The organism is Pseudomonas sp. PS02290 (assembly GCF_029960075.1).
Classification (GTDB): Bacteria; Pseudomonadota; Gammaproteobacteria; order Pseudomonadales; family Pseudomonadaceae; genus Aquipseudomonas.
In genome coordinates this window covers 1-54795 of sequence record NZ_JASCOY010000026.1, presented here as the reverse complement: position 1 = coordinate 54795, position 54795 = coordinate 1, and the positions used below count along the sequence as shown (strand labels likewise).

Below are 54795 nucleotides of genomic sequence, written 5' to 3'. Positions count from 1 at the left end.
CGCTCAGTACTTCCTGCCGGCAAACGCCCTCGTCGGTGTTGCGGATGGTGTGCAAGTGGGTGTGGGTGACGTTATCGCCCGTATTCCGCAAGAGACCTCCAAGACTCGCGACATCACCGGTGGTCTGCCGCGCGTTGCCGACTTGTTCGAAGCGCGTCGTCCGAAAGAAGCATCGATCCTGGCTGAAGTCAGCGGTACGATCGCGTTCGGTAAAGAGACCAAGGGCAAGCGCCGTCTGGTTATCACGCCAAACGATGGTACCGATCCGTACGAGGAGCTGATTCCAAAGTGGCGTCACCTCAACGTCTTTGAAGGTGAGCAGGTCAGCCGTGGTGAGGTTATCTCCGACGGTCCTAGCGATCCGCACGATATCCTGCGTCTGCTGGGTGTCAGCGCTCTGGCGAAATACATCGTCAACGAGATTCAGGACGTTTACCGCCTGCAAGGCGTGAAGATCAACGACAAGCATATCGAGACGATCCTTCGTCAGATGCTGCGTAAAGTCGAGATCGCTGAGTCGGGCGACTCCAGCTTCATCAAGGGCGACCAGATGGAGTTGACGCACGTACTGGTTGAAAACGAGCGCTTGGCGGCTGACGAGAAATTTGTTTCCAAATTTACTCGGGTGTTGCTCGGTATCACCAAGGCCTCGCTGTCCACCGAATCGTTCATCTCGGCGGCCTCCTTCCAGGAGACCACTCGCGTGTTGACCGAAGCGGCAGTGACCGGCAAGCGTGATTATCTGCGCGGCCTGAAAGAAAACGTGGTTGTGGGTCGTTTGATCCCTGCAGGTACCGGTCTGGCATATCACAGCGAGCGCAAGCGTCGTCGTGAAGCCGACAAGCCGATGCGTGTAAGTGCGAGCGAAGTTGAAGCCGCGCTGACCGAAGCGTTGAACTCAAGCAGTAATTGAGAGTAGGGCCCCGATTTTCATGGTCATTGGCATTACCCGGTTTCTATGGGTTGCCAGTGGCTGTGGACATCGGGGCTTTGCCTTGACTGGGGGCAGGATCCTCTTTAGACTCTTGTACCCCTAAATCTGGCGGGACGTATGTCCTGCCATTTTGCTTTTCTTGTAAGACAATAGCGTCGCAAGACAACAGTGGAGCTAGTAGATGGCAACTATCAACCAGCTGGTACGTCAGCCGCGTAAGCGTATCGTCGAGAAATCCGACGTGCCTGCGCTGCAGAACTGCCCGCAGCGTCGTGGTGTGTGCACTCGCGTGTATACAACTACGCCGAAAAAACCTAACTCGGCATTGCGTAAAGTCTGCCGTGTGCGTCTGACCAACGGTTTCGAGGTTTCCTCGTACATCGGTGGTGAAGGCCACAACCTGCAAGAGCACAGCGTCGTACTGATTCGCGGCGGCCGTGTAAAAGACTTGCCAGGTGTTCGTTACCACACCGTTCGCGGGTCGTTGGATACCTCCGGTGTCAAAGGTCGTAACCAGGGTCGTTCGAAGTACGGTACCAAGAAGCCTAAGTAGTAGCGGCTTTTTGTAAAAATTGAATCATCTTATTTTCTGAGTCGATAAGAGTAAGGTCGGAGGCGCCAGTAGGTGCTGATTCCGAGCGAACCTGAAGACCGTTTGAGGGCTTATCCATGCCAAGAAGACGCGTAGCAGCCAAGCGCGAAGTGCTTGACGATCCAAAATACGGCAGCCAGATCCTGGCCAAGTTCATGAACCACGTTATGGAAAGCGGCAAGAAAGCCGTTGCCGAGCGTATCGTTTATGGCGCGCTGGAAAAGGTTAAAGAACGCAAGAACTCCGATCCCCTGGAAATCTTCGAGAAAGCTCTCGACGCCATCGCTCCGCTGGTCGAAGTGAAGTCGCGCCGTGTAGGCGGTGCTACTTACCAGGTTCCGGTCGAAGTTCGTCCGTCCCGTCGTAATGCTCTGGCAATGCGTTGGCTGGTAGACTTCGCGCGCAAGCGCGGTGAGAAGTCTATGGCTCTGCGTTTGGCTGGCGAACTGTTGGACGCCGCCGAAGGTAAAGGTGCTGCGGTCAAGAAGCGTGAAGACGTGCACCGTATGGCTGAAGCCAACAAAGCTTTCTCGCACTACCGCTTCTAATTTCAGCGTCACTAATTTTGCGAGGGCTTTATGGCTCGTACTACACCGATCAACCGTTACCGTAACATTGGTATCGTTGCTCACGTGGATGCTGGTAAAACCACCACCACCGAGCGCGTCCTTTTTTACACCGGTAAAAGCCACAAGATGGGCGAGGTGCATGACGGCGCCGCGACCACCGACTGGATGGTTCAGGAGCAGGAGCGTGGTATTACCATTACTTCTGCTGCTATTACTGCCTTTTGGCAGGGTTCCGAGAAGCAACACAAAGACCAATACCGCTTCAACGTCATTGACACCCCGGGCCACGTAGACTTCACCATTGAAGTTGAGCGTTCCCTGCGTGTACTCGACGGCGCGGTCGTTGTGTTCTGTGGTACTTCTGGCGTTGAGCCTCAGTCCGAAACTGTATGGCGTCAAGCCAACAAGTACGGTGTTCCACGTATCGTTTACGTGAACAAAATGGACCGTGCTGGCGCAAACTTCCTGCGCGTAATTGCGCAGATCAAGCAGCGTCTGGGTCACACTCCGGTGCCGATCCAGCTGGCAATTGGTGCTGAAGACAACTTCCAGGGTCAGATCGATCTGATGTCCATGGAAGCGGTCTACTGGAACGATGCCGATAAGGGTATGGTCCCGGTTCGCAAACCTATCCCTGCTGAATTGCAGGAACTGGCTAACGAATGGCGCAGCAACATGGTAGAGGCTGCGGCCGAAGCCAATGAAGAGCTGATGAACAAGTACCTTGAGGGTGAAGAACTCACCAACGAGGAAATCAAGGCTGCTCTGCGTCAGCGTACTATCGCTGGTGAGATCGTTCTTGCTGTTTGCGGTTCATCCTTCAAGAACAAGGGTGTCCCCCTGGTTCTCGACGCCGTTATCGACTACCTGCCAGCTCCAGTCGACATTCCTGCTATCAAGGGCACCAACCCTGATAACGAAGAAGAAGAGATGGAGCGTCACGCAGACGACAACGAGCCGTTCTCGGCTCTGGCGTTCAAGATCGCTACCGACCCATTCGTGGGTACCTTGACGTTCGTCCGTGTTTACTCGGGCGTGTTGGCATCCGGCGACGGCGTGATCAACTCGGTCAAGGGCAAAAAAGAGCGCGTGGGTCGTATGGTGCAAATGCACGCAAACGCTCGCGAAGAGATCAAGGAAGTACGCGCTGGTGACATCGCGGCCTTGATCGGCATGAAGGACGTCACCACTGGTGAAACCTTGTGCAACGCTGACAAGCCAATCATCCTGGTTCGGATGGACTTCCCGGAGCCGGTTATTTCGGTTGCCGTAGAGCCTAAAACCAAGGATGACCAGGAAAAAATGGGTATCGCACTGGGCAAACTTGCTCAGGAAGACCCGTCTTTCCGCGTCAAAACTGATGAAGAGACTGGTCAGACGATCATCTCTGGCATGGGCGAGCTGCACCTGGACATCCTGGTTGACCGGATGCGCCGTGAGTTCAACGTCGAAGCCAACATCGGTAAGCCTCAGGTTTCGTATCGTGAGCGCATCACGAAGAACTGTGAAATCGAAGGCAAGTTCGTTCGCCAGTCCGGCGGTCGTGGTCAGTTCGGCCACTGCTGGATCCGTTTTGCCCCTGCTGACGAAGGTCAGGAAGGTCTGCAATTCGTGAACGAAGTAGTGGGTGGTGTGGTTCCTAAGGAATACATCCCGGCTATCCAGAAGGGCATCGAAGAGCAGATGAAGAACGGCGTTGTTGCCGGCTATCCGCTGATCGGCCTGAAGGCTACCGTGTTTGATGGTTCTTACCACGACGTCGACTCGAACGAGATGGCGTTTAAGGTGGCTGCTTCCATGGCGACCAAGCAACTGGCCCAGAAGGGCGGTGGTGAGTTGCTTGAGCCGATCATGGCTGTAGAGGTTGTTACGCCTGAAGACTATATGGGTGACGTGATGGGCGACCTTAATCGTCGTCGCGGCATGATCCTGGGTATGGAAGATACGGTCTCCGGCAAGGTAATTCGTGCCGAGGTTCCGTTGGGTGAGATGTTCGGTTATGCGACCGACGTTCGCTCCATGTCCCAAGGTCGCGCAAGCTACTCTATGGAATTCAAAAAATACAATACAGCTCCGTCGCACATCGTCGAAACTGTAACCAAAAAACAAGGCTGATTCAGCGCCTTTAGGCTAGGAGTTATTTGTCGTGGCTAAAGAAAAATTTGATCGTTCCCTTCCGCACGTCAACGTTGGCACCATCGGTCACGTTGACCATGGTAAAACCACGCTGACCGCTGCTCTGACTCGCGTCTGCTCCGAAGTTTTCGGTTCGGCTCGTGTTGACTTCGACAAGATCGACAGCGCACCAGAAGAGAAGGCTCGCGGTATCACCATCAACACTGCTCACGTTGAGTACAACTCGTCCGTGCGTCACTATGCACACGTTGACTGCCCAGGTCACGCCGACTACGTGAAGAACATGATCACTGGTGCTGCTCAAATGGACGGCGCTATCCTGGTTTGTTCGGCTGCTGATGGTCCGATGCCACAAACTCGTGAGCACATCCTGCTGTCCCGTCAGGTAGGCGTTCCGTACATCGTGGTCTTCCTGAACAAGGCTGACCTGGTAGACGACGCTGAGCTGCTGGAACTGGTTGAGATGGAAGTGCGCGATCTGCTGAGCACTTACGACTTCCCGGGCGACGACACTCCAATCATCATCGGCTCTGCCCGTATGGCGTTGGAAGGCAAAGACGACAACGAGATGGGCACCACTGCCGTCAAGAAGTTGGTTGAAACTCTGGACAGCTACATTCCTCAGCCGGAGCGTGCTGTCGACAAGCCGTTCCTGATGCCAATCGAAGACGTATTCTCGATCTCCGGTCGCGGTACTGTTGTGACTGGTCGTGTTGAGCGCGGTATCGTCAAGGTTCAAGATCCACTGGAAATTGTTGGTCTGCGTGACACTACCGTCACCACCTGCACCGGTGTTGAAATGTTCCGTAAGCTGCTCGACGAAGGTCGTGCTGGCGAGAACTGCGGCGTTCTGTTGCGCGGCACCAAGCGTGACGACGTTGAGCGTGGCCAGGTTCTGGTCAAGCCAGGCACCGTCAAGCCGCACACTCAGTTCGAAGCTGAAATCTACGTGCTGAGCAAAGAAGAAGGCGGCCGTCACACTCCGTTCTTCAAAGGCTACCGTCCACAGTTCTACTTCCGTACTACCGACGTAACTGGTAGCTGCGAACTGCCGGAAGGCGTTGAGATGGTTATGCCAGGCGATAACGTGAAAGTTTCCGTTACCCTGATCAAGCCAATCGCAATGGAAGATGGTCTGCGTTTCGCTATTCGTGAAGGCGGTCGTACCGTCGGCGCTGGCGTCGTGGCCAAAATCATCGCGTAAGCGATGATCTTCAAAAAGAGCCCCCGCTTGCGGGGGCTTTTTTATTGGGTTGACACCCCGTTAGCTCGTCTATAGAATTGCGCCTCCTTTAAACGGGCGTATTGCGCTCGGTGGGAAGTAGCCTGGAGTCTGAAATCCAATGCAAAATCAGCAAATCCGTATCAGGTTGAAGGCTTTTGACCATCGCCTGATCGACCAATCCACCCAGGAAATCGTGGAAACCGCGAAACGTACTGGTGCTCAAGTGCGTGGTCCGATTCCACTCCCTACCCGTAAAGAGCGGTTCACCGTTCTGGTTTCTCCGCACGTCAACAAAGACGCGCGCGACCAGTACGAGATCCGCACTCATAAGCGTGTTCTGGACATCGTCCAGCCAACGGATAAAACCGTTGATGCGCTGATGAAGCTTGATCTTGCGGCAGGTGTGGAAGTACAGATCAGCCTCGGCTAAGACTCGGGTCTTAGTCGTGTAACGCTCTGAAATGGGCGGCCATAGCGGGTGAAAGCCCCGTACACTCATGAGGTTTACAACATGACTATTGGTGTAGTCGGTCGTAAATGCGGTATGACCCGTATTTTCACCGAAGAAGGTGTCTCCATTCCGGTTACGGTCATTGAGATCGAGCCGAATCGCGTCACCCAGTTCAAAACCGAAGAAGTCGATGGCTATCGTGCAGTGCAAGTCACTGTCGGCGTTCGTCGTGCTTCCCGTGTGACTGCTGCTCAGGCAGGTCACTTCGCTAAAGCGAACGTTGCCGCAGGTCGTACCGTCCTGGAATTTCGTCTTGAAGAAGGCGAATACAAGGCTGGCGATCTGATCAATGCAGAAATCTTTGCTGCTGGCCAGATGGTAGATGTTACCGGTCAGTCGAAGGGTAAAGGCTTCCAAGGTACTATCAAGCGCCACAATTTCCGTGGTCAAGATAATACTCACGGTAACTCCGTGTCCCACCGCGTCCCGGGCTCTATCGGCCAGTGCCAGACTCCTGGTCGTGTATTCAAGGGCAAAAAAATGTCCGGTCATATGGGCGCTGAGCGCGTGACCGTGCAGTCCCTGGAAGTAGTGCGCGTGGACGCTGAACGCAATCTGTTGTTGGTCAAGGGTGCTGTTCCTGGCGCTACTGGCGGCAATGTGGTTGTACGTCCAGCAGCCAAGGCTCGCGGTTAAGGGGAAGCTGACATGCAATTAAATGTAAATGACGCTCAAGCGATCGAAGTTTCCGAACTGACATTTGGCGGCGAATTCAACGAGACGCTGGTTCACCAGGCAGTCGTGGCCTACATGGCTGGCGGTCGTCAGGGTAGCAAGCAGCAAAAGACCCGTTCTGACGTATCCGGTGGCGGTAAGCGCCCTTGGCGTCAAAAGGGTACTGGCCGTGCTCGTGCCGGTACTATCCGTAGCCCGATCTGGCGCGGCGGCGGTACCACTTTCGCAGCACGTCCTCAAGATCACTCTCAGAAGCTCAACAAGAAGATGTATCGCGCTGCACTGCGCTCCATCCTTGCTGAACTGGTTCGTACTGATCGTTTGGTCGTGGTTCAGGATTTCGCTGTTGAATCGCCGAAAACCAAAGATCTGCTGGGCAAACTGAATGACATGAGCCTGACCGACGTTTTGATCGTGTCGGACGCTGTTGATCAGAACCTGTACCTGGCTGCTCGTAACCTGCCGCACGTTGATGTACGTGATGTTCAAGGTTCCGATCCAGTTAGTCTGATCGCATACGACAAAGTGTTGATCACTGTGTCGGCCGTGAAGAAATTCGAGGAGCTGCTGGGATGAACCAGGAACGCGTATTTAAAGTTCTGCTTGGCCCGCACGTTTCCGAGAAGGCTACGGTTCTGGCAGACAAAAAAGGTCAGTTCGTTTTCAAGGTTGCTACTGATGCAACCAAGCTGGAAATCAAGAAGGCCGTCGAAAGCCTGTTCAGCGTGAAAGTAGAGCGTGTCACTACCCTGAATGTTATGGGTAAGACCAAGCGCACTGCTCGCGGTCTGGGCAAGCGTAATGACTGGAAGAAGGCGGTTATCTCCCTTCAGCCAGGCCAAGATCTCGATTTCAGCAGCAGTGCTGAGTAAGGAAGGGGTGCATCATGGCAATCGTTAAATGCAAACCGACTTCCCCTGGCCGCCGTTTTGTGGTCAAGGTGGTCAACCAGGAGCTGCATAAAGGCGCTCCTCACGCACCGCTGCTCGAGAAAAAATCGAAGACTGGTGGTCGTAACAACAATGGCCGCATCACTACTCGTCACATCGGTGGTGGTCATAAGCAGCATTATCGTCTGGTAGATTTCCGTCGCAACGATAAGGATGGCATTGCTGCCACCGTCGAGCGTATTGAATACGATCCAAACCGTACTGCTCACATCGCACTGCTGCTGTACGCAGACGGCGAGCGTCGTTACATCATCGCGCCTAAAGGCGTGAGTGCTGGCGACCAGCTGATCGCGGGCGCTTTGGCTCCAATCAAGCCAGGCAACGCCCTGCAGCTGCGCAACATCCCAGTGGGTTCTACCGTTCACGGCATCGAACTGAAGCCGGGTAAAGGTGCTCAGATCGCTCGTTCTGCTGGTGCGTCTGCACAGCTGATCGCTCGTGAAGGTGTCTACGTGACTCTGCGTCTTCGCTCCGGTGAGATGCGTAAAGTTCTGGCTGAATGCCGTGCGACTCTGGGTGAGGTCTCGAACTCCGAGCACAGCCTGCGTTCGCTGGGTAAAGCTGGTGCCAAACGCTGGCGTGGCGTTCGCCCAACCGTTCGTGGTGTTGCCATGAACCCGGTTGACCACCCACATGGTGGTGGTGAAGGTCGTACCTCTGGTGGTCGTCATCCGGTATCGCCGTGGGGCTTCCCGACTAAGGGCGCGAAGACTCGTGGTAATAAGCGTACCGACAAAATGATCGTCCGTCGTCGCAAGTAAATAGAGGGATACGACAGTGCCACGTTCTCTGAAAAAAGGTCCTTTTATTGATCTTCACCTACTGAAGAAGATCGAAGTGGCGGCGGAAAAGAACGATCGCAAACCAGTTAAGACCTGGTCGCGTCGTTCTATGATCCTGCCACAAATGGTCGGTTTGACCATTGCTGTGCATAACGGTCGTCAGCATGTTCCTGTTCTCGTGAACGAAGACATGGTCGGCCACAAACTAGGCGAGTTTGCCGGTACCCGCACTTATCGTGGGCACGTGGCAGACAAGAAAGCCAAGCGTTAAGGGGTAAGGAACGATGGAAGTAGCCGCTAAGTTGTCGGGCGCTCGAATCTCCGCCCAGAAAGCCCGCTTGGTCGCCGACCAGATCCGCGGGAAGAAGGTGGGCGAAGCGCTCAACCTGTTGGCTTTCAGCAGTAAGAAAGCCGCCGAGATCATGAAGAAAGTGCTGGAGTCGGCCGTAGCCAACGCCGAGCATAACGAAGGCGCAGACGTTGATGACCTCAAGGTCTCCACCGTTTTCGTCAACGAAGGGCGTTCGCTGAAGCGCATCATGCCACGTGCCAAAGGCCGTGCTGATCGCATCGTCAAGCGGTCTTGCCATATCACTGTCAAGGTTGCTGACAAGTAACGGAGTCGAAGAGATGGGTCAGAAAGTACATCCCATTGGCATTCGCCTGGGAATCGTCAAGGAGCACACCTCCGTCTGGTACGCAGACGGTCGGACTTATGCGGACTATTTGTTCGCTGATCTGAAGGTGCGAGAGTATCTCCAAGACAAACTAAAAAGCGCGTCCGTAAGCCGTATCGATATCCATCGTCCGGCGCAGACTGCACGCATCACCATCCACACCGCTCGTCCAGGTATCGTTATCGGGAAGAAAGGTGAAGATGTTGAGAAGCTGCGTCAGGACCTGACCAAGCAAATGGGTGTGCCTGTGCACATCAATATCGAAGAGATCCGTAAGCCGGAGCTCGACGGTATGCTGGTTGCGCAGAGCGTAGCTCAGCAGCTGGAGCGTCGCGTAATGTTCCGTCGCGCTATGAAGCGCGCAGTGCAGAACGCCATGCGCATTGGTGCCAAAGGCATCAAAATCCAAGTGAGCGGTCGTCTCGGCGGTGCTGAAATCGCACGCACTGAATGGTATCGCGAAGGTCGTGTGCCATTGCACACCCTGCGTGCCGACATCGACTATGCCAACTACGAAGCTCACACCACTTACGGTGTGATCGGTGTAAAGGTTTGGATCTTCAAAGGCGAAGTAATTGGTGGTCGCCAAGAAGAGCTGAAACCGCAAGCACCAGCGCCTCGTAAAAAAGCTGCTAAGTAAGGGGTACGCCAAATGTTGCAACCTAAGCGTACGAAGTTCCGCAAGCAGATGACCGGCCACAACCGTGGTCTGGCATTGCGCGGTAGCAAAGTCAGCTTCGGCGAGTTCGCGCTGAAGTCTGTCGCTCGTGGTCGTCTCACCGCTCGTCAGATCGAGTCAGCGCGTCGTGCACTGACCCGTCACGTTAAACGTGGCGGCAAGATCTGGATCCGTGTATTCCCGGACAAGCCTGTCACCAAAAAGCCACTCGAAGTTCGGATGGGTAAAGGTAAGGGTAACGTGGAGTACTGGGTTGCCCAGATTCAGCCAGGCAAAGTCCTGTATGAAATCGAGGGTGTTTCCGAAGAGTTGGCGCGTGAGGCTTTCGCCCTGGCTGCTGCAAAGCTGCCGCTCGCCACCTCCTTTGTTAAGCGGACGGTGATGTGATGAAAGCGAATGAACTTCGTGAAAAATCAGCACAGCAACTGAACGAGCAACTGCTCGGCTTGCTGCGCGACCAGTTCAATCTGCGCATGCAGAAAGCAACTGGCCAGTTGGGGCAGTCTCACCTGCTCTCGCAAGTTAAGCGTGACATCGCTCGCGTGAAGACTGTGCTCAACCAGCAGGCAGGTAAGTAATCATGGCTGAAGCCGAAAAAACCGTCCGTACGCTGACTGGCCGTGTCGTCAGCGACAAGATGGACAAGACCATCACCGTACTGATCGAGCGTCGCGTCAAGCACCCAATCTACGGTAAATACGTTAAGCGTTCGACTAAGCTGCACGCGCACGACGAAACCAATCAGTGCCACATCGGCGACAAGGTCACTATTCGTGAAACTCGTCCGATGGCCAAGACTAAGTCCTGGGCACTGGTTGATGTTCTCGAACGCGCTGTGGAAGTCTAAGGGCTAGGGGTCGGAGAAATTATATGATTCAGACTCAATCCATGCTCGATGTGGCCGATAACAGCGGCGCACGCCGCGTTATGTGCATCAAGGTGCTTGGTGGCTCTCATCGTCGTTACGCTGGTATCGGTGACATCATCAAAGTTACCGTCAAGGAAGCAATTCCGCGCGGTAAGGTGAAAAAAGGCCAAGTGATGACTGCAGTAGTAGTCCGCACTCGCCATGGTGTTCGTCGCGCAGACGGCTCCATCATCCGCTTTGATGGCAACGCTGCTGTTCTGTTGAACAACAAGCAAGAGCCGATCGGCACCCGTATCTTTGGGCCAGTGACCCGTGAACTTCGTACTGAGAAGTTCATGAAGATCGTCTCGCTCGCCCCAGAAGTGCTGTAAGGAGATCCGACATGCAAAAGATTCGTCGTGACGACGAGATCATCGTGATCGCCGGCAAAGACAAAGGTAAGCGCGGTAAGGTGCTCAAGGTTCTCGCTGACGACCGCTTGGTCGTTGGTGGGATCAACCTGGTGAAGCGTCATACCAAGCCAAACCCGATGTCGGGCGTACAGGGCGGTATCGTCGAGAAAGAAGCGCCATTGCACGCTTCTAACGTCGCCATTTTCAACGGCGCAACCAACAAGGCTGACCGCGTTGGTTTCAAAGTTGAAGACGGCAAGAAAATTCGTGTCTTCAAGTCGACCCAAAAAGCGGTTGATGCTTGAACACTGCTAGGTAGAAGACCATGGCACGACTAAAAGAGATTTACTGGAAAGAAATCGCACCGAAGCTTAAGGAAGAACTTAAGCTTTCGAACGTGATGGAAGTTCCACGCGTTACCAAGATCACCCTGAACATGGGTCTGGGCGAAGCGATCGGCGACAAAAAAGTCATCGAGCACGCTGTTGCAGATCTGGAAAAAATCACCGGCCAAAAAGTCGTCGTGACCTACGCTCGCAAATCTATCGCTGGCTTTAAAGTCCGTGAAGGTTGGCCGATCGGCGTCAAAGTGACTCTGCGCCGTGAGCGTATGTATGAATTCCTGGATCGTCTGCTGTCGATCTCCCTGCCTCGGGTCCGCGACTTCCGCGGCCTGAATGCCAAGTCCTTCGATGGTCGTGGTAACTACAGCATGGGCGTTAAAGAGCAGATCATTTTCCCGGAAATCGACTACGACAAGATCGATGCCCTGCGCGGTCTGGACATTACCCTGACCACCACTGCTCGTACGGACGAAGAAGGTCGCGCATTGCTGCGTGCTTTCAAGTTCCCGTTCCGCAACTGATTGGAGTAGGACCATGGCCAAGAAGAGCATGAAAAACCGTGAGCTGAAGCGTCAGCTCACCGTTGCCAAGTACGCTACCAAGCGTGCTGCGCTGAAAGCGATCATCGTGGATCTGAACGCAAGTCCAGAAGCACGTTGGGAAGCTACGGTCGCACTGCAGAAGCAGCCACGTGACGCAAGTGCCTCGCGCATGCGTAACCGTTGCCGCCTGACAGGTCGTCCGCACGGCGTGTACCGCAAGTTCGGCCTCGGCCGTAACATGCTGCGTCAAGCAGCAATGCGTGGCGACGTACCAGGTCTGGTTAAAGCCAGCTGGTAAGCAGTTATTCACGCAGTACGCCCATTGTGTTCACGTCGAACCGATGGGCGTAGAGCCTGAATTTGAATCAAGCCCCTTTTGGGGCTTGATTCATTTCTGGGGTGCGCCTAGAATTGCCGGCTCGCCAGAGCCCGTGCTCGCACGTGCCCGGAATTTTAAGGCGACAGGTTGTAGCCGTAAGGCTCATTTTTTTTGTATCAGGAGCGTCTAGCCCATGAGTATGCAGGACCCGTTAGCGGACATGCTAACTCGTATCCGTAATGCCCAGATGGCTGAAAAGCCCGTCGTAAGCATGCCATCCTCCACGTTGAAGGTGGCTGTAGCCAAAGTCCTGAAGGACGAAGGTTACATTGCGGGTTATCAGATCAGCAGCGAAACAAAGCCGTTGCTATCCATCGAGCTGAAGTACTTCGAAGGCCGTCCGGTCATCGAGGAAGTGAAGCGCGTTAGCCGTCCAGGCCTGCGTCAGTACAAGTCCGTCGATGAGTTGCCAAAAGTTCGTGGCGGCCTCGGTGTGTCTATCGTCTCCACCAACAAAGGTGTGATGACGGATCGTGCTGCGCGCGCTGCCGGTGTCGGCGGCGAAGTGCTTTGCACTGTGTTCTAAGGGGGGATAAGCATGTCACGCGTAGCTAAGAACCCCGTTAAGTTGCCAGCAGGCGTCGAAGTCAAGCTCGTCGGCCAGCAGCTTTCGGTGAAGGGTGCCAAGGGCACTCTAGACCTGAACATTCATTCGTCCGTTGAAATTGTTGAAGAGTCCGGTGAGCTGCGTTTTGCTGCTCGCAACGGCGATCAACAAACTCGCGCAATGGCCGGTACCACTCGTGCGTTGGTAAACAACATGGTCCAAGGCGTAAGCCAAGGCTTCGAGCGCAAGCTCCAGCTGGTCGGTGTTGGTTACAAAGCGCAAGCAAAAGGCACGGTACTGAACCTGGCCCTTGGCTTCTCGCACCCAGTGGACTACGAATTGCCGGAAGGCATCACCGCTGAGACTCCCAACCAAACCGATATCGTTATTCGCGGTATCGACAAGCAGTTGGTTGGTCAAGTGGCCGCTGAGATCCGCGACTTCCGCCGTCCAGAGCCGTACAAAGGCAAAGGCGTGCGTTACGCGGACGAAGTCGTCCGTCGTAAAGAAGCCAAGAAGAAGTAGGGCATAGCAAATGACCGTCAAAAAAGTTACCCGACTGCGTCGCGCTCGCAAAGCACGCCTGAAAATGCACGAACTCGAAGTCGTGCGTCTCTGCGTGTACCGCTCTTCGCAGCACATTTATGCCCAGGTCATCTCGGCCGACGGCAGCAAAGTCCTGGCAAACGCCTCGACTTTGGACAAAGAACTGCGTGATGGCGCCACTGGCAACATCGACGCGGCCACTAAAGTTGGCCAGCTGATCGCTGAGCGTGCGAAAGCCGCCGGTGTATCGCAAGTGGCTTTTGATCGTTCTGGCTTCAAGTACCACGGTCGCGTTAAGGCGCTGGCTGATGCTGCTCGTGAAGGCGGGCTGGAGTTCTAAGTTATGTCAAATAACGACCAAAAACGCGACGAAGGCTACATCGAGAAGCTGGTACAAGTTAATCGCGTAGCAAAAACCGTTAAAGGCGGCCGTATCTTCACTTTCACCGCGTTGACCGTGGTTGGTGATGGTAAAGGGCGTGTTGGCTTCGGCCGTGGCAAGTCACGTGAAGTGCCTGCTGCGATCCAGAAGGCAATGGAAGCTGCTCGCCGCAACATGATCCAGGTCGATCTGAACGGCACCACGCTGCAGTACGCTATCAAGTCCGCTCATGGGGCTTCGAAGGTCTACATGCAGCCTGCGTCGGAAGGTACTGGCATCATCGCTGGCGGCGCAATGCGCGCCGTTCTCGAAGTTGCTGGCGTCCACAACGTTCTGGCCAAGTGCTACGGTTCGACTAACCCGGTCAACGTTGTTCACGCAACGTTCAAGGGTTTGAAGACCATGCAGTCCCCTGAGTCCATCGCTGCTAAACGCGGCCTGAACGTCCAGGAGATCTTCTGATCATGGCTACCGTTAAAGTAACGCTGATCAAAAGCATGACCGGCCGCATCCCTAACCACAAATTGTGCGTTAAGGGTTTGGGTCTGCGTCGCATCGGTCACACTGTAGAAGTCGTTGATACCCCGGAAAACCGTGGGATGATCAACAAGGCTTACTACATGCTGCGAGTCGAGGGTTAATCGATGAAACTCAATGATCTGAGTCCAGCGCCGGGTTCCCGTCGCGAAAAGCATCGTCCGGGCCGTGGTATCGGTAGTGGTTTGGGCAAGACCGGTGGCCGTGGCCACAAAGGTCAGACCTCCCGCTCCGGTGGCACCATTGCTCCGGGCTTCGAAGGCGGCCAACAGCCGTTGCATCGTCGTCTGCCCAAGTTCGGCTTCGTCTCTTTGAAAGCTATGGATCGTGCTGAAGTTCGCACCTCCGAGCTGGCTAAAGTAGAAGGCGTCGTCACTGTGCAGTCCCTGAAGGATGCCAACGTGATCAACCAAAACGTACAGCGTGTGAAAATCATGCTGTCCGGTGAGGTTACTCGCGCAGTCACCCTCAAAGGTATCGCAGCCACCAAAGGTGCGCGTGCGGCTATCGAAGCAGCTGGCGGCAAGTTCGAGGAATAAATGGCTAAGCAAGGTGCTCTCTCAGCGCTAGGCAAAAGCGGCGGGTTGTCCGAACTCTGGGCTCGTCTGCGTTTCCTGTTCCTGGCGATTATCGTCTATCGGATCGGTGCGCATATCCCAGTTCCGGGTATCAACCCTGACCGTCTGGCGGACCTGTTTCGACAGAATGAGGGGACCATTCTTAGCTTGTTCAACATGTTTTCAGGTGGTGCGCTGGAGCGCATGAGCATTTTTGCACTGGGGATCATGCCGTATATCTCGGCATCGATCATCATGCAGCTCATGACCGCGGTCAGCCCGCAGCTGGAGCAGTTGAAGAAGGAAGGTGAGGCTGGTCGTCGTAAGATCAGCCAGTACACCCGCTATGGCACCGTCGTCCTGGCTCTGGTTCAAGCTATTGGCATGTCCATTGGTTTGGCCGGTCAGGGCGTTGCGTTCTCAGCAGATATCGGCTTCCACTTCGTTGCAGTCACCACCTTTGTTGCTGGTGCGCTGTTCATGATGTGGCTGGGCGAGCAGATCACTGAGCGAGGTGTTGGCAACGGTATCTCGATGTTGATTTTTTCGGGTATCGTCGCCGGTCTTCCGAGAGCGATCGGGCAGTCTTTCGAGTCTGCACGTCAGGGTGATATCAATATCTTCGCCTTGGTCGCCATCGGTTTGCTGGCAGTAGCGATCATCGGTTTCGTGGTGTTCATCGAGCGTGGTCAGCGTCGTATTGCTGTTCACTACGCCAAACGTCAGCAGGGCCGCAAGGTCTTCGCTGCGCAGACGAGCCACTTGCCGTTGAAAGTGAACATGGCGGGCGTTATTCCTGCCATCTTCGCTAGCAGCATCTTGCTGTTTCCGGCTTCGCTGGGTGCCTGGTTCGGTCAGTCTGAAGGTATGGGCTGGTTGCAGGACATCTCGCAGTCGATCGCACCTGGTCAGCCGTTGAATATTCTGCTGTTTAGTGCAGGGATTATTTTCTTCTGCTTCTTCTATACGGCGTTGATGTTCAATCCGAAAGACGTAGCGGAAAACCTGAAGAAGTCCGGTGCCTTTATTCCGGGCATTCGTCCTGGTGAGCAGTCTGCGCGCTATATTGATGGCGTTCTGACTCGTCTGACCATGTTCGGTGCTCTCTATATGATGGCCGTGTGCTTGCTTCCACAGTTTCTCGTGGTCGCTGCAAACGTGCCGTTTTACCTTGGCGGGACCTCGTTGCTGATCGTGGTCGTGGTTGTGATGGACTTCATGTCCCAAGTGCAATCGCACCTCGTTTCGCACCAGTATGAATCCCTGATGAAGAAAGCCAACCTGAAGGGCTACGGCAGCGGCATGCTGCGCTGAAGCACCCATAAGGTTCGAGGAGTTGGTGATGAAAGTTCGTGCATCGGTGAAAAAGCTGTGCCGCAACTGCAAGATTATTCGCCGCGAAGGTGTTGTTCGAGTAATTTGCAGCGCGGAACCACGTCACAAGCAGCGCCAAGGCTAAATGTGATCTGTGCTAAAAGCCCAGCAGCTAGTGCGCTGCTGGGTTGATTATTTGTTATTACAGCGATATTATCTCGCGCCCTATTTCTTGGCTTCCGGGGCGTAGGTAGCTGTCAATTGGAGTCCCACTGAATGGCCCGTATTGCAGGCGTTAACATTCCAGATAACAAGCATACTGTTATCTCGCTGACCTACATCTATGGTGTTGGTCGCACAACTGCACACAAAATCTGTGCTACTACCGGGGTTAACCCGGCGGTAAAGATCAAAGATCTGAGCGACGAGCAGATTGAACAGCTGCGTGGCGAAGTCGCGAAGTTCACCACTGAAGGTGATCTGCGTCGCGAAATCAACATGAAAATCAAGCGCTTGATGGACCTCGGTTGCTATCGCGGTCTGCGTCATCGTCGTGGTCTTCCAGTACGCGGTCAGCGTACCAAGACTAACGCGCGTACCCGTAAAGGTCCGCGTAAGCCGATCCGCAAGTAATCGCCCCAGCGAATCGACAGGAATTAAATCATGGCAAAACCTGCTGCTCGTCCTCGTAAAAAAGTTAAAAAGACAGTGGTTGATGGCATCGCCCACATCCATGCATCTTTTAACAACACAATCGTGACCATCACCGACCGTCAAGGTAACGCTCTGTCCTGGGCAACCTCCGGTGGTTCGGGTTTCCGCGGTTCCCGCAAGTCCACGCCGTTTGCTGCTCAAGTAGCTGCCGAACGTGCTGGTCAAGCTGCGCTGGAATACGGCCTGAAAAACCTCGACGTCAACGTCAAAGGTCCAGGTCCAGGTCGTGAATCTGCTGTCCGTGCTTTGAACGGCTGCGGCTACAAGATCGCCAGCATCACCGACGTGACGCCAATCCCGCACAACGGGTGCCGTCCGCCGAAGAAGCGCCGCGTGTAATCCAGGAGATTGTAAAGAATGGCTCGTTACATTGGTCCAAAATGCAAACTCGCTCGTCGCGAAGGCACCGATCTCTTTCTGAAGAGCGGCGTGCGCGCGATCGAATCGAAGTGCAACATCGAAGCAGCACCTGGTATCCACGGCCAACGCCGCGGTCGCCAGTCCGACTACGGCACCCAACTGCGTGAAAAGCAGAAAGTCCGTCGTATTTATGGCGTTCTCGAGCGTCAGTTCAGCGGTTACTACAAAGAAGCTGCCGGCAAGAAAGGCGCAACTGGTGAGAACCTGCTGCAACTGCTCGAATGCCGTCTGGACAACGTTGTATACCGCATGGGCTTTGGTTCGACTCGTGCCGAATCGCGTCAGCTGGTATCGCACAAGTCGGTCAGCGTAAACGGCAAAACCGTTAACGTTCCGTCCTACCAGGTCCGTGCTGGTGACGTAGTGGCAATTCGCGAAAAAGCGAAGAGCCAGCTGCGTATTGTCCAGGCTCTCGATCTGTGTGCCCAACGTGGCCGCGTAGAATGGGTAGAAGTAGACACTGAGAAAAAGTCTGGCGTCTTCAAAAGCGTCCCAGCTCGCAGTGATCTGTCCGCCGACATCAACGAAAGCCTGATTGTCGAGCTCTACTCCAAGTAAGGGCTAGAAAATAGGTGCATCCATGCAGATTTCGGTAAATGAGTTCCTGACACCCCGCCACATTGATGTGCAGGTTGTCAGTCCGACCCGCGCCAAAATCACTCTCGAGCCTCTCGAGCGTGGTTTCGGCCATACCCTGGGCAACGCGCTGCGCCGCATCCTGTTGTCCTCCATGCCCGGCTGTGCAGTAGTCGAGGCCGAGATTGATGGTGTACTCCATGAGTACAGCGCAATCGAAGGTGTACAGGAAGATGTCATTGAAATCCTGTTGAACCTGAAAGGTCTGGCTATCAAGCTGCACGGTCGAGACGAAGTTACGCTGACCTTGTCGAAGAAGGGTTCGGGGGTGGTTACCGCTGCCGATATTCAGCTGGATCATGATGTCGAGATCGTTAACCCCGATCACGTAATCGCTAACCTGGCGTCTAACGGCGCCCTGAACATGAAGCTCGTTGTAGCTCGTGGTCGCGGTTATGAACCAGCAGACTCGCGTCAGAGCGATGAAGACGAAAGCCGCAGCATTGGTCGCTTGCAGCTCGACTCTTCGTTCAGCCCGGTTCGTCGCATTGCATACGTGGTGGAAAACGCCCGTGTCGAGCAACGTACCAACCTGGACAAGCTGGTTATCGATCTGGAAACCAACGGTACTCTGGATCCTGAAGAGGCTATCCGTCGTGCAGCAACCATTCTGCAACAGCAGTTGGCTGCGTTCGTCGACCTCAAAGGTGACAGCGAACCCGTTGTAGTCGAACAGGAAGACGAGATCGATCCGATCCTGCTTCGTCCGGTTGACGATTTGGAACTGACCGTACGTTCGGCCAACTGCCTTAAGGCGGAGAACATTTACTACATCGGCGACCTGATTCAGCGCACCGAAGTAGAACTGTTGAAGACTCCGAACCTGGGCAAGAAATCCTTGACCGAGATCAAGGACGTTCTGGCTTCTCGTGGTCTCTCCCTCGGCATGCGCCTCGACAACTGGCCGCCTGCAAGTCTTAAGAAGGACGACAAGGCGACTGCCTGATCGTCGTAATCACCGAACGTACTGTTTGGTAAGGAATGAACCATGCGTCATCGTAAAAGTGGACGTCACCTGAGCCGTACCAGCTCTCACCGTAAGGCCATGTTCCAAAACATGGCGGTGTCGCTGTTCGAGCACGAGCTGATCAAAACTACCCTGCCGAAAGCCAAAGAACTGCGTCGCGTTGCTGAGCCGCTGATCACCTTGGCCAAGATTGACAGCGTTGCTAACCGTCGTCTGGCATTTGACCGTACCCGTTCGAAAGAAATGGTCGGCAAACTGTTTAACGATCTGGGCAAGCGTTATGCAACTCGTGAGGGTGGCTACCTGCGCATCCTCAAGTGCGGCTTCCGCGCTGGCGACAACGCGCCCATGGCGTACGTCGAACTGGTTGATCGTCCTGTCGGTGGCTCTGTAGAAGCCGCTGAATAAGACATCAGTCAATACAAAGAACCGGGCCTAGTGCCCGGTTTTTTGTTGTCCGCGCCAAAGCCTCCCGGAGCGCTAGGCTCAGCGCAATTCGGGGTGATTCTAAGTGATAAACGGAACCCTCCTCATTTACCCGTCTTTTCGGTACCAAATGTCCGAATTTCGCCGGATTTCTATGTTTATTTGCTATGCCGCAGGGTGACCAACCAGTCTGGTTGGTTCAAACTAACGCCTTTCACGTGGAGATGGACGGCGATGCAAGGCCACCCGGATGTAATTGATTACCTCAACACGCTGTTGACTGGCGAACTGGCTGCGCGCGACCAGTATTTCGTTCACTCGCGGATGTACGAAGATTGGGGTTTTAGCAAGCTGTACGAACGTATCAATCACGAGATGGAAGAAGAGGCTCAACACGCAGATGCGTTGATGCGCCGGATTCTGATGCTCGAAGGCACTCCGCGTATGCGTCCTGACGATCTGGATGTGGGCACTACGGTACCGGAGATGCTCGCCAGCGATCTTCGCCTGGAATACAAGGTGCGAGCCGCACTGTGCAAAGGTATTGCGCTCTGTGAGCAGCACAGAGACTACGTCAGCCGCGACATCCTCCGCATTCAACTCGCCGACACCGAAGAAGACCATACCTACTGGCTTGAGAAGCAATTAGGCCTGATCAAGTCCATCGGACTCGAAAACTATCTTCAGTCGCAGTTCTGATTACTCAGACCGCCGCTACAAAAAAAGCCCTTGCCGCATATTGCGACAAGGGCTTTTTGTTAAGGCCATGCAATCAGGCGCGATCGCGCTCCAGAAGCGGCTTCAGATAGTGGCCGGTGTAGGACTGTTTCATGTCCGCCACCTGCTCTGGCGTACCGGTCGCGATGATCTGCCCGCCTTTCGAACCCCCTTCAGGGCCCAGGTCGACCAGCCAGTCGGCGGTCTTGATCACATCCAGGTTGTGCTCGATCACAACAACCGTGTTGCCGTGGTCGCGAAGTCGATGCAATACATCCAGCAATTGCTGAATATCCGCGAAGTGCAGGCCGGTGGTGGGCTCGTCGAGGATGTACAGGGTCTTGCCGGTGTCACGCTTGGACAGCTCGCGCGACAGCTTCACCCGCTGCGCTTCACCACCAGAAAGCGTGGTCGCTGACTGGCCAAGTTTGATATAGGACAGCCCCACATCCATCAGCGTCTGCAGCTTCCGGGCAAGGGCAGGCACGGCGTCGAAAAATGTCCGCGCCTCCTCGATCGTCATTTCCAGGACCTCGTGGACGTTTTTGCCCTTGTACTTAACCTCAAGCGTCTCACGGTTGTATCGCTTGCTCTTGCACACATCGCAAGGAACGTAGATGTCAGGCAGAAAATGCATCTCAACCTTGATCAAGCCGTCGCCCTGGCACGCTTCGCAGCGACCACCCTTGACGTTGAAAGAGAATCGGCCAGGGCCGTAGCCACGAGACCTTGACTCGGGCACGCCGGCGAATAGCTCACGGATTGGCGTGAACAGCCCGGTATAGGTCGCAGGATTTGACCGTGGGGTACGCCCGATTGGGCTCTGGTCAATATCAACGACTTTATCCAGATGCTGCAGGCCATCAATGCTGTCGTGTGCCGAAGCCTCAAGCGTCGTTGCGCCATTGAGCGCAGTAGCGCTGAGAGGGAACAGCGTGTTGTTGATCAGCGTAGATTTGCCCGATCCCGATACACCGGTCACGCAGGTCAGCAAGCCGATTGGAATTTCCAGATCGACGTTGCGCAGGTTATTGCCACGCGCGCCTTTGAGTTTGAGCGAGAGCTTTTTATTGCGAGGCGTCCGCTTGGCAGGGACCGCGATCTTCACCCGGCCCGACAGGTATTTACCGGTCAGCGAGTCCGGATGATCCATCACCTCCTGTGGTGTGCCCTCCGCGACAATCTTGCCGCCATGCACGCCTGCGCCCGGCCCGATGTCGACCACGTAGTCGGCCAGTCGGATGGCGTCCTCGTCGTGCTCCACCACAATCACCGTGTTGCCGATGTCTCGCAGGTGCCGCAACGTGTCCAGCAGCCGATCGTTATCGCGCTGGTGCAAGCCGATTGAAGGCTCATCGAGGATGTACATCACGCCGACCAGGCCTGCACCGATCTGGCTGGCCAGACGAATCCGCTGCGCCTCGCCCCCGGAAAGCGTATCGGCGCTTCGATCCAGTGTCAGGTAGTCCAGCCCGACGTTAACGAGGAACTGCAGGCGCTCGCGAATTTCCTTGAGAATTTTGTCAGCGATTTCGCCGCGTCGCCCCGTGAGCTTCAGCTCACCAAAATAATTGGTTGCGTCGCCAATCGGCATGTTGGTGACGGCGGGAAGTGTCTTCTCGCCAACCCACACATGACGGGCCTCTCGGCGCAACCGCGTGCCACGACATTCGGGGCAGGGTTGGGTACTGAGAAACTTCGCCAGCTCCTCGCGAACCGTTGTCGATTCGGTTTCCCGGTACCGGCGCTCAAGATTCGGGACAATGCCTTCGAACGGGTGCGCACGTTTGACGATGTCGCCGCGGTCGTTCAGGTAGCGGAAATCAACGCTGTCCTTACCGCTGCCGCCCAGCAGGACCTTCTGCAAATCGGCCGGCAGTTCCTTGAACGGCACCTCCAGGCTGAAGCCGTAATGCTTCGCCAACGAGCCGAGCATCTGGAAGTAATAGACGTTTCGCCGGTCCCAGCCACGAATCGCGCCTTCCGCCAGCGTGAGCTCGCCATTGACAAGGCGCTTGGTGTCGAAAAACTGTTTCACGCCCAGCCCGTCGCAGGTTGGGCATGCGCCGGCGGGGTTGTTGAACGAAAACAGCTTTGGCTCAAGCTCGCTGATCGCATGGCCACAGATTGGGCAAGCGAATCGCGCGGAGAAAATGATCTCTTCGCCGGGCTCGTCGTCCATCGGCGCAACCAGCGCGATGCCGTCGGCCAGCTTCAGCGCGGTCTCGAAGGACTCAGCCAAGCGCTGTTGCAAGTCCGAGCGCACCTTGAAGCGGTCAACGACGACATCGATCGAGTGCTTCTTCTGTTTATCGAGCTTGGGAAGTTCGTCCAGCTCGCACAGCCGACCGTTCACCCGAGCGCGGACGAAACCCTGAGCGCGAAGCTCTTCGAAGACGGCCAAATGCTCGCCTTTGCGCTCCCGTACCACGGGGGCAAGCAGCATCAGTTTGGCGCCTTCCGGCTGGGCCAGGACCAGGTCGACCATCTGGCTGACGGTTTGCGCCTCCAGAGGAATGTCGTGATCCGGGCAACGCGGCTGCCCCACACGCGCATACAGCAGACGCAGGTAGTCGTAGATCTCGGTGATGGTGCCCACGGTCGAGCGCGGGTTATGGGACGTGGACTTCTGCTCGATGGAAATGGCCGGCGACAGGCCTTCGATCGTGTCGACGTCCGGCTTCTCCATCATCGACAGGAACTGACGCGCGTAGGCGGACAGCGACTCGACGTAGCGGCGCTGGCCCTCGGCGTAGAGCGTATCGAACGCAAGGGACGATTTTCCCGAGCCGGACAATCCGGTGATGACGATCAGCTTGTCGCGTGGAAGGGTCAGGTCGATGTTCTTCAGGTTGTGGGTTCGAGCCCCACGAATCAAGATCTTGTCCAAAGCTGGCCTCGCACGGCGGGCGTGTAAAACGTGGAAGTATACGGGGAAATACTGGATGGATACACACTGTTGAGGATCGCGCCGCCTCACCTGGAAAAAAGAAAATTCCTGCGATGCGCGGCAAACCGTCGTATGTGCTCTAAACGATGGGACTGGTAGAATCGCCGCCGGTTCATACGAGGTTCCTTCATGCACGATTCTCACAGCGAGCGCATGAGCGGCAGCGAAACCCGCGCCGCGGGCGGTCTGGCGCTGGTGTTCGCCTTCCGTATGCTTGGCATGTTCATGGTGCTGCCCGTCCTCGCCACTTACGGGATGGACCTTGCGGGCGCCAGCCCGGCACTCATCGGTCTGGCGATCGGCGCTTACGGCCTGACACAAGCGGTGCTGCAGATTCCGTTTGGCATTATTTCTGATCGCATCGGCCGTCGTCCCGTCATTTATCTGGGACTGATCGTGTTTGCGCTCGGCAGCGTGCTGGCCGCACAGTCGACCTCGATCTGGGGCGTGATCGCCGGTCGGGTTCTGCAAGGCGCGGGCGCTATCTCCGCTGCGGTCATGGCGTTACTGTCCGATCTGACCCGCGAGCAGCATCGCACCAAAGCCATGGCGATGATCGGCATGACCATTGGTGTGTCCTTCGCCGTTGCGATGGTGGTCGGCCCCATTCTCACCAGTGCATTCGGATTGTCCGGCCTGTTTCTGGCGACCGGCGCGATGGCGCTGGTGGGCGTGGCAATCGTCGCCTTCGTCGTGCCCAAGTCCACGGTAACCCTGCAGCACCGGGAGTCCGGTCTGGCGCGACAGGCATTGGGCGCGACGCTTCGTCATCCTGACCTGTTGCGTCTGGACCTGGGTATCTTCGCGTTGCACGCCATGCTGATGTCCAGTTTCGTGGCATTGCCGCTGGCGCTCGTCGAGAAAGCCGGCCTGCCCAAAGAGCAGCACTGGTGGGTGTATCTGACCGCACTGCTGATTTCTTTCTTCGCAATGATCCCTTTCATCATCTACGGCGAAAAGAAGCGTCAGATGAAGCGCGTGTTACTCGGCGCCGTACTGGTGCTGATGCTCACTGAGCTATTCTTCTGGGAGTTCGGCAACACGCTGCGAGCACTGGTCATCGGTACCGTGGTCTTTTTCACCGCATTCAATTTGCTCGAAGCGTCGCTGCCGTCGCTGATCAGCAAAGTGTCTCCGGCGGGCGGGAAGGGCACGGCGATGGGGATTTATTCCACCAGTCAGTTCCTGGGTTCGGCAGCGGGGGGCATCCTCGGTGGGTGGCTTTTCCAGCACGGCGGACTGGATGTGGTGTTCCTGGGAGGCGCCGGGCTGGCCGCCCTCTGGCTAACGTTTGCTGTTACCATGCGCGAACCTCCCTACGTAACCAGCCTTCGCTTGCCGTTGTCGCCCGAGGCTCAACGCGACACAGGCCTTGCCGATCGCGTGTTGGCCGTACGTGGAGTAACAGATGCAGTAGTGGTGGCCGACGAGGCTGCCATCTATATCAAATTTGACAAAGAACTGTTGGATCGGGCGTCTTTCGACGAAGTGGTCAATCCAGCGTCGGAAACGTGTGAAGCCTAGGAGAACGTTATGGCCCGTGGGGTAAACAAAGTCATATTGGTCGGCACATGCGGCCAGGATCCCGAAGTCCGCTACATGCCTAACGGTAATGCCGTGACCAACCTGAGTCTGGCGACAAGCGAACAGTGGACCGACAAGCAAACCGGTCAGAAGGTCGAGAAGACCGAATGGCACCGCGTATCGATGTTCGGCAAAGTCGCCGAAATCGCCGGCGAGTACCTGCGCAAGGGTTCGCAGGTTTACATCGAAGGCAAGCTGCAGACCCGCGAGTGGGAGAAAGACGGCATCAAGCGTTACACGACTGAAATCGTCGTCGACATGCAAGGCACCATGCAGTTGCTCGGTGGCCGTCCTCAGGGCGACGGCGCTCCTCAGGGCCAGGGCGGTGGCGGTTATCAGAACTCCCAGAACTCCGCGCCGCGTCCGCAACAGCAGGCCCGCCCGCAGCAGTCCGCTCCTCAGCCACAGCGCGAGTCGCGTCCCGCGCCGCAACAAGCGCCGCAGCCGGCACCGGATTTCGACAGCTTCGATGACGACATCCCGTTCTAAGCAGCGCGTTACCCAAACGCAATAACGCTGCAAACAAAAGCCCCCGCACAGCTCAGCTGTCGGGGGCTTTGTTTTGGGTCGCGCTGGAGATTACAAACCCAGATCCGACAATCCGGGATGATCGTCAGGGCGGCGTCCCAGCGGCCAGTGAAACTTACGATCCGCTTCCTTGATCGGCATGTCATTGATGCAGGCGAAACGCCGCGCCATCAAGCCGTCTTCATTGAATTCCCAATTCTCGTTGCCGTACGAACGGAACCAGTTGCCTGAATCGTCGTGCCATTCGTACGCGTAACGCACCGCGATGCGGTTATCAGTAAACGCCCAGAGCTCTTTGATCAGGCGATAGTCGAGCTCCTTGTTCCACTTGCGGATCAGGAAATTTTTCGCCTCTTCACGGTTCTCGGCGAAATCGGCGCGGTTGCGCCATTTGGTGTCGAGTGTGTAGGCCAGCGAAACCTTTTCAGCGTCCCGGCTGTTCCAGCCATCCTCAGCCAGGCGAACCTTCTCGATGGCGGATTCGCGGGTGAAAGGGGGAAGTGGCGGGCGAGTCTGGGCATTGGACGACATGGTGGACCTCCAGGCGGTGATGATTCGGTGGTGGGTGGGACGTTTAAGGCTAGGAACTGGAACGCAAACGCTGCTCCAGCATCAGTTGCGCAACCGCCTTGGCGTTTTCAGCAGCACTGTGGTCACCCATGACGCGGGCGACGGTGATCGCGCCGTCCATGAGGATGAGTAACTGCTTGGCCAAGGCGTGCGGATCGGCAATCCCAAGCTGTTCGCAGAGCTCCAGTGTGTAGTCCAGCAGCTTTTGTTTATGCAGTTTGGCGATCAGACGGATGGGGTCTTGCGGGTCGCCCACTTCACCTGCCGTGTTGATAAACGCGCAGCCGCGAAAGCCTTCGGACTCGAACCAGCCTTTGAGCACGTCAAACATATTCAGGATGCGCGCTTCAGGGCTGTCGGCCTTGTTTGATTCAGTCCGGAACCAGTCCATCCAGCGCACGTCACGGGCGTTGAGTGCAGCGGCGGCCACATCGTCTTTGGTGGCGAAATAGCGATAGATGCTTTTCCTCGCGACGCCCGACGTCTTCACCAGAAGGTCCATGCCGGTGGCCTGGATGCCGTTCTGATAAATGAGTTGCTCGGCAGTCGCGAGGATTTTCTCACGGGTGAGGTTCGTTGATATATTCATGACGCAGAAGGTAGAACGTACGTTCTCCTGCGTCAAGCCACTCATTCAAAAACAGGCTCAACGCACCTGATCGGACTCCGGCAGCGCACGTTTCAAATCGGCTGCGCTGGGTGAGGCCTTGGCCAGCGTAACGGGGATGGATTTGGCCGCAGGCACCTTGCTGCGTTCAGCGTGGTGCCACAACGGAACGAGTGGGTTGCACTCGGGGTAGTACGCTGCGCAGCAGTTTTCGGGGATGTCGTAAGCGATGATCTGCAGAGGCCCTACCGAACGCGTGACCTGCGGCTCGATGGCGGTGGTGACGTTGACCCAGTCTCCCGGTTTGAAGCCCATTCGCAGGACATCGTTACGGTTCATGAAGATGACCGCGCGGGTGCCGCTGACGCCACGGAAGCGATCTTCGTAGCCGTAGATCGTGGTGTTGAACTGGTCGTTGCTGCGCAGCGTCATCAGTTGCAGCACGTCGCGGCGAGTATGGTTCGGGTACACGTCATCGTCTTCTTCAAGCAGCTCGGGCGTAATGAACATTGCTCGACCGCTCTCGGTTTTCCACTCACGCTTCGCTGCGGCAATGGGGCGATGAAAACCGCCGGTTTCCCACATGCGGGTTTCCATGTCGTGGAAAATCTCGGGGTAGACCTGAGCGATGCCCTGACGAATCTGCGCGTAATCGCGGCGCCAGGCGTCCCAATCGATTTGAGTGGTCCCAGGTAACGTTGCCTCGGCGATGCCCGCGAGGATGGCGATTTCGGCGCGGAGATGGGCGCTGGCCGGTTCGCTATTACCCTGCCAGGCCCGCACGCAGCCGGTGCTGTCTTCAGTGGTATAGACCTGCTCGACGCCATTTTGCACATCCTTTTCGATGCGCCCGAGGCAGGGCAGGATCCACGCATTTTTCCCCGGAACCAGATGTGTGCGGTTCAGCTTGGTCGCGATCTGGACGTTCAGGTCCAACGTGTTCCAGGCCGGCTCCATGCGGGACGTGTCCGGGATCGCCCGCAGAAAATTCCCGCCGAGCCCGATGAATCCGCGCACGCTCCCGTCCAGCAGTCCTTCGCAGGTCTCAACGGTGTTCAAGCCTTTTTTCGACGGGACCGAGAAGCCATACAGCGCCTCAATTTTATCCACAGGAATTTTTTTCGGGTCTTCGGTAATGCCAACCGTGCGCTGCCCCTGCACATTGGAGTGACCCCGCACCGGGCAAATCCCGGCGCCGCGCTTGCCGATGTTGCCGCGCAGCAGGAGCAGATTCACCAGCATCTGTACGTTGGTCACCCCGCGCCGGTGTTGGGTGATGCCCATGCCGTAAACCAGCATCACGCGCTCGTGTCTGGCGTACACCGTCGCTACTGCCTCCAGCGCGCTACGGCTGAGGCCTGCCTGACGCTCGATGGTTTCCCACGGTGTTTCGAGCACGCAGTTGCAGAACTCGGCGAACCCTTCAGTGTGCTGGGCGATAAACGCCTGATCGATAATCCCGGGCTGACCCTTTGCCAGCGCCGCTTCATCCATTTCAAACAGCGACTTGGCGATGCCTAGCACAACCGCCGTGTCGCCACCGATTGCCAACTGATGGTATTGGGTGCTGATGACCGTCGACTTCGGCCCGAGCATTTCCACCGGGGACTGCGGATTGACGAAGCGTTCCAGGCCGCGCTCGCGGATCGGGTTGAACGTGATGATCGGCACGTCACGCTGCCGGGCTTCACGCAGTTGGTGCAGCATCCGCGGGCTGTTGCTGCCTACGTTCTGGCCGAAAAACAGGATGCAGTCGGTGTGCTCGAAGTCATCCAGCGTCACCGTTCCTACGGGTACCCCGATACTTTCCTGCAAGCCGACCGAGGTGCTCTCGTGGCACATGTTCGAGCTGTCGGGCAAATTGTTGTTGCCGTAGGCGCGGGCAATGAGCTGGTACATGAACGATGTTTCCAGCGAGGCCCGGCCCGATGCATAAAAAACCACGCTGTCGGGCGTCATGCTTTTCAGCTGCGCGCCAATGTCACGGTAGGCTTCCTCCCACGTGGTTTCCTGATAGCGATCGGTCGCTGCGTTGTACCGCATGGGGTGCGTGAGGCGGCCCTGTTGCTCAAGGTCGTAATCGGGCCACTGGCGCAGTTCGGTGAGCGTGTGCCGGGCGAAAAAGGCCGGGTCGGTCTTGCGCGACGTCAGCTCCCAGGCCGTGGCCTTCGCGCCGTTTTCGCAGAACTCCAGGCTGTGGGGTTTGCCGGGCTTGGCCCACGCGCAGCTGACGCAGGCGAATCCGCCCGGTTTGTTTTGCTTGATCAGCGGCAGCCCCGCTCGAATCGGCGCCTGCTCGCGCCAGAGAATCTCCATCACCGACTTTGCCGAGCCCCAGCCGCCGGCGGCAGACGTGTAGGGACGGAAATGAGCTTTGGGATGGATGAGCGACATGGAGTTGATCCTCGGCGGAGCGGGCGCACTGGAGACAGTCGCCCTCGTTAAGGCTACGACGAAGCGGCTCGGTAAAGGTTCGTTACATTTGCTGGCGGGCGGACCGTCAACGGCCAACATGACGATTGCGCCTAGGAAACGAACTTGCCGGATGAAATTCGATCAGTTCCAGAAGGCCTATTTTTCCACGGTTCCCTGACCGAAGGAGTGACTCGCGTTTTGCCGAATTTCAAACCCTTTCTGTTGCTGTGCCTGCTGTTAAGCGTTTTCAGCGTCAATGTTCAAGCCGCCGACGCCCCCGCCGCTGCCACTGCTCCCACTGCTGGCGCTGCCGCACCTGCCGACCCGGCGCCAGAGGATCCTGCCAAAGCGGAGATTCTGGTCAAAGGCGGATTGCTCGGCGCCATCAGTTCCAGCATCGACAGCGTGCAGGACAAGCTCGATGTAGATGGCCACTTGCTCGACTCCTGGCGCCTGCGCGCCGACCGAGCCGCTGACGAGATCGACGCGCTGGTCAACAAGCCGCAGTCGCGCTCCGCGTGGCGGATTGCCGGCGATTTCGTGATGCTGTCCCTGGTGTGGGCGGGCGCGTTCCTGCTGCTCAACCGAATCGGCGCGTTTCTGGTCTATCGGTTATCACGGCATCGGTTCCTGATTCGCCGCGATCGCGTGGTCGGTGTGCTGGGCTATGTGTTGCCTTACATGGTGCCGGCGCTGATCTGCCTGCCGCTGACGCTCTACGTCAGTCACTTCATGCCGACGTCGGTGGGGCGCGCGCTGGCGCTGTGTCTGGCGTACTCGACCAGCAGCGGGATTTTCTCCACATCCGTGCTGTTGTCGCTGATCGTGCTGTTCAATTCGGGCCACAAACGGCCGGCGGTGCGCATCATTCGTCACTACGCGCCGCACCCGTTGTTCATCATCGGCTTTCTCGCGGCGTTGAGCGACGCGCTGACCAGTCCGCAGATTGCCCGGCTGTTCGGCGGTAACGTGACCACCAGCATCGCCGCGTTTACCGGGCTGATGGCGTCGGTCATGTTTGGCATGGTCGTCATCCGCATGCGTCGGCCGATTGCGCATCTGATCCGCAACCGTTCCCTCGGCGCCCGGCTGGCGCGGCCCGCGGTGCAACAGACGCTGAAGATTTTCTCCAGCCTGTGGCACTTGCCGATCCTGCTGATGATTCTGGTCTCGGCGGTGAATCTGATCGGCGCCGGCGAAGGCAGCCAGGAAGCCTTGCGTTGCGCGTTGCTGACGACGGTCATGTTGATCGGCGCGGTGTTTCTCAGCACCTTGTTCCAGCACGTGTTCAAGCCCACCGAGGCGCGGACCGACAGTGTTTACAAGGAGCGTTTGCTGAGCCTGTTGCACGCAGTCATGCGTATTGCGCTGGCGATTGGCTTCATCGAGTTGCTGGGCCGGATCTGGGGTTTCTCGCTGTTTGAATTCGCCCAACGCAATGCGCTGGGCAAAGTGATCAGCGATTCGCTGAGCAGCATCGGTCTGATTCTGCTGGTGACCTGGCTGCTGTGGGTGGTGATGGATACAGCCATTCAGGAAGCCCTGAAGCCTCCGGCCAATGGACGTTCCGCGCGTCAGCCGAGCACGCGGGTGAAGACCATCCTGCCGCTGTTACGCAACGCGATGAAGATCATCCTGGTGGTGATCTGCACCATCACGACGATGGCGAACCTGGGCATCAACGTCGCGCCACTGCTGGCCGGTGCCGGGGTTGTCGGGCTGGCGATCGGTTTCGGTTCGCAGCAGTTGGTGCAGGACGTCATCACCGGGCTGTTCATCATCATCGAGGACACCATCTCCATCGGCGACTGGGTGGTGCTGGATTCGGGCCACGCCGGCACAGTCGAGAGCCTGACCATCCGCACCCTGCGTCTGCGCGACGGCAAGGGCTTCGTGCATTCGGTGCCGTTCGGACAGATCAAGGCCGTCACCAACCAGTCCCGGCAGTTCGCTTATGCGTTCTTCTCGTTCCAGTTCACTTACGACACGGACGTTGACGCGGCGACCTCGCTGATTCGTGAAGCGGGCCAGTCGATCAGCGACGATTTGCTGCTGGCGAGCAAACTGCAGGGGCCGCTGGAGGTGTTCGGGCTGGACCGCATGGACATGAACGGCATTGTCATCACGGCGCAGTTCCGCACCTCTTCGGGTGGGCAGTACGCGGTGAGCCGTGCATTCAACGACCGGCTCAAGCGTCTTGTGGATAAGTCGGCTGAGGTGCGATTCGCGCAAACTTATCCACAACTGGTGATGAGCCCGCACAATCGTCAGGCACCTGAGGGGGAAGAGGGCGCTGAGCAACAAGCGCTGCCCGGCAAGACATCGGTGGTGAACAAGGACGGGTCCGAAAGCCCGGCTTGAGATCTACCGGAACAGCCGATCACGCACCTGCAACATCAGCGCCTCATCCACCTCGCCCCAGTACTGGGGCTTGCCGGCGATGATGGCGGCGATGGGAATGCCGTCGCGGTAAACCAGCTTGTTGCCGACAATCGCCGGGACTTTCGCGCCGGGCAGCAGCGTCCCGGCGAGGTTGAGCGGGTCGACCCCGCTGACGGCAATCAAGCTGCCGTCCAGCGGGCGGTTGCGGACTTCGCGCAACAACGGGATGGCTTCGGGCAGCGCGAATTGCTCACCGGCCAGGCCGGCAACGAAGCGCCCGCCGCGAATCTCTCCGCGAGCTTCAAGCCGATGGAACGTGCGCAGCAACTCGCGCCACGTCGGCAGCCAGTCCGCCTCGCGCTCCAACAGGCGCCAGAACACCACGCCGTATCGACGCAGCAAGGTCATGGCGACATGCTCCAGCGTGTCGCTGTCGATCCTTTGCGACGCGCCTTCTTCCTTCGCCGGCGCGCGACGCAACAACGCCCAGCGCCCGGCATCGTCCATGCCGCCAATGAACGCGCCGCGATTACGTCGACTGGTGTGGCTGGCGCGTTTGCTTGCCGGCGTGATCAGCGCGCGCAGCCCGGCGAAGCTGTCGGCATTGACCAGCCCGGCGCCCACCAATTCCTGCAGCGCCGTTTCCAGTTCAGCCCGCAGCAAGTGAGCTTCGGAGGTCAGCTCATCGAAAAACATCGCGCCCTGGCTCGACAACACTTCATGAACCTTCTGCGCGCGCAGGGATAATTCGGTCGGCGCCGGCTGTTCGGTCAGCCCGGTCCACAGGCGAACCTGCGGTCGCGGCAGCAGCACAATCGGTGTACTGCGCAACGCAGCGCTGCCGACCTTGTTGCGGCTGGTCAGACGCATCCACACCACCTTGCCGGACCGACACAGGTCATCCAGCCAGATCGATGAATAGTCTTTCAAGCGCGCCGGAAGCAGATCACTGTCCCACGCGCCTGCGGCTGACGAAAAACCCTCCAGTTGCGCGACGACTTCCGGCAGCGCGGCTTTGCCCTGACTCTGGGTCGTGGCGGACAGATGCTGCCAATCGAACAGAAAGCGGGTGAAGTCCTGCAGCGACACCGGCTCGATTTCCCGGCGCAGGCGTTTGACCGTATACCGGTGGATACGCGACAGCAGATGCCGCTCGCACCATTGCTCCTCACTCGCGTCAGGGTTGAACTGGCCGCGCAGCACATAACCTTCGCTCTCCAGCTGGGCCAGCGCCTGTGCGACTTCGCTGTGCGTCAGCGCCAACGGCTCGGCAATGGCAGGCACCGTGAGCGGGCCGAAGCCTCCAAGCCGCGCCCGCACGATTTCGACGCGCGCTTCGTCCTCGCTCCAGGCTTCATCGAACCCGGCCAATGCCGCCAAGGGCGGGTGCATTTCGGCGGCGGGATAGATCGCCTGCAAACAGGTCAGCCGCTCCAGCGGAATCCACAGCGCCTGCTCCGGGGTGACCTGCAAGCGCGTGCCCCGGCCTGAGCGGGCCAGGCTCTCCAGCCATTTCATCCAGTCGCCGTGCTCGCGGGCCTCAACGCCGGTGATGCAGCCCAGGGTCATCAGCGCCTCGTGCATTTCATCCACATTTTGCGGCTGCGGCCAGGCTTCATCGGCCACCGCTTTGATCGCATCGACATCCAGCGCGCCGAGATCGTCGGTGGACTCCGGATCGCTCCAGCGCCGATTGAGCACCGCCTGGGTGCGACGTTCTTCCAGCGGCGCGTTGTCGAGAAACGCATACGGCTTGGCGTTGAGAATTTCCGCTGCGAGGGGAGAGGGCGCGGGCAGATCGCGACTGAACAGGCGCACCTCGCCGTTTTCCATGCGCCGCAGCAGTTTCAGCCAGCCTTCGGCGTCCATGGCTTCGTGCAGGCAATCGTCCAGGGTCTGCTCGATCAGCGGATGCTCCGGCACCTCCCGCTCGCCCACCAGATTTTCCAGGCAGGCGATTTGGTCCGGAAACACCGTGGCGATCAGGTCATCGCTCTTGATCCGCTGCAGCTGCGGCGCCACTTTTCGCCCGCCGGTGTAACGCGGCAGGGCCAGTGCGACACCGGCGTTCCAGCGCCAGCGCACGCCGAACAGCGGCGCATCCAGCACTGCCTGAATCAGTAAATGCTCGGCAGTGGCGGAGTTGAGATAACGCCAGACTTCATCGAGCGCAAAACTGTGCGCCGTGGACAGCGACAGCACGATGGCGTCCTCGCTGGCGGCGGCTTGCAGCTCGAAGTTGAAGGTGCGGCAGAAGCGCTTGCGCAGCGCCAGGCCCCACGCGCGATTGACCCGGCTGCCGAACGGGGAGTGAATCACCAGTTGCGTGCCGCCGGACTGATCGAAAAAGCGCTCAATGACCAGCGTGTCCTGTGACGGCAGCGCACCCAGGGCCGAGTGCGCGCGGGCGAGGTATTCAATGATCTGCTCGGCGCTCGCGAGATCCAGGCCCAGGCTTTTCATCAGCCAGTCGGTGCAGGCCAGAAGGTTGCCGGGATGGGCGCTGAGCTGCTCATCGATATCGGCCTGCAAACGTGCGACGGCGAAAGACAATTCATCGCTGCGCCCCGGCGCCTCACCCATCCAGAACGGAATGTTCGGCGGCATGCCGTGGGCGTCCTCGACCCGCACGCGGCCGGACTCGATCCGCAGAATCCGGTAGGACGTGTTGCCCAGCTGGAAGATGTCACCCGCCGCGCTTTCCACGGCGAAGTCTTCGTTGACGGTGCCGATGTTGAGCGCCTGGGGTTCGAGGACCACGCTGTAATCGGCGTTGTCCGGAATCGTGCCGCCGCTGGTGACCGCCGTGAGTTTGCTGCCGCGCCGACCACGCAACGTGCGGGTTACCGCGTCGCGATGCAGGTACGCCGCGCGCACGCCCTGACGCCCGCTGTAACCCTCGGCGAGCATGCTGAGCAGCGCCTGATAATGGGTTTCGTCGACTTCGGCGTAGGGCGAGGCCTTGCGGAACAGCGCCAGCAGGTCCTGCTCCTGCCATTCCTGACAACTGACCTCGGCAATGATCTGCTGCGCCAGCACATCCAGCGGCGCCTTGGGAATGACCAGCGTGTCGAGCTCGCCGCGACGCACACAATCCAGCAGCGCCGCGCACTCGATCAAATCATCCCGAGACACCGCAAACAGCCGCCCCTTGGGAGTACCGCCAACGTGGTGGCCGGAACGACCGACGCGCTGCAAAAAGGAAGCGATGGAACGGGGCGAACTGATCTGGCAAACCAGATCGACGTCACCGATATCAATCCCCAGCTCCAGCGAGGCCGTGGCGATCAACACCTGCAGGTCACCGCGCTTGAGGCGCTGCTCGGCGTCGAGCCGTTGCTCTTTTGCCATGCTGCCGTGGTGGGCGGCGACCGCCTCTTTGCCCAGTCGCTCACTCAGATGCCGCGCCATGCGCTCAGCCAGCCGCCGGGTGTTGACGAAGATGAGAGTGGTGCGGTGTTCGCGCGCCAGCACCGCGAGCCGGTCATAGACCAGTTGCCAGACGTCACTGGACATGACGGCGCTCAAGGCAACCGGCGGCACTTCGATGGCCAGATCCCGAGGACGCGCGTGGCCGATGTCAACGATGGCGCAGGGACGGCTGATCGGATCGCTGCCGACCAGAAAACGTGATACGCGCTCGATGGGTTTCTGCGTCGCCGACAGCCCGATGCGCAGCAGCGGTTCTGCACACAGCGCCTGCAAACGCTCCAGCGTGAGGGCGAGATGGCTGCCACGCTTGCCGGCCGCGATCGCGTGAATCTCATCGACGATGACGGTCTGCGTGCTCGACAACATGCGCCGACCGGAGTCGGAGCCCAGCAGCACGTACAGCGACTCCGGCGTCGTGACCAAGATATTCGGCGCGGTTTTACGCATGGCCGTGCGTTCTTTCTGCGGCGTATCACCAGTGCGCACGGCGGTGGTGATGCGCAGCCCCGGCAGGCCTTGCTGAATCAGTTGATCGGTGATGCCCGCCAACGGATTCTGCAGGTTGATCTGGATGTCGTTGGACAGCGCTTTCAGGGGCGAGACGTAGACCACGAAGGTCTCATTCGGCAGCTCGCCGCCGTGCTCCAGCCCTTGATGCACCAGATCATCGATGACTGCCAGAAACGCCGTCAGGGTTTTCCCGGAACCGGTGGGCGCGGCGATCAACGTGGACTGGCGGCCCTTGATCAACGGCCACGCCTGGGCCTGGGCCGCAGTAATGGCCGGGAACGTGGAGCGAAACCACGCGCTGACCGCCGGATGAAAGGCGTCGAGCACCGGGTCGGGTGTCTGGGGAAGGTTCATGCGCAATTAATGCGGGCGCCGGCGGGTAGATGCAAGGGTCAGATGCTCAGGGGAAGACACAAGGGCGAGTGATCGGAGACGCGTTTCAGGGCGCCGCACGCGCGCATGCCCGCCGTTGTTGGGACTTGCCCGATGACGTGTTATGTTTGCGGACGTTTTTCACCTATTTTTAATCGACCTGAAGACTGAGCCTGCTGACTCTATGCGAATGCGCCTTATGCTGTTGGGCGGCGGGAATGCCCTCGGGCAGGCGTTGATTCGTCTAGGTGCCGAGGAGAACATTGGTTTCCTCGCGCCGCGTCCACCCCAAGACGGTTGGGACGCGGCAAGCCTGACGCAACTGCTCGATGACACCCGCCCGGATGCCTTGATCAATCTCGCTTACTACTTCGACTGGTTTCAGGCGGAGCGGGTGAGCGCTGACAGGCTGGATAATCAGGAACGCTCCGTCGAGCGTCTCGCTGAACTGTGCCAGCACCACAATATCGTCCTCGTCCAACCCTCCAGCTACCGCGTGTTCGACGGTTCGCGGGCGACGGCTTACAGCGAAAAAGACGAGCCCGTGCCGCTGGGTTCCCGTGGCCAGGCCTTGTGGCGCATCGAGCAAAGCGTGCGCGCCACCTGCCCGCAACATGTGCTGCTGCGTTTCGGCTGGCTGCTCGACGACAGCGCCGAAGGCGTGCTCGGGCGCTTTCTCAGCCGCGCCGAATCCCCCGGTGAATTGCTGCTGGCGGACGACCGTCGTGGCAATCCGACCCCGGTCGATGATGCCGCGAGGGTCATCATTTCGGTGCTCAAACAGCTCGATTGCGCCGCGCCGCTGTGGGGCACTTACCACTACGCCGGGCACGAAGCGACCACGCCACTGGCGTTCGGTCAGGCCGTGTTGACCGAAGCCCGTCTGCTGCGTCCGCTGGCAATCGAAACGCCGACCGCCCAGGCCCACGCCGCACGCCCGGACGCCAGCGAAGAGCCGCAGAACGCCGTGCTCGCCTGCAAGAAAATTCTCCACACTTTCGGTATCAAGCCACGCGCCTGGCGTGCTGGTTTGCCCAACCTACTGGACCGCTATTACCGCCATGTCTGATGCTCCTGTCCTCATCACCGGCGGCGCCGGTTTCATCGGTTCGCACCTGACCGACGCGCTGCTCGCCAAGGGCTACGCGGTACGCATCCTCGACGATCTTTCCACCGGCAAACGCAGCAACCTGCCTCTGGACAATCCCCGTGTCGAGTTGATCGAAGGTGATGTCGCCGATGCCGCGCTGGTGGCCCGGGCGGCGGTGGGTTGTCAGGCCGTGGCGCACCTGGCTGCCGTCGCGTCGGTGCAGGCCTCGGTGGATGATCCGGTGAAGACGCACCAGAGCAATTTCATCGGCACGCTAAATGTCTGTGAAGCGATGCGCGAGGCCGGTATCAAACGCGTGGTGTTTGCTTCCAGCGCTGCGGTTTACGGCAATAACGGTGAAGGCGAGGCCATCACCGAAGACACGCCGAAAGCGCCGCTGACCCCCTACGCGTCGGACAAACTGGCCGGTGAGCACTACTTCGATTTCTATCGTCGCCAGCACGGTTTCGAGCCCGTGATTTTCCGCTTCTTCAACATCTTCGGCCCGCGTCAGGACCCTTCTTCGCCGTACTCCGGCGTGATCAGCATTTTCGCAGAGCGGGCGGTAAACGGTCTGCCGATTGCGGTGTTCGGCGACGGCGAGCAGACCCGGGACTTCTTCTACGTCGAGGACCTGGTGGACCTTGTGGTGCAGGGCATCGAGATGCCGACGGTGGCAGAGGGCGCAGTCAATGTCGGGCTGAACGCGACGACTTCGTTGAATGAGCTGCTGAGCGCCCTTGCCGAGGTGGTGGGAGATCTGCCGCCGGTGAGCTACCTGCCGGCACGTTCGGGTGACATCAAGCATTCACGTGCCAGCAATCAGCGTCTGCTTGAGCGCTTTAAGGTGCCCGAGCCGACGCCGCTGAAAGTCGGGCTGGCGCGGCTGCTGGGGCGCTGAAACCCGCGCAGCAAAAAGGCACCGAGGAGGTGCCTTTTTTGTGCCTGCTGGGTCGGGCGCAAGCGCTTCGAACTTCAAGCGCTTAGAACTTGTAACCCACCCCGACCATGTACACCCACGGATCGACGTCCACGTTCACTTTGGTCCGGCCGACGCCCAGCGCCGACGGACCGTCCAGCGTGGCTTGGGTGTCGATGTCCACGTACCAGACGGCGGCGTTGAGCATGATCTTGTCCGTCAGCATGTAGTCCGCGCCGATCTGACCGGCCCAGCCCCACGAATTCTTGATGTGCAGGTTGTTCATGCCCTGGCCTTTGCGTTCGCTGCTCAGGTTTTCGTCGTAGAACCAGGTGTAGTTCACGCCGACACCGGCGTATGGCTGGAATTTCGACGTCGCGTCCATCGGGTAGTACTGCAGCGACAGGGTTGGCGGCAGCTGTTTCACGTCCGCCAGCTTGCCATCCAGACCCGGGCCCAGGCCTTTAACCGCGACGGTGTGCTGGAAGGGCGTTGCCGCCAGCAACTCAAGGCCCACGTGATCGGTGAGCATGTAGGCGAAGGCCAGCCCCAGTTGGGTGTCGCTGTCCAGCGTCGCTTTGGTACCCGGGACTTTGGTGCCGTCCAGCTTCAGGTTTCCGCTTTCTTCGTTGGGCGCCGTCGTTGCAGCACCGGCGCGAATGATGAAGTCACCGGCCTGGTGGGCGTGAGCGGCGAGAGGGACACCGAGTGCAAGCGCGAGCAGGGGCACGCTGAGCAGGGACTTGTGCATGGGGGCTCCGTAAGGGCATAAAAAGAGATGCCGTATGTTACGAAGCGTCTAGCTCGCGGTTTTTGACCTGGCTCAATGAAAGTGCAATTAGGGTGTGCCTGCTAACGAACCTCACTGCTCATCTGGCATTTCGTACACCAGAATCTTGTCCGCTTCCATCTGGTAACCCGCGTCGGCCAGTTCGGTGGTCGAAGATTTGACCTGCATCGGGCCTTCGATCCAGTAGGGCTGGTACAGCTCGTCCACCTTGACGCCCAGTTCGCTGGTCACGTGGACGATCTGATTCGGAGGCGGTGGAGGCACATGAATGCAGGCGCCGAAATACGGGACCAACAGAAACTCCGTCACCCGGCCTTCCTCGCTGACTTCCAGCGGCACGATGTAACCCGGCAGACGCACTCGCTCGCCGTCCAGCGACTTGACCACCGGCGCATGGGGCGCCAGTTGATGGGCGGCCGGCGCGGACTCGACGGACAGGGTGTCTGCCATGCTCGACAGGTTATGGATCGGCGCGGTGATCAGCTTCACCGGTGGCGCGTCGGGCGGGATCATTTCCTGCCACGTCAGCACGCGCAGGTCCTGGGCCCACAACGGCGTTGCGATGATCATTAACCACAGCAGCCAACCCATTCGCATCACAACGACCTCATAAACGAATCGACAACCCGTCTACCAGCGACTGGCGATAGGCTCGCCACGCGGGCACAGTGCCCATCAACACGGCAGCGCCGAGAATGCCTGTCAGCAACATCCACTCGTACGTGCTGGGCATGGACAGCGGCAGGTACAAACCGTAATTGGCCTGCACGTAACCCTGCGCGGAGGCGATGCCGATGTAAAGCAGCGCCAGCCCGCAGACCGAACCTCCCAGCGCCAGGGCAAACGCTTCCAGCACCAGCAGACTGGCGATGTGCCAAGGGCGTGCGCCCACCGAGCGCAGAATCGCCATCTCCCGACGCCGCTCGTTGAGGCTGGTGAGAATCGCCGTCAGCATGCCGATCAGCCCGGTCAGCACCACAAACAGCGAAATCACGAACAGCGCTTTTTCAGCCGTGCCCATCAGGCTCCACAGCTCCTGCAACGCCACCCCCGGCAGAATCGCCAGCATCGGCTCGCCCCGGAACTCGTTGATGTCGCGCTGCACAGCGAAGGTGGCGATCTTGCTGTTCAGCCCGAGCATGAATGCAGTGATGGCAGTGGGCGTGAGGTCCATGTTGCGGGCCTGGTCGGCACTTATACGCCCGGCGCCTTGGGCGGGCACGCCGTTGTGCCAGTCGATGTGAATCGCTTCCATGCCGCCGAGGCTAATGTGCAGCGTGCGGTCCACCGGCGTGCCGGTGCGTTTGAGAATGCCGACGACGGTGAACGGCTTGTCGTCATGCTTGACCAGACTCACCGTCGCGACGCCGTGGGCCAGCACCAGCTTGTCGCCCAGCGTGTAATGCAGCGCGTCCGCCACTTCCGCGCCGAGCACCACCTCGAACGGGTCGGTGGCGAACGGCCGGCCGTCGGCCAGCTCCAGGTGCTGCTGACGGCCGTACTGGTAATGCTCGAAATACGATTCGTTGGTGCCCATCACGCGATAGCCGCGATGGCTGTCGCCGAGGGAAATCGGAATCGCCCACTTCACCTGCTTGCTGTTGGCGAAGTGCTCGAAACTGTCCCAGCGAATGTTGTTGGTGGCGTTGCCGATGCGGAACACCGAGTACAGCAGCAGGTTGACCGATCCCGAGCGCGCGCCGACGATCAGGTCCGTGCCGCTGATGGTGCTGGCAAAACTGGCGCGTGCTTCGGTGCGCACCCGTTCGACCGCCAGCAGCAGGCAGACGGAGAGGGCGATGGCGAACGCGGTGAGGAAGGCAGTGAAGCGGCGGTTGGCGAGGCTGGCCAGCGCCAGACGAAGAAGATACATCTCAAACCTCAGCAGCGACGGCGGCGCGATTGAGTTCGGCCAGCGACAGGTTGCGGTCGAACAGCGGCGCCAGGCTTTGATCGTGGCTGACGAATAAGAGGCTGGCGCCGGCCTCGCGGCACTCGGCGAACAGCAACTGAATGAACGCTTCGCGGGCGTCGGCATCCAGCGCCGAGGTGGGTTCGTCAGCGATCACCAGCTCCGGCTGGCCGATCAGGGCGCGAGCGGCAGCAACCCGTTGCTGCTGACCGATGGACAGCGAATCGGCGCGGCGGATGAGCATTTCGGGGTCTTTCAAACCCAAGTGAGCGAGCAGGGTTTCGGCCGCTATGTCGACGCTGCCGTGGCGTTGGGTCGCCCGTTGGGTGCGTAGTTTGGAAAAGCGGCAGGGCAGCTCGACGTTCTCGCGCACCGACAAAAACGGCAGCAGATTGAACTGCTGAAAGATGTAGCCCGTATGGTCGACCCGAAACCGGTCCCGCGCCCCGGCCGAGAGCTGCGTCAGCTCCTGACCGAGCAGGCGAACGCTGCCGCGACTGGGGCGCTGCACACCGCCCAGCAGACCGAGCAGCGTGGTTTTGCCACTGCCGCTGGGGCCTTTGAGAAACAGGGTTTCGCCGGCATCGAGGCGAAACGCCGGAATGTCCAGCAGCTGCGGATGCCCCGGCCAGCTGAAGCCGAGTTCGGACAATTCAATGAGCGCTTGAGTCATGGCCACACGTGCGTTTGAAAAGTGATCGACCGGGAAGCCCGGTCGCTGATGGAGTGGCGTTGGTTAAAACTTGACCACCGGATTGCTCGGACGCACTTCAGCGCCCATCTGGCGTTTCGGTGTCACCAGCTGCACCTGAATGGTCTGGGTGGCCGGGAAGCTTTTGAACAGCTGGGTCAGATCGAGCTTGTTGAGCACGTTCGGCGCGCTGCAGGTGAACTGATAGTGGCCGTGAATTTCGCTGTGCTCGTGTTCAGCCGCGTCGCCATCGGCGTGGTCGTGATCGTCGTCATCCTTGTCGCCGAACAGCGTGCTTTCCACCCGCTGTTTGGTCGCGGTGCATCCGGCTGCTTCCGGGAGACTGAACAGGGCGTGGGGTTTGAGCAGGGTTTCCTTGGCCAGAGCAAGCGTCATCTTGTCTGCGTCCGTGGTTGCCGGGTGCTCGAAGCCGACGATGTTCATCGCCGGCGTGTCGAGTTCCAGTTCTAGGGTGCGACCGTCCAGCGCCATATCCAGCCGCGCGACACCGTGCACATGCGCGCCGAGACTGCCGTGCTCATGATCGTGGTCATGTTCATCGGACGCTTGAGCAGCAGCGAGGGGCAGCAAGGCGAAGGGCAGGGCGAGTAGCAAACGACGCATGGGGAAGCTCCGGGGGTGAGTCTGAAATTTGTTATGTGATCTTATAACAATGCGTTGCGCTGTTTCTTAACTTTTTCAATCAGCCTTGTGGGAGGGTGAGCTTTCAGGGATCACGTGCAGGTCGACAATTCCTGTGGGACCATGCCGGTCCACCCTATCAGAGGACACACCCCATGCTGCGAATCCGTGGAACCGTCGGCGATCTGCCGGTGGATCTGACTGTGGAAATGGACTACGCCGACTGGGCACGGCTGGGCATTCAGCCAGGCGCGCAGGTGCAGGCAACTTCGGCGCCGGTTGATACGTCCGTCAAGCCTGCGGCCAGTCGCAACGATGCTGTCTGGGATATCGCTCAAGAGCTGTTGCGCAAAGCGGGCCATCTGACCGGGCCGGATCTACTCGGTCAGCTGGAAGGTTTGTCGGGTAGCACCGCTGCGGGCAAACGCCTGATGGTGCGGATGCGCCACAGCGCCAACGTGAAAGTGGAAAGCCAGGGCGACACGCCGGTGTATCACTGGATCGAATGATACACACAACCGTTTTTGGACCCGTGTAGGACCGGCTTTAGCCGGGAATGCTTCAGCCGTCACACCACAAAATTGAGGGTGCTGGTGCGGGCCTCTTCCCGGCTAAAGCCGGTCCCACAAGTAGACCGCGTACATTCCTTGGGACTGGCTCGGTCCATCAAAAGACCGGCTTCAGCAGGGAAGGCTAGTAAAGCGCCGCAAACAGCCGACGACGGTAGGTCGTGACCAGCGGGTGATCATTCCCCAGCAAGTCAAACACCTGCAGCAGCGTCTTGTGCGGCTGGCCTTCGTTGTAGCTGCGGTTGCGGATGAACAGCTTGAGCAGTCCTTCCAGCGCGGCTTCGTATTGCTGACGGGACAATTGCTGGATCGCCAGTTGGTGCGCGGCTTCGTCGTCCTGCGGGTTCTGCGCCAGGCGCGACTTCAGCTCGGCGACGTCAGGCAACGCGGCGGCTTCAGCCAGAAACGTCAATTGCGCCTTCGCCCCGGCCAGCGCGGCTTTGTGCTCATCGCTCTTCACCGCGTCCAGCACCGTGCGGGCCTCCGTCAGCTCGCCACGTTCGGCCAGGCAGCGCGCGTACAGAATCAGCGCGGCAGCGTTGGTGTTGTCCTCGGCGAGGATGGTCTGCAGAACCGCTTCGGCTTCGGCGAAATGGCTCTCGGCGAACATCGCCTGGGCGGTTTTAAGCGGGTCGGCGGCGGCCGGCGGCGGCATCTGCACATGGGGCTCAAGCAATGCGCGGATTTGCGATTCAGGCTGAGCGCCGGAGAATCCATCCACCGGCTGACCGTCCTTGAACAGCACCACGGTGGGCAGGCTGCGAATCCCGAAGCGCGCCACGATGTCCTGTTCAGCGTCGCAATCGACCTTGGCCAGCAACAATTCGCCCTGATAACTCTCGGCAATCTGTTGCAGCAGCGGCATCAGCACCTTGCACGGCGCGCACCACTCGGCCCAGAAATCCACCAGCACGGGTTTGTGAAAGGAATTCTCGATGACCATCTGATCGAAAGTGGCGGTGGTCGCATCAAAGATGTACGGCGTGTCCTGGCTCATCGCGGGTCTCGAAAGAAGGCTTGATGGCGCGAACTATAAAGGGCTGGGGGGATTGTCGGAAGCGGGGTTGATGCCTGTCGTCAAATTGCAGACGCCTAGCGGCTCATCACCTGACCGCGTGATAAAGACTCACCTTGCGAAACTCCCACGGCTCGGCCAGATCGGGCAGCGTCAGCGCCTCCAGAATTCCCAGTCGCTGATACAAGGGGTGCTGAAAGTCCCGCACCCGGGAATCGGCCACCAACGCTTGTTTGCCACGACTGAGAAACTGATCCAGCAACGGCAGGTTGGCGCGGTCGTACAGCACGTCCGCCACCAGGATCAGGTCGAAACGATCGTCTTCGGCGAAGAAGTCCCCCGAATACTGAAGCGTCACGCCGTTCAGCTCAGCGTTGGCTCGGCAGGCCTCGATCGCCAGCGGATCGAGATCACAGGCGACGACTTCGAGCGCCCCGGCCTTCATCGCCGCGATGCCTGCGACACCCGAGCCCGCGCCGAAATCCAGCACGCGCTTGCCCGCGACCCACTGCGGCTGCTCGGCGAGAAACCGCGCCAGCGCCAGTCCGCTGGCCCAACAGAAACTCCAGTAGGGCGGGTCTTCAAGAATGCGCCGGGTTTCTTCGGGGCTGAACGCACGATCCATATTGTTTGCGTCGATCAGCCACAGCTTCAGGTCCGTCCCCGGCAGCGCTTCGGCAACCAGTTGCGCATCGCCCAACAGTTCGCCCAATGCGGCTTGCAGGTGAAACGGAGCGGTCACGGCGCGGGAGCGAATTGCAGCTGACCCAGCGCCTGAGTGGTGGGCTGGGTGATCAGCACGGACGGCAGATGCAGAATCAGCTGCCCCGACTTGCTGGCGCGGCCGCGCAGTTCAACGCGCGCGCCCACCGGGAAAGCCTCAGGATTGAAACGCAGCTGAAACGGCAGCGACTGGTTGTTGCCGATCAACTTGGTGCTGGTCAGCAGCTTCTGCGGGCGATTGCGATCGTCGATGACCAGCAGCGCCAGCTCGACCTCTGCGCCGGCCGGCACGCCCAGCAACTGGCCGCTCAATTCGCGCTGGAACGGCTGCAACGGACCTTGCCCTTCCGGCAGCGTAATGGCGTTGGGCGCAGGTTTGGCGGGCGCCGCAGGTTTCGGCGCTTCGGCCGTGCTGCAGGCAGCGAGCAGGCCCACAAGGCTGATTACAGCAAGCGTACGTAGCGTCATGAACAGCTCCAGACAAAGCAGAATGCGGGCGAGATACGCACGGGATGGCGCAGTATCGCTGAGTGCGACGGGTTTCACCGCACTGAATGCGCGTCTATATACCTTAAAGCCCCGGACTTGTCTTGCCAGCGAGATGCGCTACCATGGCCCTCCCTTTTTTTGTTGCCTGCCACCATGCACTGTCCCTTTTGCGGTGCCAACGACACCAAAGTCATTGACTCGCGCCTCGTTGCTGAAGGCGATCAGGTTCGCCGCCGCCGCGAATGCGTCGCCTGCGAAGAACGCTTCACCACCTTCGAAACCGCTGAACTGGTTCTGCCCCGGCTGATCAAGCAGGACGGCAGCCGTCAGCCCTTCGACGAAGAGAAGCTGCGCGCTGGCATGCAGCGCGCGCTGGAGAAGCGCCCGGTCAGCGTCGAGCGTCTCGAAGCGGCCCTGGCCCATATCAAAAGCAAACTGCGTGCGACCGGCGAGCGCGAGGTCAAATCGCTGATCGTTGGAGAGCTGGTCATGGGCGAACTGCAGAAGCTCGACGAAGTGGCCTACATCCGCTTTGCTTCTGTTTATCGGCGGTTTCAGGACCTCAACGAATTCCGCGAAGAAATCGACCGACTGGCCCGCGAGCCGGTTAAAGAGTGAGCATGACCTCGACAGAGCAAGGTGTGCTCGACGCAGCCTATATGGCGCGGGCGCTGGAACTGGCGCGCAAGGGCGTCTACTCGACGCATCCCAACCCGCGTGTCGGCTGCGTGATCGTGCGTGATGGCGCAATTGTTGGCGAAGGCTGGCACGTCCGCGCCGGCGAGCCCCACGCTGAAGTTCATGCGCTGCGCCAGGCGGGCGACAAGGCGAAGGGCGCCACCGCTTACGTCACCCTCGAACCCTGCAGCCATCATGGCCGCACCCCGCCGTGCGCCGACGCGCTGGTCAATGCCGGTGTGGCGCGTGTGGTCGCCGCCATGCAAGACCCCAATCCCGACGTCGCCGGCCGTGGCCTGTTGCGCCTGATGAACGCGGGCATTGCGGTGCAGAGCGGCGTGCTCGAAAGCGAAGCGCGGGCGCTGAACAAAGGCTTTCTCAAGCGTATGGAACACGGCCTGCCGTACGTGCGGGTCAAGCTGGCGATGAGCCTCGACGGACGCACGGCCATGGCCAGCGGCGAAAGCCAGTGGATCACCGGCCCTGAAGCGCGATCTGCCGTACAGCGCCTGCGTGCGCAGTCGAGCGTGGTGCTGACCGGCGCCGATACCGTGCTCGCCGACAACGCGCGGCTCACCGTGCGCCCTGACGAGTTGGGCCTGAACGCCGAACTCAGCGCCCTGGCCGCGACCCGACCGCCGTTGCGCGTGTTGATCGACGGCCGTTTGCGTGTGCCTCTCGACGCGCCCTTCTTTAAAGCGGGCAATGCGCTGGTGGCGACCTGCGCGGCAGCGTCAGCACGGGGGCGCTACCACGACGAAGGGCACGAACTGCTGGCACTGCCCAGCAGCGGCGGGCATGTCGACCTGCGCAAGTTGCTGGTTGAACTGGCGGCCCGGGGCGTCAATGACGTGCTGGTCGAAGCCGGACCCAAACTGGCCGGCGCGTTTACCCGACTGGGCCTGGTGGATGAATTTCAGATCTTCGTGGCGGGCAAGTTCATGGGCTCGTCGGCGCGACCGTTGCTGGACCTGCCGCTGGCGCAGATGAGCGAGGCGCTCGAACTCAAGATCGTCGAAATGCGCGCGGTCGGCAATGACTGGCGAGTCATTGCAATACCCGCGTCGCACCCCGGCGTATAATTCCGGCTTCCGCGCTCAGCGCTGGCCCTGTTTTCCAGGAGCACCCATGTTTACCGGCATCATCGAATCCATCGGCAGCATCCGCGCCATCACTCCGAAAGGCGGCGACGTCCGCGTTTACGTAGAGACCGGCAAGCTCGACCTTTCCGACGTCAAACTGGGCGACAGCATCGCGGTCAACGGCGTCTGCCTGACCGCCGTTGAATTGCCAGGCGACGGCTTCTGGGCCGACGTCAGCCGCGAAACCCTGAACGTCACTGCCTTCGTCGATCTGAAAACCGGCAGCCGGGTCAATCTGGAAAAAGCCCTGACCCCGACCACCCGCCTGGGCGGCCATCTGGTCAGCGGCCACGTCGACGGCGTCGGCGAAGTACTGTCCCGAGAAGAAAACGCCCGTGCGATCCAGTTCCGCATGCGCGCCCCTCGCGAGCTGGCCAAGTACATCTCCCACAAGGGCTCGATCACCGTCGACGGCACCAGCCTGACCGTAAACGCCGTCAACGGCGCCGAGTTCGAGCTGACCATCGTGCCGCACACGCTCGCCGAAACCATCATGGGCGACTACCGCCCGGGCCGTAAGATCAACCTGGAAGTCGACCTGCTGGCGCGTTACCTCGAGCGTTTGCTGCTCGGTGACAAAGCGGCCGATCCGACACCAGCCCAGGGCGGCAACATCAGCGAAAGCTTTCTGGCCGCCAACGGCTACCTCAAATCCTGAATCGAAGGGGGTGCCGCGTGGCGCTCAACAGCATCGAAGAACTGGTTGAAGACATTCGCCAAGGCAAGATGGTCATCCTCATGGATGACGAAGACCGCGAAAACGAAGGCGATCTGATCATGGCCTCCGAGTGCGTCAAGGCCGAGCACATCAACTTCATGGCGCGTTACGCCCGTGGCCTGATCTGCATGCCGATGACCCGGGAGCGCTGCGAAACCCTGAAACTGCCGTTGATGGCGCCGCGCAATGGCTCGGGCTTCGGCACCAAGTTCACCGTGTCCATCGAAGCCGCGGAAGGCGTGACCACCGGGATTTCCGCCGCCGACCGCGCGCGCACCGTTCAGGCGGCTGCCGCGAAAGACGCCAAGGCTGAAGACATCGTCAGCCCGGGCCACATCTTCCCGCTGATGGCTCAGGCCGGCGGCACGTTGTCCCGCGCAGGCCACACGGAAGCGGCATGCGACTTGGCGCGCATGGCCGGTTTCGAGCCGACCGGCGTGATCTGCGAAGTGATGAACGACGACGGCACCATGTCCCGTCGTACTGAACTGGAAGCTTTCGCGGCCGAGCACAACATCAAGATCGGTACCATTGCCGACCTGATTCATTACCGAATGATCCACGAGCGTACCGTTCAGCGGATTGCCGAGCAGCCTCTCGACAGCGAACTGGGCCATTTCAATCTGGTGACCTACCGCGATTCCGTCGAAGGTGACGTGCACCTGGCGCTGACGCTGGGCAAGATCTGCGCGGAAGAAGCCACACTGGTTCGCGTGCATAACATGGACCCGCTGCGCGACCTGCTGATGGTCAAGCAGCCCGGCCGCTGGAGCCTGCGCGCTGCCATGAAGACCGTGGCCGAGGCTGGCAGCGGCGTCGTGCTGCTGCTCGGTCACCCGCTCGATGGCGACACGGTTCTGGCCCATGTGCGTGAAACCGCAGGCGGCACGCCGATCAAGACGCCGACCACTTACAGTACGGTCGGTGCCGGTTCGCAGATCCTTCGTGACCTCGGCGTGCGCAAAATGCGCCTGATGAGTTCGCCAATGAAGTTCAATGCGATATCCGGTTTCGATCTGGAAGTTGTAGAATACGTGCCCTCCGAATAAAGACCGGCAGGTGACAGGCCCCGAAAGCGTTCAGCCGTGGGTGGTTCTGGTCCCTGCAGTCGCCCATTCGTGGCCTAAAATCCCTGAAAGCGCGCGCCCGATGCGCGCTTTCATGCTCTTTAATACGAGAACACGAGACTCAGCCGAATGACCCTGAAGACCATCGAAGGTACCTTCATCGCCCCCCAAGGTCGCTATGCCCTGGTGGTTGGCCGCTTCAACAGCTTCGTCGTCGAAAGCCTGGTGAGCGGTGCCGTTGATGCCCTGGTTCGCCATGGCGTGAGCGAAAGCGACATCACCATCATCCGCGCACCGGGCGCGTTTGAAATCCCGCTGGTCGTGCAGAAGGTCGCTCAACGCAGCGAATTCGCCGCCATCATCGCCCTCGGCGCCGTCATTCGTGGCGGCACCCCGCACTTCGAATACGTCGCTGGCGAATGCACCAAGGGCCTGTCCCAGGTGTCCATGGAGTTCGGCGTACCGGTCGCGTTCGGCGTCTTGACCGTCGATTCCATCGAACAGGCGATCGAACGCTCCGGCACCAAGGCCGGCAACAAAGGCGCTGAAGCTGCCTTGTCCGCCATCGAGATGGTCAGCCTGTTGGCGCAGTTGGAGGCCAAGTGATTAACGACGAAAGCGATCAGTTCAACCCGCGTGATCCACGTGCGGCAGACGCTGGCAAGCCATCGAAAAGCGAAAAGCGCCGTGCGGCTCGCCAGATGGCGATGCAGGCCCTTTACCAGCGCCACATGGCTGGCCAGTCGCTGAACGAAATCGAAGCACAATTCCGCGTCGACAACGACTTCACCTCCGTCGATGCCGCGTACTTCCACGACATCCTCCACGGTGTTCCGGGCAATCAGGACAAGATCGACGCAGCGCTGGCGCCGTGTCTGGACCTGACCATCGACGAGCTGGACCCGGTTGAGCTGGCGGTTTTGCGTCTGTCGACCTGGGAGCTGCTGGAGCGCATCGACGTGCCGTACCGCGTGGTCATCAACGAAGGTATCGAACTGGCGAAAGTCTACGGTTCGACCGACGGCCACAAGTTCGTCAACGGCGTGCTCGACAAGCTGGCTCCGCGTCTGCGCGAAGTCGAAGTGAAGGCGCACAAGCGCTGAGGCTTCTGGGTTTCTCCAGAACCTGAGCGTCTCCGCCATGGGCGAGTTCGAGCTGATCCGCAATTACTTTGCCGCCGCGCCCTGCGCGCGGCCCGGCGAAGGCGTTGCCTTGGGGATCGGCGACGACTGCGCCCTGTTGTCGGTGGCCGCTGGCGAGCAACTCGCCGTCTCCACTGACACGCTGGTCGCCGGGGTGCATTTCCCCGACGTCTGCGATCCTTTCCTGCTCGGCCAGCGCGCTCTCGGCGTGTCGGCCAGCGACCTGGCTGCCATGGGCGCCAGTCCTCTCGCTTTTACCCTTGCTCTGACCCTGCCGCAGGTTTCCGCCGACTGGCTGGAAGCGTTCGCCCGTGGTTTGAACACCATGGCTCAAGGCTGCGGCCTGCGCCTGATCGGTGGCGACACCACGCGCGGGCCGTTGAGCCTGACGGTCACCGTTTTCGGCACGGTCCCCAACGGGCAGGCCCTGACCCGAAGCGGCGCACGGCCCGGCGATTTGTTGTGCGTGGGCGGTCCGCTGGGCGACGGGGCCGGAGCGCTGCCGTTGGTGTTGAACCAGCGCAGCACCGAGGCGTCTACCACTCAGGCCTTGCTGGCGCGTTACTGGTCGCCGCAGCCGCAGTTCGAGCTGGGCATCGCGTTGCGCGGCAAGGCCAGCGCGGCGCTGGACATCTCTGACGGACTGCTCGCCGACTGCGGACACATCGCTACCGCCTCGGGCGTGCGCTTGCTCGTTGAGCGCGAAAAAGTGCCGATGTCTGACGCGCTGCTGAGTTTTTTCGGGCCTGATGCGGCGTTGAATGCGGCGCTTACCGGGGGCGATGACTACAGACTGGCCTTCACCTTGCCGCCATCATGGCTGGCTGAACTGCAGGCCGCCGGCTTGCCTGTTTTCGTTCTGGGTCGGGTGGTCGAAGGCCACGGCGTGGCGCTGATCGACGCACTTGGGCAGGACGTCACCCCGTTGATTCGGGGCTATCAACATTTTCAGGAGACACGGTGACAGATCATCCTAATCAGGTCCCGGCGGAGAACGTTCCTCCGTCGGTTTGGACCAATCCGTGGCATTTCCTGGCCTTCGGTTTCGGCTCCGGCACATTGCCCAAAGCGCCCGGCACCTGGGGTTCGATGGTTGCCGTGCCGTTTATCCCGCTGTGGCAAATGCTGCCGGACTGGGGCTACTGGCTGGTGCTCGGCCTGACGATACTGTTCGGCTTCTGGCTGTGCGGCAAGGTGGCGGACGACCTGCGCGTTCACGACCATGAAGGCATCGTCTGGGACGAGATGGTCGGGATGTGGATTACTTTGTGGCTGGTACCCGAAGGCTGGGGCTGGCTGCTGGTGGGTTTTCTGGTGTTCCGCTTTTTCGACATCCTCAAGCCTTGGCCCATTCATTGGATCGACAAGCATGTGCACGGCGGCGTCGGCATCATGCTCGATGATGTCCTCGCCGGTGTGTTCGCATGGCTGGCGATGCAAGGGCTGGTCTGTCTGTGGGCCGTGATGTAGGGGCTACGCTCATGAGGCGTTCAGGGGTGGGATGGCTGCTCGCTGTGTGGTTGCTGATGACAAGTGTCTGGGCGACTGCCGATGCGGCAACCCCTGCGCCAATGTCTGACAAGCCTACTGACATCCAACTGGTCAGCGAGCACTGGATTGGTTACACCGAAACCGACGGCACGGGGCTGGGTTGGGATTTGATGCGTGAGATCTTCGAGCCGGCCGGCGTCAAGGTCGAGCAGCGCATCGAGCCGTACACCCGCGCGGTCGGGCTGGTGCAGCGGGGCGAGGCCGACGCGTGGATTGCCGCCTACAAGGATGAGGTCGAGGGCACGCTCTACTCGAAGTGGAACTACGACACCGACGAGATTTACACGCTGGGTCTGGCCTCCAAGCCGCTTCCTTCTCTGCAGACGCTGGGCAAATACCGTTTGGCCTGGGTGCGTGGCTACGAGTATCAGCACTATCTGCCCAACGTGACGCACTTCAACGAGGTCGCCCGGCGCGATCACGTTCTGCCGATGCTCGAATACGGGCGCGCGGATCTGTACATCGATGCCAAACCGGAAATGGACTTTGTCCTCGCCCAAAGCGACGATCCTCAGCGTTATCGGCTGACCTATCTCACGTCCATTCCGTTGTACCTGAGCTTTGCCGATACCCCGCGAGGGCACGCGCTGCGGGATCTGTTTGACGTACGGATGGGCGAACTTGTGCACAGCGGCAAGCTGCGGCCGATCTTTGCACGCTGGAAGCATCCGTATCCGTTCGACACAGACGGTCGTCAATCCGGTAATGACGCTGCCCACTGATCAAACTTGTTGATCTGATTGGCCGAAAATTCAGCCTAAGCGTCTGCCGGAACCTGCTGTTACAATGTTGCGAATTTCCAGCCCTCATACTGATCAGGAGCACCCGGTGCCCGTCGTATTTGTCGCGGCTTCCAAGCTGCCTACCCCTTTTGCCACTTTCAAGATGAACGGCTTTCTCGAGCAGGAAAACGGTCGCGAGCATGTCGTGCTGACCCTCGGCGATGTGTCAGACGGGGCCCCGGTACTCGGCCGTGTGCATTCCGAATGCCTGACCGGTGATGCGCTGTTCAGTCAGCGATGCGACTGCGGTTCCCAGCTTGAGGCGGCGTTGCGCGCCATCGCCGCCGAAGGCCGCGGCGTGCTGTTGTACCTGCGCCAGGAAGGCCGCGGCATAGGCTTGATGAACAAGATCCGCGCGTATGAATTGCAGGACGGCGGTGCCGACACCGTTGAAGCGAACGAGCGCCTGGGCTTCGCCGCTGACCAGCGCGATTACGGCATTTGCCTGCCGATGCTGGAGCATCTGGGCATCCAGTCCCTGCGTCTGATGACCAATAACCCCCGCAAAGTCAAAGCGCTGACTGACATGGGCATCACCGTCGCCGAGCGCGTGCCACTGCATACCGGCCACAATCCGCACAACAAGCTCTACCTAGCGACCAAGGCCGGCAAGCTGGGCCACATGATGGGCAACGAACATCAGAGCGAAGTCGATCCGGCGTGATGCTTTGCAGTCTGCGCCGTCGTCTGGCGCAGGCTGGACGCGCTTGATGCGCCGCTGGGTTGCCTTTCTCCTGTTGCTGGTTGCTTTTCAGGCCGGCGCTGCGCAGCGGGTCGTTAGCCTCGCACCCTCTCTGACTGAAATTGTTATCGAACTGGATGCCGCCGATCTGCTGGTCGGTGTGCTCGACGGCGGTCCACGTCCGACAAAGGTGGCACGCCTGCCTTCGGTGGGTCGCTACGGGCAGCTCGACATCGAGCGCCTGCTCAGTTTGCAGCCCGATCTTTTGCTGCTATGGCCCGGGAGTGTCAGCGCGGCCCAGCGCGATCAACTGAAGCGCCTGAACATTCCCACCTACACCGCCGAACCCCACACGCTGAACGAGCTGGCTGATCAGATCGAGCAGATGGGCGAGCGCCTTGGCCGCGCCGATCGTGGACAACAGGCAGCGAAGGATTTCCGCCAGCGATTGGCCGGATTGCGTGAGCGTTATCGCCGCGATGTCCCGCTGAAGGTGTTCTACCAAGTGTGGGATCAGCCGCTTTACACCGTAGGCGGCGGCCAGATCATCAGCGATGCACTGACCGTCTGCGGCGCACGCAACGTGTTTGAAGACCTGACCCTGCCGGCGCCGCAGGTGAGTATCGAGTCAGTGCTGCAGCGAGATCCGGACGTGATTCTCGCCAGCGACGCTGCATTGTTGCCGGCATGGAAAAGCTGGTCGCAGTTGAAGGCCGTAAAAGCCGGTCGCCTGTTTGCCGTGCCCGATAAAGGCCTCGAACGAGCAAGCGGGCAGATGGTGGACGCGGTGGCGAAGGTGTGCAGCGTAATAGCGCCAGAACGCTAGATCAGGCGGGCTGCAAATCTATAGCTCAGGCGTCCAGGTCACGCCAAACATCCACGTCCGACCCTCTTCGCGATAGCCGTAGTTGCTGCCATCAAAACTGTACAGCGTGCGGCTGTAGCGTTTGTCCAGGGCGTTATCCAGCTTGAACTCAAGCTTCACTTCGTCGCTGGCTTTCCAGCTGCTGCGCAATCCGAACAGCGAATAGCCGCCGATGTGCTGGGTGTTGGCCTCGTCGTTGTAGCTGTCGCTGACGGCCTGCCAACTGGCGCCGACACCGAGGCGATCGAACTGCCGATCAAGATCGAGGTTCAGGGTGCGGCGAGCGCGACGGTTGAGCGTGTGCCCAGTGTCACGGTCACGCGGGTCGATGACCGACGCGCCGAGCTTGCCGGTCCAGCCGAACAATTGCTGCTCAAGGGACGCTTCGACACCATTGATCCGTGCCGAGCCGATGTTCTGAGGGCGAAAGTCGCTGTCGAGGGCAATCGCGTCCTGCAGATCAGTGCGATACAGCGAGGCCTCAAGGCGGGCGGTTTCGCTCAGGCGACTGCGCCATTGCAGCTCGTAGGTTTTCGAGTGCTCGGGTTTGAGATTCGGGTTGCTGAAGTCCGGGTAATACAGGTCGTTGAATGTCGGCGCGCGGAAGCCTTCGCTGTAGGACAGCAGCACGTCGTTGGCGTCATTGAGCGGAACGGTGAGGGTGCCGCTCCAGGTGTTCTGGCTGCCGAACTGCTCATTCTGATCATGGCGCAGGCCGAGCTCGGTCGAGAAGTGCTCGCCTTTGAAACGATGCTGGATGAACGCCGCGCGGTTCCAGCGGCTGTCCTCGTCGAACGGCGTGCTGCTGTTGACGCGGTCTTCGTACCAGTCGCCACCCAGCATCAGGCTGTTGCGGTCATCCAGCGTCAGGTCGTTCTGCCAATTGAACGAGTTGCGGTAGGTGTTGAACACGTAGTGATCGTCGCTCAGCTTATCCAGCGTCTTCTCGCGGTTCTCGCTGTGGCCCAGCTCCAGGCGGGTTGTCCAGGTCTGGTTGATGCGGGCATCGACGTAGGTGCCGAGGCTGCTCAGGTCAAACTTGCTGTATTGCTGCTGACCCACCGTGTTGAACGTGACCGGGTCGAACAGACCGAACGGGTTGTCGAACTCGGTCTTGCCCCGATTATCCAGAGCGTTGAGGCCCATTTCCACGTCGTCGCTGAGCCAGTGGCTGAGGTTCAGGCTCAGGGATTTATTGCGGTAGGCGTCGTGATCGTCATCGCTGGAGAAGGACGGGCCGGTGCGGTCGATGCCTGCCGTTTCATCCAGGCTGGTGCTGAGGTTGAAATGCGTTTGCTGATCACCGCCCGACACGCCGAGGCTCTGCTGCTGGGTGCCGCGATTTGCAAAACCCGTATGCAGGCGGGCCTGGAGGCCTTGCTCGGCGCCCCGTCGGGTGAATATCTGGATCACGCCGCCAATGGCGTCCGCACCGTAGATGACCGAGCGTGATCCGCGCAGCACTTCCACGCGCTCGATCTGCTCGACGTCGAGGTATTGCAGGTTGCTGTCCGCCGACGTCGCATTGGCAATGCGCTGCCCATCGACCAACACCAGACTCTGCGCAGCCTTGGTCCCGCGAATGAAAATCCCCGGCAAACTGCCCCGGCCGCCGCTGGGCGCCACTTGCACGCCGGGCACGCGACTCAACAGGTCGGTGACGCTGCCGGGTTGCAGCCGCTCGATGTCGGCGCGGGTGAATACGGTGCTCGCCGCAGTGCTGGCATCACGCTGCTCGACTTGGCGATTGGCGCTGATCACCACGCTGTCCAGCTTCAGGGCGCTTTCGCGATCAGGCTCATCGGCGAAGGCCTGAGCAGCGGGGATGAGGGAAAAGGCGAGGGCGAGGCGGGAAATTATCATCGTACTGATCGCAAACCTGTAGGAGTGAGCTTGCTCGCGAATGCAATCGTTCTGTTGTGCATGTATCAACTGACAGAACACATTCGCGAGCAAGCTC

General features: G+C 59.3%; 66 protein-coding genes (1 of these 66 only partly in view). 52 read left to right on the top strand and 14 right to left on the bottom strand.

Annotated elements, in window-relative coordinates:
* From rpoC to bfr, 34 genes are all read left to right on the top strand, one after another.
* A protein-coding gene (gene rpoC / locus QMX88_RS13950; protein ID WP_108121483.1) for a DNA-directed RNA polymerase subunit beta' crosses the window boundary here: on the top strand, window positions 1–913 show its end. It extends 3287 nt beyond the left edge of the window; the window shows 913 of its 4200 coding nt (coding positions 3288–4200); the start codon falls outside the window, past its left edge; its stop codon occupies window positions 911–913.
* Between the two features lie 202 nt (window positions 914–1115).
* Window positions 1116–1487 carry a 30S ribosomal protein S12 gene (gene rpsL, locus QMX88_RS13945; RefSeq protein ID WP_002555494.1) on the top strand — a complete coding sequence of 124 codons (372 nt, stop codon included), beginning with the start codon at window positions 1116–1118 and terminating at the stop codon, window positions 1485–1487.
* Window positions 1488–1603: 116 nt separating this feature from the next.
* Window positions 1604–2074 carry a 30S ribosomal protein S7 gene (rpsG, locus tag QMX88_RS13940; RefSeq protein ID WP_002555493.1) on the top strand — a complete coding sequence of 157 codons (471 nt, stop codon included), beginning with the start codon at window positions 1604–1606 and terminating at the stop codon, window positions 2072–2074.
* A gap of 30 nt (window positions 2075–2104) precedes the next feature.
* Window positions 2105–4210: an elongation factor G gene (gene fusA / locus QMX88_RS13935; RefSeq protein ID WP_192174976.1), complete on the top strand. Its 2106-nt coding sequence runs from the start codon at window positions 2105–2107 to the stop codon at window positions 4208–4210.
* 31 nt (window positions 4211–4241) lie between these two features.
* Complete coding sequence (gene tuf, locus QMX88_RS13930) at window positions 4242–5435, top strand: elongation factor Tu (protein ID WP_024646116.1); 1194 nt, start codon at window positions 4242–4244, stop codon at window positions 5433–5435.
* Window positions 5436–5574: 139 nt separating this feature from the next.
* Complete coding sequence (rpsJ, locus tag QMX88_RS13925; RefSeq protein WP_003186070.1) at window positions 5575–5886, top strand: 30S ribosomal protein S10; 312 nt, start codon at window positions 5575–5577, stop codon at window positions 5884–5886.
* An 81-nt stretch (window positions 5887–5967) separates the two neighbouring features.
* Window positions 5968–6603 (top strand): 50S ribosomal protein L3, encoded by a 636-nt coding sequence (gene rplC / locus QMX88_RS13920; RefSeq protein ID WP_065988459.1) that lies wholly within the window; start codon window positions 5968–5970, stop codon window positions 6601–6603.
* 12 nt (window positions 6604–6615) lie between these two features.
* On the top strand, window positions 6616–7218 hold the full coding sequence (rplD, locus tag QMX88_RS13915; protein ID WP_037017717.1) for a 50S ribosomal protein L4: 603 nt from the start codon (window positions 6616–6618) through the stop codon (window positions 7216–7218).
* Window positions 7215–7514: a 50S ribosomal protein L23 gene (gene rplW / locus QMX88_RS13910; protein WP_065988457.1), complete on the top strand. Its 300-nt coding sequence runs from the start codon at window positions 7215–7217 to the stop codon at window positions 7512–7514. The genes rplD and rplW overlap by 4 nt, the downstream gene beginning before the upstream one ends.
* A 14-nt stretch (window positions 7515–7528) precedes the next feature.
* Window positions 7529–8353 (top strand): 50S ribosomal protein L2, encoded by an 825-nt coding sequence (rplB, locus tag QMX88_RS13905; protein WP_003210080.1) that lies wholly within the window; start codon window positions 7529–7531, stop codon window positions 8351–8353.
* 16 nt (window positions 8354–8369) lie between these two features.
* Window positions 8370–8645, top strand: coding sequence for a 30S ribosomal protein S19 (gene rpsS / locus QMX88_RS13900; protein ID WP_002555486.1), 276 nt, complete (start codon window positions 8370–8372; stop codon window positions 8643–8645).
* Between the two features lie 13 nt (window positions 8646–8658).
* Window positions 8659–8991, top strand: a complete 333-nt coding sequence (gene rplV, locus QMX88_RS13895; protein ID WP_003103908.1) for a 50S ribosomal protein L22 — start codon at window positions 8659–8661, stop codon at window positions 8989–8991.
* Between the two features lie 13 nt (window positions 8992–9004).
* A complete protein-coding gene (rpsC, locus tag QMX88_RS13890) occupies window positions 9005–9691 on the top strand; it encodes a 30S ribosomal protein S3 (protein WP_003176422.1) in 687 nt (228 codons plus the stop codon).
* Between the two features lie 12 nt (window positions 9692–9703).
* Window positions 9704–10117, top strand: coding sequence for a 50S ribosomal protein L16 (gene rplP / locus QMX88_RS13885; RefSeq protein ID WP_003186052.1), 414 nt, complete (start codon window positions 9704–9706; stop codon window positions 10115–10117).
* Window positions 10117–10308, top strand: coding sequence for a 50S ribosomal protein L29 (rpmC, locus tag QMX88_RS13880; RefSeq protein WP_002555481.1), 192 nt, complete (start codon window positions 10117–10119; stop codon window positions 10306–10308). Before rplP ends, rpmC begins: the two co-directional genes overlap by 1 nt.
* A gap of 2 nt (window positions 10309–10310) precedes the next feature.
* On the top strand, window positions 10311–10577 hold the full coding sequence (gene rpsQ, locus QMX88_RS13875) for a 30S ribosomal protein S17 (protein WP_003194644.1): 267 nt from the start codon (window positions 10311–10313) through the stop codon (window positions 10575–10577).
* A 23-nt stretch (window positions 10578–10600) separates the two neighbouring features.
* Complete coding sequence (rplN, locus tag QMX88_RS13870; protein ID WP_002555479.1) at window positions 10601–10969, top strand: 50S ribosomal protein L14; 369 nt, start codon at window positions 10601–10603, stop codon at window positions 10967–10969.
* An 11-nt stretch (window positions 10970–10980) separates the two neighbouring features.
* A complete protein-coding gene (gene rplX / locus QMX88_RS13865) occupies window positions 10981–11295 on the top strand; it encodes a 50S ribosomal protein L24 (RefSeq protein WP_002555478.1) in 315 nt (104 codons plus the stop codon).
* Between the two features lie 20 nt (window positions 11296–11315).
* A complete protein-coding gene (gene rplE, locus QMX88_RS13860; RefSeq protein WP_037017720.1) occupies window positions 11316–11855 on the top strand; it encodes a 50S ribosomal protein L5 in 540 nt (179 codons plus the stop codon).
* A gap of 13 nt (window positions 11856–11868) precedes the next feature.
* The gene (gene rpsN, locus QMX88_RS13855) at window positions 11869–12174 is read left to right on the top strand and encodes a 30S ribosomal protein S14 (protein WP_003186042.1); all 306 of its coding nucleotides are present in this window, start codon (window positions 11869–11871) and stop codon (window positions 12172–12174) included.
* 214 nt (window positions 12175–12388) lie between these two features.
* Window positions 12389–12781: a 30S ribosomal protein S8 gene (gene rpsH, locus QMX88_RS13850; protein ID WP_037017722.1), complete on the top strand. Its 393-nt coding sequence runs from the start codon at window positions 12389–12391 to the stop codon at window positions 12779–12781.
* 12 nt (window positions 12782–12793) lie between these two features.
* Window positions 12794–13327 carry a 50S ribosomal protein L6 gene (gene rplF, locus QMX88_RS13845; RefSeq protein WP_108121485.1) on the top strand — a complete coding sequence of 178 codons (534 nt, stop codon included), beginning with the start codon at window positions 12794–12796 and terminating at the stop codon, window positions 13325–13327.
* 10 nt (window positions 13328–13337) lie between these two features.
* A complete protein-coding gene (gene rplR, locus QMX88_RS13840; RefSeq protein ID WP_037017727.1) occupies window positions 13338–13688 on the top strand; it encodes a 50S ribosomal protein L18 in 351 nt (116 codons plus the stop codon).
* A gap of 3 nt (window positions 13689–13691) precedes the next feature.
* Window positions 13692–14192, top strand: a complete 501-nt coding sequence (rpsE, locus tag QMX88_RS13835) for a 30S ribosomal protein S5 (RefSeq protein WP_037017729.1) — start codon at window positions 13692–13694, stop codon at window positions 14190–14192.
* 2 nt (window positions 14193–14194) lie between these two features.
* Window positions 14195–14371: a 50S ribosomal protein L30 gene (gene rpmD / locus QMX88_RS13830; protein ID WP_028621547.1), complete on the top strand. Its 177-nt coding sequence runs from the start codon at window positions 14195–14197 to the stop codon at window positions 14369–14371.
* A 3-nt stretch (window positions 14372–14374) separates the two neighbouring features.
* On the top strand, window positions 14375–14806 hold the full coding sequence (gene rplO, locus QMX88_RS13825; RefSeq protein ID WP_037017733.1) for a 50S ribosomal protein L15: 432 nt from the start codon (window positions 14375–14377) through the stop codon (window positions 14804–14806).
* Window positions 14807–16138 (top strand): preprotein translocase subunit SecY, encoded by a 1332-nt coding sequence (gene secY / locus QMX88_RS13820; RefSeq protein ID WP_065988454.1) that lies wholly within the window; start codon window positions 14807–14809, stop codon window positions 16136–16138. It begins immediately after the preceding gene.
* A 28-nt stretch (window positions 16139–16166) separates the two neighbouring features.
* Window positions 16167–16283, top strand: a complete 117-nt coding sequence (gene rpmJ / locus QMX88_RS13815) for a 50S ribosomal protein L36 (protein ID WP_002555468.1) — start codon at window positions 16167–16169, stop codon at window positions 16281–16283.
* A 131-nt stretch (window positions 16284–16414) separates the two neighbouring features.
* Entirely contained in the window at window positions 16415–16771 is a 357-nt protein-coding gene (gene rpsM, locus QMX88_RS13810; protein WP_037017739.1) for a 30S ribosomal protein S13, read from the top strand.
* A gap of 30 nt (window positions 16772–16801) precedes the next feature.
* A complete protein-coding gene (rpsK, locus tag QMX88_RS13805; RefSeq protein ID WP_002555466.1) occupies window positions 16802–17191 on the top strand; it encodes a 30S ribosomal protein S11 in 390 nt (129 codons plus the stop codon).
* Window positions 17192–17209: 18 nt separating this feature from the next.
* On the top strand, window positions 17210–17830 hold the full coding sequence (gene rpsD / locus QMX88_RS13800; protein ID WP_282370182.1) for a 30S ribosomal protein S4: 621 nt from the start codon (window positions 17210–17212) through the stop codon (window positions 17828–17830).
* A gap of 22 nt (window positions 17831–17852) precedes the next feature.
* Window positions 17853–18854: a DNA-directed RNA polymerase subunit alpha gene (locus QMX88_RS13795; RefSeq protein WP_007970428.1), complete on the top strand. Its 1002-nt coding sequence runs from the start codon at window positions 17853–17855 to the stop codon at window positions 18852–18854.
* Between the two features lie 42 nt (window positions 18855–18896).
* Window positions 18897–19283, top strand: coding sequence for a 50S ribosomal protein L17 (rplQ, locus tag QMX88_RS13790; protein ID WP_074891753.1), 387 nt, complete (start codon window positions 18897–18899; stop codon window positions 19281–19283).
* Between the two features lie 252 nt (window positions 19284–19535).
* Complete coding sequence (bfr, locus tag QMX88_RS13785) at window positions 19536–20000, top strand: bacterioferritin (protein WP_122623962.1); 465 nt, start codon at window positions 19536–19538, stop codon at window positions 19998–20000.
* Window positions 20001–20073: 73 nt separating this feature from the next.
* Here bfr and uvrA read toward each other — a convergent pair whose 3' ends face one another.
* Window positions 20074–22908 (bottom strand): excinuclease ABC subunit UvrA, encoded by a 2835-nt coding sequence (uvrA, locus tag QMX88_RS13780; RefSeq protein WP_192174977.1) that lies wholly within the window; start codon window positions 22906–22908, stop codon window positions 20074–20076.
* Window positions 22909–23097: 189 nt separating this feature from the next.
* On the opposite strand from uvrA, the gene QMX88_RS13775 reads away from it, so the two are divergent.
* Window positions 23098–24492, top strand: coding sequence for an MFS transporter (locus QMX88_RS13775; RefSeq protein ID WP_282370170.1), 1395 nt, complete (start codon window positions 23098–23100; stop codon window positions 24490–24492).
* 9 nt (window positions 24493–24501) lie between these two features.
* A complete protein-coding gene (locus tag QMX88_RS13770) occupies window positions 24502–25041 on the top strand; it encodes a single-stranded DNA-binding protein (RefSeq protein WP_037017756.1) in 540 nt (179 codons plus the stop codon).
* 90 nt (window positions 25042–25131) lie between these two features.
* On the opposite strand, the gene QMX88_RS13765 is transcribed toward QMX88_RS13770, so the two are convergent.
* Genes QMX88_RS13765 through QMX88_RS13755 form a run of 3 tightly spaced genes read right to left on the bottom strand, consistent with a single transcriptional unit; the run spans window position 25132 to window position 28651 of the window.
* On the bottom strand, window positions 25132–25611 hold the full coding sequence (locus QMX88_RS13765; protein WP_282370165.1) for a nuclear transport factor 2 family protein: 480 nt from the start codon (window positions 25609–25611) through the stop codon (window positions 25132–25134).
* A 49-nt stretch (window positions 25612–25660) separates the two neighbouring features.
* Window positions 25661–26239 carry a TetR/AcrR family transcriptional regulator gene (locus QMX88_RS13760; protein WP_282370163.1) on the bottom strand — a complete coding sequence of 193 codons (579 nt, stop codon included), beginning with the start codon at window positions 26237–26239 and terminating at the stop codon, window positions 25661–25663.
* A gap of 57 nt (window positions 26240–26296) precedes the next feature.
* On the bottom strand, window positions 26297–28651 hold the full coding sequence (locus QMX88_RS13755) for an FdhF/YdeP family oxidoreductase (RefSeq protein WP_282370162.1): 2355 nt from the start codon (window positions 28649–28651) through the stop codon (window positions 26297–26299).
* Here QMX88_RS13755 and QMX88_RS13750 point away from each other — a divergent pair.
* Both QMX88_RS13750 and QMX88_RS13745 read left to right on the top strand, forming a co-directional pair.
* On the top strand, window positions 28650–28850 hold the full coding sequence (locus tag QMX88_RS13750) for a hypothetical protein (protein WP_282370161.1): 201 nt from the start codon (window positions 28650–28652) through the stop codon (window positions 28848–28850). The two genes, QMX88_RS13755 and QMX88_RS13750, sit on opposite strands and share 2 nt — an antisense overlap.
* A gap of 20 nt (window positions 28851–28870) precedes the next feature.
* Window positions 28871–31033 (top strand): mechanosensitive ion channel family protein, encoded by a 2163-nt coding sequence (locus QMX88_RS13745; protein ID WP_282370159.1) that lies wholly within the window; start codon window positions 28871–28873, stop codon window positions 31031–31033.
* A 3-nt stretch (window positions 31034–31036) separates the two neighbouring features.
* Here QMX88_RS13745 and QMX88_RS13740 read toward each other — a convergent pair whose 3' ends face one another.
* Window positions 31037–35350 carry a DEAD/DEAH box helicase gene (locus QMX88_RS13740; RefSeq protein WP_282370157.1) on the bottom strand — a complete coding sequence of 1438 codons (4314 nt, stop codon included), beginning with the start codon at window positions 35348–35350 and terminating at the stop codon, window positions 31037–31039.
* 202 nt (window positions 35351–35552) lie between these two features.
* Between QMX88_RS13740 and QMX88_RS13735 the strand changes: the two genes are divergently transcribed.
* Both QMX88_RS13735 and QMX88_RS13730 read left to right on the top strand, forming a co-directional pair.
* Window positions 35553–36437: a sugar nucleotide-binding protein gene (locus QMX88_RS13735; protein ID WP_122536834.1), complete on the top strand. Its 885-nt coding sequence runs from the start codon at window positions 35553–35555 to the stop codon at window positions 36435–36437.
* The gene (locus QMX88_RS13730; RefSeq protein WP_192173812.1) at window positions 36430–37359 is read left to right on the top strand and encodes an NAD-dependent epimerase/dehydratase family protein; all 930 of its coding nucleotides are present in this window, start codon (window positions 36430–36432) and stop codon (window positions 37357–37359) included. Before QMX88_RS13735 ends, QMX88_RS13730 begins: the two co-directional genes overlap by 8 nt.
* Window positions 37360–37441: 82 nt before the next feature.
* Here QMX88_RS13730 and QMX88_RS13725 read toward each other — a convergent pair whose 3' ends face one another.
* The 5 genes from QMX88_RS13725 to QMX88_RS13705 form a co-directional block, all read right to left on the bottom strand.
* Complete coding sequence (locus QMX88_RS13725) at window positions 37442–38128, bottom strand: OmpW/AlkL family protein (RefSeq protein ID WP_282370151.1); 687 nt, start codon at window positions 38126–38128, stop codon at window positions 37442–37444.
* A gap of 111 nt (window positions 38129–38239) precedes the next feature.
* Entirely contained in the window at window positions 38240–38764 is a 525-nt protein-coding gene (locus tag QMX88_RS13720) for a DUF3299 domain-containing protein (RefSeq protein WP_282370149.1), read from the bottom strand.
* A 10-nt stretch (window positions 38765–38774) separates the two neighbouring features.
* Window positions 38775–40040, bottom strand: a complete 1266-nt coding sequence (locus QMX88_RS13715; RefSeq protein ID WP_282370147.1) for an ABC transporter permease — start codon at window positions 40038–40040, stop codon at window positions 38775–38777.
* 1 nt (window position 40041) lies between these two features.
* Entirely contained in the window at window positions 40042–40752 is a 711-nt protein-coding gene (locus QMX88_RS13710) for an ABC transporter ATP-binding protein (RefSeq protein ID WP_282370145.1), read from the bottom strand.
* A gap of 63 nt (window positions 40753–40815) precedes the next feature.
* A complete protein-coding gene (locus tag QMX88_RS13705) occupies window positions 40816–41394 on the bottom strand; it encodes a DUF2796 domain-containing protein (protein ID WP_282370143.1) in 579 nt (192 codons plus the stop codon).
* Between the two features lie 173 nt (window positions 41395–41567).
* Between QMX88_RS13705 and QMX88_RS13700 the strand changes: the two genes are divergently transcribed.
* Window positions 41568–41921, top strand: a complete 354-nt coding sequence (locus QMX88_RS13700; RefSeq protein WP_282370140.1) for a hypothetical protein — start codon at window positions 41568–41570, stop codon at window positions 41919–41921.
* Window positions 41922–42105: 184 nt separating this feature from the next.
* Here QMX88_RS13700 and trxA read toward each other — a convergent pair whose 3' ends face one another.
* From trxA to QMX88_RS13685, 3 genes are all read right to left on the bottom strand, one after another.
* The gene (gene trxA / locus QMX88_RS13695; protein ID WP_192173806.1) at window positions 42106–42978 is read right to left on the bottom strand and encodes a thioredoxin; all 873 of its coding nucleotides are present in this window, start codon (window positions 42976–42978) and stop codon (window positions 42106–42108) included.
* Window positions 42979–43084: 106 nt separating this feature from the next.
* Window positions 43085–43738: a class I SAM-dependent methyltransferase gene (locus QMX88_RS13690; protein ID WP_282370138.1), complete on the bottom strand. Its 654-nt coding sequence runs from the start codon at window positions 43736–43738 to the stop codon at window positions 43085–43087.
* Complete coding sequence (locus QMX88_RS13685) at window positions 43735–44187, bottom strand: hypothetical protein (protein WP_237254191.1); 453 nt, start codon at window positions 44185–44187, stop codon at window positions 43735–43737. Before QMX88_RS13685 ends, QMX88_RS13690 begins: the two co-directional genes overlap by 4 nt.
* A 174-nt stretch (window positions 44188–44361) precedes the next feature.
* Between QMX88_RS13685 and nrdR the strand changes: the two genes are divergently transcribed.
* The 11 genes from nrdR (at window position 44362) to QMX88_RS13630 (ending at window position 52796) form a co-directional block, all read left to right on the top strand.
* Window positions 44362–44826: a transcriptional regulator NrdR gene (gene nrdR / locus QMX88_RS13680; RefSeq protein ID WP_065988433.1), complete on the top strand. Its 465-nt coding sequence runs from the start codon at window positions 44362–44364 to the stop codon at window positions 44824–44826.
* Window positions 44827–44828: 2 nt separating this feature from the next.
* A complete protein-coding gene (gene ribD / locus QMX88_RS13675) occupies window positions 44829–45968 on the top strand; it encodes a bifunctional diaminohydroxyphosphoribosylaminopyrimidine deaminase/5-amino-6-(5-phosphoribosylamino)uracil reductase RibD (protein WP_282370129.1) in 1140 nt (379 codons plus the stop codon).
* Between the two features lie 46 nt (window positions 45969–46014).
* A complete protein-coding gene (locus tag QMX88_RS13670) occupies window positions 46015–46686 on the top strand; it encodes a riboflavin synthase (RefSeq protein WP_192173802.1) in 672 nt (223 codons plus the stop codon).
* 17 nt (window positions 46687–46703) lie between these two features.
* Window positions 46704–47795: a bifunctional 3,4-dihydroxy-2-butanone-4-phosphate synthase/GTP cyclohydrolase II gene (gene ribBA / locus QMX88_RS13665; RefSeq protein WP_192173801.1), complete on the top strand. Its 1092-nt coding sequence runs from the start codon at window positions 46704–46706 to the stop codon at window positions 47793–47795.
* A gap of 147 nt (window positions 47796–47942) precedes the next feature.
* Entirely contained in the window at window positions 47943–48419 is a 477-nt protein-coding gene (ribH, locus tag QMX88_RS13660; RefSeq protein WP_037017809.1) for a 6,7-dimethyl-8-ribityllumazine synthase, read from the top strand.
* Window positions 48416–48916: a transcription antitermination factor NusB gene (nusB, locus tag QMX88_RS13655; RefSeq protein WP_282370125.1), complete on the top strand. Its 501-nt coding sequence runs from the start codon at window positions 48416–48418 to the stop codon at window positions 48914–48916. The genes ribH and nusB overlap by 4 nt, the downstream gene beginning before the upstream one ends.
* 37 nt (window positions 48917–48953) lie before the next feature.
* Entirely contained in the window at window positions 48954–49919 is a 966-nt protein-coding gene (gene thiL / locus QMX88_RS13650) for a thiamine-phosphate kinase (RefSeq protein ID WP_282370124.1), read from the top strand.
* Entirely contained in the window at window positions 49916–50425 is a 510-nt protein-coding gene (locus QMX88_RS13645) for a phosphatidylglycerophosphatase A family protein (RefSeq protein ID WP_282370121.1), read from the top strand. The genes thiL and QMX88_RS13645 overlap by 4 nt, the downstream gene beginning before the upstream one ends.
* A gap of 56 nt (window positions 50426–50481) precedes the next feature.
* Window positions 50482–51228, top strand: a complete 747-nt coding sequence (locus QMX88_RS13640) for a substrate-binding periplasmic protein (RefSeq protein WP_282370119.1) — start codon at window positions 50482–50484, stop codon at window positions 51226–51228.
* Window positions 51229–51334: 106 nt separating this feature from the next.
* Window positions 51335–51952 carry a GTP cyclohydrolase II gene (gene ribA, locus QMX88_RS13635; RefSeq protein ID WP_192173797.1) on the top strand — a complete coding sequence of 206 codons (618 nt, stop codon included), beginning with the start codon at window positions 51335–51337 and terminating at the stop codon, window positions 51950–51952.
* Between the two features lie 46 nt (window positions 51953–51998).
* Window positions 51999–52796 (top strand): cobalamin-binding protein, encoded by a 798-nt coding sequence (locus tag QMX88_RS13630; RefSeq protein WP_282370116.1) that lies wholly within the window; start codon window positions 51999–52001, stop codon window positions 52794–52796.
* Between the two features lie 18 nt (window positions 52797–52814).
* Here QMX88_RS13630 and QMX88_RS13625 read toward each other — a convergent pair whose 3' ends face one another.
* On the bottom strand, window positions 52815–54698 hold the full coding sequence (locus QMX88_RS13625) for a TonB-dependent receptor domain-containing protein (protein WP_282370228.1): 1884 nt from the start codon (window positions 54696–54698) through the stop codon (window positions 52815–52817).
* Window positions 54699–54795 lie beyond the last annotated feature (97 nt).

Coding starts and splice junctions, on each gene's coding strand:
- rpsL (WP_002555494.1), top strand. CDS start 1,116: ATGGCAACTATCAACCAGCTGGTACGTCAGCCGCGTAAGCGTATCGTC.
- rpsG (WP_002555493.1), top strand. CDS start 1,604: ATGCCAAGAAGACGCGTAGCAGCCAAGCGCGAAGTGCTTGACGATCCA.
- fusA (WP_192174976.1), top strand. CDS start 2,105: ATGGCTCGTACTACACCGATCAACCGTTACCGTAACATTGGTATCGTT.
- rpsJ (WP_003186070.1), top strand. CDS start 5,575: ATGCAAAATCAGCAAATCCGTATCAGGTTGAAGGCTTTTGACCATCGC.
- rplC (WP_065988459.1), top strand. CDS start 5,968: ATGACTATTGGTGTAGTCGGTCGTAAATGCGGTATGACCCGTATTTTC.
- rplD (WP_037017717.1), top strand. CDS start 6,616: ATGCAATTAAATGTAAATGACGCTCAAGCGATCGAAGTTTCCGAACTG.
- rplW (WP_065988457.1), top strand. CDS start 7,215: ATGAACCAGGAACGCGTATTTAAAGTTCTGCTTGGCCCGCACGTTTCC.
- rplB (WP_003210080.1), top strand. CDS start 7,529: ATGGCAATCGTTAAATGCAAACCGACTTCCCCTGGCCGCCGTTTTGTG.
- rplV (WP_003103908.1), top strand. CDS start 8,659: ATGGAAGTAGCCGCTAAGTTGTCGGGCGCTCGAATCTCCGCCCAGAAA.
- rpsC (WP_003176422.1), top strand. CDS start 9,005: ATGGGTCAGAAAGTACATCCCATTGGCATTCGCCTGGGAATCGTCAAG.
- rplP (WP_003186052.1), top strand. CDS start 9,704: ATGTTGCAACCTAAGCGTACGAAGTTCCGCAAGCAGATGACCGGCCAC.
- rpmC (WP_002555481.1), top strand. CDS start 10,117: ATGAAAGCGAATGAACTTCGTGAAAAATCAGCACAGCAACTGAACGAG.
- rpsQ (WP_003194644.1), top strand. CDS start 10,311: ATGGCTGAAGCCGAAAAAACCGTCCGTACGCTGACTGGCCGTGTCGTC.
- rplN (WP_002555479.1), top strand. CDS start 10,601: ATGATTCAGACTCAATCCATGCTCGATGTGGCCGATAACAGCGGCGCA.
- rplX (WP_002555478.1), top strand. CDS start 10,981: ATGCAAAAGATTCGTCGTGACGACGAGATCATCGTGATCGCCGGCAAA.
- rplE (WP_037017720.1), top strand. CDS start 11,316: ATGGCACGACTAAAAGAGATTTACTGGAAAGAAATCGCACCGAAGCTT.
- rpsN (WP_003186042.1), top strand. CDS start 11,869: ATGGCCAAGAAGAGCATGAAAAACCGTGAGCTGAAGCGTCAGCTCACC.
- rpsH (WP_037017722.1), top strand. CDS start 12,389: ATGAGTATGCAGGACCCGTTAGCGGACATGCTAACTCGTATCCGTAAT.
- rplF (WP_108121485.1), top strand. CDS start 12,794: ATGTCACGCGTAGCTAAGAACCCCGTTAAGTTGCCAGCAGGCGTCGAA.
- rplR (WP_037017727.1), top strand. CDS start 13,338: ATGACCGTCAAAAAAGTTACCCGACTGCGTCGCGCTCGCAAAGCACGC.
- rpsE (WP_037017729.1), top strand. CDS start 13,692: ATGTCAAATAACGACCAAAAACGCGACGAAGGCTACATCGAGAAGCTG.
- rpmD (WP_028621547.1), top strand. CDS start 14,195: ATGGCTACCGTTAAAGTAACGCTGATCAAAAGCATGACCGGCCGCATC.
- rplO (WP_037017733.1), top strand. CDS start 14,375: ATGAAACTCAATGATCTGAGTCCAGCGCCGGGTTCCCGTCGCGAAAAG.
- secY (WP_065988454.1), top strand. CDS start 14,807: ATGGCTAAGCAAGGTGCTCTCTCAGCGCTAGGCAAAAGCGGCGGGTTG.
- rpmJ (WP_002555468.1), top strand. CDS start 16,167: ATGAAAGTTCGTGCATCGGTGAAAAAGCTGTGCCGCAACTGCAAGATT.
- rpsM (WP_037017739.1), top strand. CDS start 16,415: ATGGCCCGTATTGCAGGCGTTAACATTCCAGATAACAAGCATACTGTT.
- rpsK (WP_002555466.1), top strand. CDS start 16,802: ATGGCAAAACCTGCTGCTCGTCCTCGTAAAAAAGTTAAAAAGACAGTG.
- rpsD (WP_282370182.1), top strand. CDS start 17,210: ATGGCTCGTTACATTGGTCCAAAATGCAAACTCGCTCGTCGCGAAGGC.
- QMX88_RS13795 (WP_007970428.1), top strand. CDS start 17,853: ATGCAGATTTCGGTAAATGAGTTCCTGACACCCCGCCACATTGATGTG.
- rplQ (WP_074891753.1), top strand. CDS start 18,897: ATGCGTCATCGTAAAAGTGGACGTCACCTGAGCCGTACCAGCTCTCAC.
- bfr (WP_122623962.1), top strand. CDS start 19,536: ATGCAAGGCCACCCGGATGTAATTGATTACCTCAACACGCTGTTGACT.
- QMX88_RS13775 (WP_282370170.1), top strand. CDS start 23,098: ATGCACGATTCTCACAGCGAGCGCATGAGCGGCAGCGAAACCCGCGCC.
- QMX88_RS13770 (WP_037017756.1), top strand. CDS start 24,502: ATGGCCCGTGGGGTAAACAAAGTCATATTGGTCGGCACATGCGGCCAG.
- QMX88_RS13765 (WP_282370165.1), bottom strand. CDS start 25,611: ATGTCGTCCAATGCCCAGACTCGCCCGCCACTTCCCCCTTTCACCCGC.
- QMX88_RS13760 (WP_282370163.1), bottom strand. CDS start 26,239: ATGAATATATCAACGAACCTCACCCGTGAGAAAATCCTCGCGACTGCC.
- QMX88_RS13750 (WP_282370161.1), top strand. CDS start 28,650: ATGGAGTTGATCCTCGGCGGAGCGGGCGCACTGGAGACAGTCGCCCTC.
- QMX88_RS13755 (WP_282370162.1), bottom strand. CDS start 28,651: ATGTCGCTCATCCATCCCAAAGCTCATTTCCGTCCCTACACGTCTGCC.
- QMX88_RS13740 (WP_282370157.1), bottom strand. CDS start 35,350: ATGAACCTTCCCCAGACACCCGACCCGGTGCTCGACGCCTTTCATCCG.
- QMX88_RS13735 (WP_122536834.1), top strand. CDS start 35,553: ATGCGAATGCGCCTTATGCTGTTGGGCGGCGGGAATGCCCTCGGGCAG.
- QMX88_RS13730 (WP_192173812.1), top strand. CDS start 36,430: ATGTCTGATGCTCCTGTCCTCATCACCGGCGGCGCCGGTTTCATCGGT.
- QMX88_RS13725 (WP_282370151.1), bottom strand. CDS start 38,128: ATGCACAAGTCCCTGCTCAGCGTGCCCCTGCTCGCGCTTGCACTCGGT.
- QMX88_RS13720 (WP_282370149.1), bottom strand. CDS start 38,764: ATGCGAATGGGTTGGCTGCTGTGGTTAATGATCATCGCAACGCCGTTG.
- QMX88_RS13715 (WP_282370147.1), bottom strand. CDS start 40,040: ATGTATCTTCTTCGTCTGGCGCTGGCCAGCCTCGCCAACCGCCGCTTC.
- QMX88_RS13710 (WP_282370145.1), bottom strand. CDS start 40,752: ATGACTCAAGCGCTCATTGAATTGTCCGAACTCGGCTTCAGCTGGCCG.
- QMX88_RS13705 (WP_282370143.1), bottom strand. CDS start 41,394: ATGCGTCGTTTGCTACTCGCCCTGCCCTTCGCCTTGCTGCCCCTCGCT.
- QMX88_RS13700 (WP_282370140.1), top strand. CDS start 41,568: ATGCTGCGAATCCGTGGAACCGTCGGCGATCTGCCGGTGGATCTGACT.
- trxA (WP_192173806.1), bottom strand. CDS start 42,978: ATGAGCCAGGACACGCCGTACATCTTTGATGCGACCACCGCCACTTTC.
- QMX88_RS13685 (WP_237254191.1), bottom strand. CDS start 44,187: ATGACGCTACGTACGCTTGCTGTAATCAGCCTTGTGGGCCTGCTCGCT.
- nrdR (WP_065988433.1), top strand. CDS start 44,362: ATGCACTGTCCCTTTTGCGGTGCCAACGACACCAAAGTCATTGACTCG.
- ribD (WP_282370129.1), top strand. CDS start 44,829: ATGACCTCGACAGAGCAAGGTGTGCTCGACGCAGCCTATATGGCGCGG.
- QMX88_RS13670 (WP_192173802.1), top strand. CDS start 46,015: ATGTTTACCGGCATCATCGAATCCATCGGCAGCATCCGCGCCATCACT.
- ribH (WP_037017809.1), top strand. CDS start 47,943: ATGACCCTGAAGACCATCGAAGGTACCTTCATCGCCCCCCAAGGTCGC.
- thiL (WP_282370124.1), top strand. CDS start 48,954: ATGGGCGAGTTCGAGCTGATCCGCAATTACTTTGCCGCCGCGCCCTGC.
- QMX88_RS13640 (WP_282370119.1), top strand. CDS start 50,482: ATGACAAGTGTCTGGGCGACTGCCGATGCGGCAACCCCTGCGCCAATG.
- QMX88_RS13630 (WP_282370116.1), top strand. CDS start 51,999: ATGCGCCGCTGGGTTGCCTTTCTCCTGTTGCTGGTTGCTTTTCAGGCC.
- QMX88_RS13625 (WP_282370228.1), bottom strand. CDS start 54,698: ATGATAATTTCCCGCCTCGCCCTCGCCTTTTCCCTCATCCCCGCTGCT.